General features: G+C 71.7%; 55 protein-coding genes (2 of these 55 only partly in view). 26 read left to right on the top strand and 29 right to left on the bottom strand.

The window, feature by feature from the left end:
• Together NAG42_RS11675 and NAG42_RS11670 are read left to right on the top strand one after the other, a co-directional pair.
• Positions 1–234: the end of a SulP family inorganic anion transporter gene (locus NAG42_RS11675; protein WP_250030229.1), read on the top strand. 1,407 nt of this gene lie to the left of the window's left edge; the window shows 234 of its 1,641 coding nt (coding positions 1,408–1,641); the start codon falls outside the window, past its left edge; it ends in the stop codon at positions 232–234.
• Between the two features lie 56 nt (positions 235–290).
• Positions 291–782, top strand: coding sequence for a hypothetical protein (locus NAG42_RS11670; RefSeq protein ID WP_250030228.1), 492 nt, complete (start codon positions 291–293; stop codon positions 780–782).
• 184 nt (positions 783–966) lie between these two features.
• Here NAG42_RS11670 and NAG42_RS11665 read toward each other — a convergent pair whose 3' ends face one another.
• The 7 genes from NAG42_RS11665 to NAG42_RS11635 form a co-directional block, all read right to left on the bottom strand.
• The gene (locus tag NAG42_RS11665) at positions 967–1,533 is read right to left on the bottom strand and encodes a hypothetical protein (RefSeq protein WP_250030227.1); all 567 of its coding nucleotides are present in this window, start codon (positions 1,531–1,533) and stop codon (positions 967–969) included.
• A 13-nt stretch (positions 1,534–1,546) separates the two neighbouring features.
• Positions 1,547–1,873 (bottom strand): SHOCT domain-containing protein, encoded by a 327-nt coding sequence (locus tag NAG42_RS11660; RefSeq protein WP_250030226.1) that lies wholly within the window; start codon positions 1,871–1,873, stop codon positions 1,547–1,549.
• 33 nt (positions 1,874–1,906) lie between these two features.
• Positions 1,907–2,326 (bottom strand): DUF6325 family protein, encoded by a 420-nt coding sequence (locus NAG42_RS11655; protein WP_250030225.1) that lies wholly within the window; start codon positions 2,324–2,326, stop codon positions 1,907–1,909.
• A 67-nt stretch (positions 2,327–2,393) separates the two neighbouring features.
• On the bottom strand, positions 2,394–3,062 hold the full coding sequence (locus NAG42_RS11650) for a GAP family protein (RefSeq protein WP_250030224.1): 669 nt from the start codon (positions 3,060–3,062) through the stop codon (positions 2,394–2,396).
• Complete coding sequence (locus tag NAG42_RS11645) at positions 3,055–4,731, bottom strand: SulP family inorganic anion transporter (RefSeq protein WP_250030223.1); 1,677 nt, start codon at positions 4,729–4,731, stop codon at positions 3,055–3,057. Before NAG42_RS11645 ends, NAG42_RS11650 begins: the two co-directional genes overlap by 8 nt.
• On the bottom strand, positions 4,728–6,890 hold the full coding sequence (locus NAG42_RS11640; RefSeq protein WP_250030222.1) for an arylsulfatase: 2,163 nt from the start codon (positions 6,888–6,890) through the stop codon (positions 4,728–4,730). The genes NAG42_RS11645 and NAG42_RS11640 overlap by 4 nt, the downstream gene beginning before the upstream one ends.
• 34 nt (positions 6,891–6,924) lie before the next feature.
• Entirely contained in the window at positions 6,925–7,599 is a 675-nt protein-coding gene (locus NAG42_RS11635; protein WP_250030221.1) for a GAP family protein, read from the bottom strand.
• Positions 7,600–7,685: 86 nt separating this feature from the next.
• Here NAG42_RS11635 and NAG42_RS11630 point away from each other — a divergent pair, with 86 nt between their 5' ends.
• From NAG42_RS11630 to NAG42_RS11620, 3 genes are all read left to right on the top strand, one after another.
• Entirely contained in the window at positions 7,686–8,594 is a 909-nt protein-coding gene (locus NAG42_RS11630) for a PrsW family intramembrane metalloprotease (protein WP_250030220.1), read from the top strand.
• Between the two features lie 3 nt (positions 8,595–8,597).
• Positions 8,598–10,271, top strand: a complete 1,674-nt coding sequence (locus NAG42_RS11625) for a SulP family inorganic anion transporter (RefSeq protein WP_250030219.1) — start codon at positions 8,598–8,600, stop codon at positions 10,269–10,271.
• A 67-nt stretch (positions 10,272–10,338) separates the two neighbouring features.
• Complete coding sequence (locus NAG42_RS11620; protein ID WP_250030218.1) at positions 10,339–10,785, top strand: DUF6069 family protein; 447 nt, start codon at positions 10,339–10,341, stop codon at positions 10,783–10,785.
• Between the two features lie 67 nt (positions 10,786–10,852).
• Here the strand turns inward: NAG42_RS11620 and NAG42_RS11615 are convergent, their stop codons facing one another.
• From NAG42_RS11615 to NAG42_RS44850, 3 genes are all read right to left on the bottom strand, one after another.
• Positions 10,853–11,275 (bottom strand): DUF7144 family membrane protein, encoded by a 423-nt coding sequence (locus tag NAG42_RS11615; RefSeq protein ID WP_250030217.1) that lies wholly within the window; start codon positions 11,273–11,275, stop codon positions 10,853–10,855.
• Between the two features lie 2 nt (positions 11,276–11,277).
• Positions 11,278–11,772 (bottom strand): DUF1269 domain-containing protein, encoded by a 495-nt coding sequence (locus tag NAG42_RS11610; protein WP_250030216.1) that lies wholly within the window; start codon positions 11,770–11,772, stop codon positions 11,278–11,280.
• A gap of 116 nt (positions 11,773–11,888) precedes the next feature.
• Positions 11,889–14,021: a winged helix-turn-helix domain-containing protein gene (locus NAG42_RS44850; RefSeq protein WP_250030215.1), complete on the bottom strand. Its 2,133-nt coding sequence runs from the start codon at positions 14,019–14,021 to the stop codon at positions 11,889–11,891.
• Between the two features lie 368 nt (positions 14,022–14,389).
• Here NAG42_RS44850 and NAG42_RS11600 point away from each other — a divergent pair, with 368 nt between their 5' ends.
• From NAG42_RS11600 to NAG42_RS11580, 5 genes are all read left to right on the top strand, one after another.
• Positions 14,390–16,930 carry a helix-turn-helix transcriptional regulator gene (locus NAG42_RS11600; protein WP_250030214.1) on the top strand — a complete coding sequence of 847 codons (2,541 nt, stop codon included), beginning with the start codon at positions 14,390–14,392 and terminating at the stop codon, positions 16,928–16,930.
• Positions 16,931–16,996: 66 nt separating this feature from the next.
• Entirely contained in the window at positions 16,997–17,935 is a 939-nt protein-coding gene (locus NAG42_RS11595) for a formylglycine-generating enzyme family protein (RefSeq protein WP_250030213.1), read from the top strand.
• A 17-nt stretch (positions 17,936–17,952) separates the two neighbouring features.
• Positions 17,953–19,494: an arylsulfatase gene (locus tag NAG42_RS11590; RefSeq protein ID WP_250030212.1), complete on the top strand. Its 1,542-nt coding sequence runs from the start codon at positions 17,953–17,955 to the stop codon at positions 19,492–19,494.
• On the top strand, positions 19,491–20,390 hold the full coding sequence (locus tag NAG42_RS11585) for an HAD family hydrolase (protein WP_250030211.1): 900 nt from the start codon (positions 19,491–19,493) through the stop codon (positions 20,388–20,390). Before NAG42_RS11590 ends, NAG42_RS11585 begins: the two co-directional genes overlap by 4 nt.
• A gap of 22 nt (positions 20,391–20,412) precedes the next feature.
• Complete coding sequence (locus tag NAG42_RS11580; protein ID WP_250030210.1) at positions 20,413–22,773, top strand: arylsulfatase; 2,361 nt, start codon at positions 20,413–20,415, stop codon at positions 22,771–22,773.
• On the opposite strand, the gene NAG42_RS11575 is transcribed toward NAG42_RS11580, so the two are convergent.
• The 3 genes from NAG42_RS11575 to NAG42_RS11565 form a co-directional block, all read right to left on the bottom strand.
• Positions 22,748–23,197, bottom strand: coding sequence for a DUF6069 family protein (locus NAG42_RS11575; protein ID WP_250030209.1), 450 nt, complete (start codon positions 23,195–23,197; stop codon positions 22,748–22,750). The genes NAG42_RS11580 and NAG42_RS11575 overlap by 26 nt on opposite strands.
• Complete coding sequence (locus tag NAG42_RS11570) at positions 23,194–24,192, bottom strand: RNA polymerase subunit sigma-70 (RefSeq protein ID WP_250030208.1); 999 nt, start codon at positions 24,190–24,192, stop codon at positions 23,194–23,196. The genes NAG42_RS11575 and NAG42_RS11570 overlap by 4 nt, the downstream gene beginning before the upstream one ends.
• Before the next feature lie 65 nt (positions 24,193–24,257).
• The gene (locus NAG42_RS11565) at positions 24,258–25,340 is read right to left on the bottom strand and encodes an aminotransferase-like domain-containing protein (protein ID WP_250030207.1); all 1,083 of its coding nucleotides are present in this window, start codon (positions 25,338–25,340) and stop codon (positions 24,258–24,260) included.
• A gap of 35 nt (positions 25,341–25,375) precedes the next feature.
• On the opposite strand from NAG42_RS11565, the gene NAG42_RS11560 reads away from it, so the two are divergent.
• Entirely contained in the window at positions 25,376–26,317 is a 942-nt protein-coding gene (locus NAG42_RS11560) for a phosphoglycerate dehydrogenase (protein WP_250030206.1), read from the top strand.
• A gap of 37 nt (positions 26,318–26,354) precedes the next feature.
• On the top strand, positions 26,355–26,969 hold the full coding sequence (locus NAG42_RS11555; RefSeq protein WP_250030205.1) for an MSMEG_1061 family FMN-dependent PPOX-type flavoprotein: 615 nt from the start codon (positions 26,355–26,357) through the stop codon (positions 26,967–26,969).
• Between the two features lies 1 nt (position 26,970).
• Here NAG42_RS11555 and NAG42_RS11550 read toward each other — a convergent pair whose 3' ends face one another.
• Complete coding sequence (locus NAG42_RS11550) at positions 26,971–30,384, bottom strand: bifunctional proline dehydrogenase/L-glutamate gamma-semialdehyde dehydrogenase (RefSeq protein WP_250030204.1); 3,414 nt, start codon at positions 30,382–30,384, stop codon at positions 26,971–26,973.
• 92 nt (positions 30,385–30,476) lie between these two features.
• On the opposite strand from NAG42_RS11550, the gene NAG42_RS11545 reads away from it, so the two are divergent.
• Positions 30,477–31,388, top strand: coding sequence for a LysR family transcriptional regulator (locus NAG42_RS11545; protein ID WP_250030203.1), 912 nt, complete (start codon positions 30,477–30,479; stop codon positions 31,386–31,388).
• Here the strand turns inward: NAG42_RS11545 and NAG42_RS11540 are convergent.
• From NAG42_RS11540 to NAG42_RS11525, 4 genes are all read right to left on the bottom strand, one after another.
• Positions 31,385–31,807, bottom strand: a complete 423-nt coding sequence (locus NAG42_RS11540) for an RDD family protein (RefSeq protein ID WP_250030202.1) — start codon at positions 31,805–31,807, stop codon at positions 31,385–31,387. The two genes, NAG42_RS11545 and NAG42_RS11540, sit on opposite strands and share 4 nt — an antisense overlap.
• Positions 31,804–32,430, bottom strand: a complete 627-nt coding sequence (locus NAG42_RS11535; RefSeq protein ID WP_250030201.1) for a hypothetical protein — start codon at positions 32,428–32,430, stop codon at positions 31,804–31,806. The genes NAG42_RS11540 and NAG42_RS11535 overlap by 4 nt, the downstream gene beginning before the upstream one ends.
• Positions 32,431–32,834: 404 nt before the next feature.
• Entirely contained in the window at positions 32,835–33,881 is a 1,047-nt protein-coding gene (locus tag NAG42_RS11530) for a hypothetical protein (RefSeq protein WP_250030200.1), read from the bottom strand.
• Positions 33,882–34,026: 145 nt separating this feature from the next.
• Complete coding sequence (locus tag NAG42_RS11525) at positions 34,027–37,290, bottom strand: protein kinase domain-containing protein (protein WP_308201138.1); 3,264 nt, start codon at positions 37,288–37,290, stop codon at positions 34,027–34,029.
• A gap of 18 nt (positions 37,291–37,308) precedes the next feature.
• Between NAG42_RS11525 and NAG42_RS11520 the strand changes: the two genes are divergently transcribed.
• Positions 37,309–38,058: a hypothetical protein gene (locus NAG42_RS11520; protein ID WP_250030199.1), complete on the top strand. Its 750-nt coding sequence runs from the start codon at positions 37,309–37,311 to the stop codon at positions 38,056–38,058.
• A 3-nt stretch (positions 38,059–38,061) separates the two neighbouring features.
• Here the strand turns inward: NAG42_RS11520 and NAG42_RS11515 are convergent, their stop codons facing one another.
• The 3 genes from NAG42_RS11515 to NAG42_RS11505 are packed head-to-tail and all read right to left on the bottom strand — an operon-like array spanning position 38,062 to position 40,141.
• Complete coding sequence (locus tag NAG42_RS11515) at positions 38,062–38,334, bottom strand: ion channel (protein ID WP_250030198.1); 273 nt, start codon at positions 38,332–38,334, stop codon at positions 38,062–38,064.
• An 8-nt stretch (positions 38,335–38,342) separates the two neighbouring features.
• On the bottom strand, positions 38,343–38,720 hold the full coding sequence (locus tag NAG42_RS11510; protein ID WP_250030197.1) for a hypothetical protein: 378 nt from the start codon (positions 38,718–38,720) through the stop codon (positions 38,343–38,345).
• A 53-nt stretch (positions 38,721–38,773) separates the two neighbouring features.
• Positions 38,774–40,141: an FAD-binding oxidoreductase gene (locus NAG42_RS11505; protein ID WP_250030196.1), complete on the bottom strand. Its 1,368-nt coding sequence runs from the start codon at positions 40,139–40,141 to the stop codon at positions 38,774–38,776.
• 175 nt (positions 40,142–40,316) lie between these two features.
• On the opposite strand from NAG42_RS11505, the gene NAG42_RS11500 reads away from it, so the two are divergent.
• The 3 genes from NAG42_RS11500 (at position 40,317) to NAG42_RS11490 (ending at position 43,900) form a co-directional block, all read left to right on the top strand.
• Entirely contained in the window at positions 40,317–40,658 is a 342-nt protein-coding gene (locus tag NAG42_RS11500) for a YciI family protein (protein WP_250030195.1), read from the top strand.
• The gene (locus tag NAG42_RS11495; protein ID WP_250030194.1) at positions 40,655–41,815 is read left to right on the top strand and encodes an RNA polymerase sigma factor; all 1,161 of its coding nucleotides are present in this window, start codon (positions 40,655–40,657) and stop codon (positions 41,813–41,815) included. The genes NAG42_RS11500 and NAG42_RS11495 overlap by 4 nt, the downstream gene beginning before the upstream one ends.
• 201 nt (positions 41,816–42,016) lie before the next feature.
• Positions 42,017–43,900, top strand: coding sequence for a pectate lyase-like domain-containing protein (locus NAG42_RS11490; protein WP_250030193.1), 1,884 nt, complete (start codon positions 42,017–42,019; stop codon positions 43,898–43,900).
• Between the two features lie 164 nt (positions 43,901–44,064).
• Here NAG42_RS11490 and NAG42_RS11485 read toward each other — a convergent pair whose 3' ends face one another.
• The gene (locus tag NAG42_RS11485; protein ID WP_250030192.1) at positions 44,065–44,820 is read right to left on the bottom strand and encodes a serine hydrolase; all 756 of its coding nucleotides are present in this window, start codon (positions 44,818–44,820) and stop codon (positions 44,065–44,067) included.
• Positions 44,821–44,832: 12 nt separating this feature from the next.
• On the opposite strand from NAG42_RS11485, the gene NAG42_RS11480 reads away from it, so the two are divergent.
• Both NAG42_RS11480 and NAG42_RS11475 read left to right on the top strand, forming a co-directional pair.
• A complete protein-coding gene (locus tag NAG42_RS11480; RefSeq protein WP_250030191.1) occupies positions 44,833–45,057 on the top strand; it encodes a nucleotidyltransferase domain-containing protein in 225 nt (74 codons plus the stop codon).
• A gap of 27 nt (positions 45,058–45,084) precedes the next feature.
• Entirely contained in the window at positions 45,085–45,516 is a 432-nt protein-coding gene (locus NAG42_RS11475) for a hypothetical protein (protein WP_250030190.1), read from the top strand.
• On the opposite strand, the gene NAG42_RS11470 is transcribed toward NAG42_RS11475, so the two are convergent.
• Complete coding sequence (locus NAG42_RS11470) at positions 45,494–45,766, bottom strand: hypothetical protein (protein ID WP_250030189.1); 273 nt, start codon at positions 45,764–45,766, stop codon at positions 45,494–45,496. The genes NAG42_RS11475 and NAG42_RS11470 overlap by 23 nt on opposite strands.
• A 53-nt stretch (positions 45,767–45,819) precedes the next feature.
• Here NAG42_RS11470 and NAG42_RS11465 point away from each other — a divergent pair, with 53 nt between their 5' ends.
• Complete coding sequence (locus NAG42_RS11465; protein WP_250030188.1) at positions 45,820–46,923, top strand: epoxide hydrolase family protein; 1,104 nt, start codon at positions 45,820–45,822, stop codon at positions 46,921–46,923.
• Between the two features lie 10 nt (positions 46,924–46,933).
• On the opposite strand, the gene NAG42_RS11460 is transcribed toward NAG42_RS11465, so the two are convergent.
• On the bottom strand, positions 46,934–47,773 hold the full coding sequence (locus NAG42_RS11460; protein ID WP_250030187.1) for a substrate-binding domain-containing protein: 840 nt from the start codon (positions 47,771–47,773) through the stop codon (positions 46,934–46,936).
• 560 nt (positions 47,774–48,333) lie between these two features.
• On the opposite strand from NAG42_RS11460, the gene NAG42_RS11455 reads away from it, so the two are divergent.
• On the top strand, positions 48,334–48,810 hold the full coding sequence (locus tag NAG42_RS11455) for a DUF6082 family protein (protein ID WP_250030186.1): 477 nt from the start codon (positions 48,334–48,336) through the stop codon (positions 48,808–48,810).
• A 74-nt stretch (positions 48,811–48,884) separates the two neighbouring features.
• Positions 48,885–49,481 carry a hypothetical protein gene (locus NAG42_RS11450; RefSeq protein ID WP_250030185.1) on the top strand — a complete coding sequence of 199 codons (597 nt, stop codon included), beginning with the start codon at positions 48,885–48,887 and terminating at the stop codon, positions 49,479–49,481.
• On the opposite strand, the gene NAG42_RS11445 is transcribed toward NAG42_RS11450, so the two are convergent.
• Positions 49,421–50,185, bottom strand: a complete 765-nt coding sequence (locus NAG42_RS11445) for a GNAT family N-acetyltransferase (protein ID WP_250030184.1) — start codon at positions 50,183–50,185, stop codon at positions 49,421–49,423. The genes NAG42_RS11450 and NAG42_RS11445 overlap by 61 nt on opposite strands.
• Positions 50,186–50,376: 191 nt before the next feature.
• On the opposite strand from NAG42_RS11445, the gene NAG42_RS11440 reads away from it, so the two are divergent.
• Complete coding sequence (locus NAG42_RS11440; RefSeq protein WP_250030183.1) at positions 50,377–51,093, top strand: GNAT family N-acetyltransferase; 717 nt, start codon at positions 50,377–50,379, stop codon at positions 51,091–51,093.
• 3 nt (positions 51,094–51,096) lie between these two features.
• On the opposite strand, the gene NAG42_RS11435 is transcribed toward NAG42_RS11440, so the two are convergent.
• Entirely contained in the window at positions 51,097–51,708 is a 612-nt protein-coding gene (locus tag NAG42_RS11435; protein WP_250030182.1) for a hypothetical protein, read from the bottom strand.
• Positions 51,705–52,394 carry a PD-(D/E)XK nuclease family protein gene (locus tag NAG42_RS11430; protein WP_250030181.1) on the bottom strand — a complete coding sequence of 230 codons (690 nt, stop codon included), beginning with the start codon at positions 52,392–52,394 and terminating at the stop codon, positions 51,705–51,707. The genes NAG42_RS11435 and NAG42_RS11430 overlap by 4 nt, the downstream gene beginning before the upstream one ends.
• A 336-nt stretch (positions 52,395–52,730) precedes the next feature.
• Between NAG42_RS11430 and NAG42_RS11425 the strand changes: the two genes are divergently transcribed.
• Complete coding sequence (locus tag NAG42_RS11425; protein ID WP_250030180.1) at positions 52,731–53,177, top strand: STAS domain-containing protein; 447 nt, start codon at positions 52,731–52,733, stop codon at positions 53,175–53,177.
• On the opposite strand, the gene NAG42_RS11420 is transcribed toward NAG42_RS11425, so the two are convergent.
• Complete coding sequence (locus NAG42_RS11420; protein WP_250030179.1) at positions 53,063–54,064, bottom strand: nitronate monooxygenase; 1,002 nt, start codon at positions 54,062–54,064, stop codon at positions 53,063–53,065. The genes NAG42_RS11425 and NAG42_RS11420 overlap by 115 nt on opposite strands.
• Positions 54,057–54,644, bottom strand: coding sequence for a TetR/AcrR family transcriptional regulator (locus NAG42_RS11415; RefSeq protein WP_250030178.1), 588 nt, complete (start codon positions 54,642–54,644; stop codon positions 54,057–54,059). Before NAG42_RS11415 ends, NAG42_RS11420 begins: the two co-directional genes overlap by 8 nt.
• Before the next feature lie 74 nt (positions 54,645–54,718).
• On the opposite strand from NAG42_RS11415, the gene NAG42_RS11410 reads away from it, so the two are divergent.
• Positions 54,719–56,086 carry a TrpB-like pyridoxal phosphate-dependent enzyme gene (locus NAG42_RS11410; RefSeq protein WP_250030177.1) on the top strand — a complete coding sequence of 456 codons (1,368 nt, stop codon included), beginning with the start codon at positions 54,719–54,721 and terminating at the stop codon, positions 56,084–56,086.
• A 25-nt stretch (positions 56,087–56,111) separates the two neighbouring features.
• Positions 56,112–56,609, top strand: the 5' portion of a protein-coding gene (locus NAG42_RS11405; RefSeq protein WP_250030176.1) for a hypothetical protein. Its footprint extends 273 nt past the window's final position; 498 of the gene's 771 nt are visible here — the first part of the coding sequence; its start codon is at positions 56,112–56,114; its stop codon lies beyond the right edge, outside the window.

The raw sequence follows: 56,609 nt of genomic DNA, 5'->3' as shown, positions 1-56,609 counted from the left end.
CGCGGCCGGGTGTCGCTCGGTGCGACGTTCTTCGTGGTGCTGGCCGACTACGCCGAGCGGCTCGGCCGGGTCGATGGCCGGCTCTATCTCAGTGGCGTCGACCCGGGCCTGGTGGACCAGCTCGATCGCCTGTCGGCCGGCCGGGTGCGGGTGGTCCCGGCGACCGCGGTGGTCGGCGAGTCGAGCCGGCTGGCCTACCACCTGGCCCAGTCCTACCTCGTCCGGACCCGGTGATCGGACGGACCGCGAACCCGGACGCAGTCTCGCAGCGACGACCGGAGGGAAAGCTCATGGCCAGGAGGCTCGTGCGCCTCACCCACGGCAGCGCGGAAGGGACCGCCGCCGGCATCTACGGCATCATCGTGGTCGCCGCGATGCTGACCACCTCGCACGCCGAGCGGGCCTGGCGGGAGGTGCTGGCGATCCTGATCACCCTGATGATCTATTGGGCGGCCGAGCGGTACGCCCGGATCGTCGCCGAACGGCTCCACGAAGGACACCGGCCGGCCTGGCACACGGTGCGACAGCAACTGGCCGCCGGTTGGGAGCTGGTCACCGCCTCGGCCCTGCCGCTGCTGGTGCTCGTGCTGGTGCGCCTGGCCGGGGCGCGCATGGTGACGGCCGAGTTCGCCGCGCTGGCCGGCAGCACCTTCCTGCTCTGCCTGGCCGGCTGGCAGATGGGCGCGGGCGGCCGGCTCACGACGGCCGAGCGCCTGGTCTCAGCGGTGACCGCGGGTGGCTTCGGCGGCCTCATGATCGTACTCAAGGCTTTGCTGCACTGACGCTCCGGCGGCTGTTCGCCCGGCCCGGCAGGCCCCGCCGCACTGACGCTCCGGCGGCTGCTTGTCCGGGGCGGTACGGCCCGCCCGCACCGATGCTCCGGCGGCTGCTCGGCCGGGGCGGTACGCCGGCGATGTCAGCTCGTTTTCGGCAACCGCCGGCGACCACCGGTTGCCCGGCCGTCGGTCATCGGCGGGCGGTCTGAAGCCGGCGGGCGAACACCCGGCGCTGGGTCAGCCAGCCGGCGATCGCTATCGCCAGCCAGACGAGGACGGCCACCGTGCCCTGGGTGGCGGAGCGCGGGTCGTCCAGCTCGGTGGCGCCGGACACCAGGTAGGCGATCGCCGCCACGACGAGGGCGGATCCGCCGAGGGCGGTCGCCCAGAGCAGGAAGCGCTCGCGGAAGCGCGAGGCCAGGAAGCCGCAGACCAGCGCCACGGCCGGAACGAGCACGACCGCGAGCAGCACGCTCGCCTCACCGGTGTCGACCAGCGTGAAGATCTTGGCGCCGATCACCGAGCCGAGGACGGTGCCGAGGAAGAAGGCCATCGTCCGGAAGATCAGCGAGACCAGGACCCAGGCCAGTACCGCACCGAAGCCCGAGATCAGCAGGGCGGTCGCCGTGCCCGCGCCGAAGGCCGCCGCCAGCAGCCAGCAGACGGCGAAGCCGGTGGCCAGGACGGCCAGGTGTGTCGACCCGACACCCAGGAAACACAGCACCAGCCCGATCACCAGGACCACCCACGAGCTCATCGGCGGGTGCCGATCACGAGCCGAGCAGACGGGCCTTGGCCGCGGCGAACTCCTCGTCGGTCAGCACGCCGTCGCTGTGCAGACCGGCCAGCCGGTCGAGCCGGTCGGTGAGGTCGTTCGCAGGCCGGGGCGGCGGGACATACATCGGCTGCTGATATTGCGGCTGCTGGTACTGGGGTTCGGACTGTTGCTGGTTCAGCTCGGCGATCGCGGCATCCTGGGCGGAGTCGCGGTCGGCGGCGCGGGTCGCGGCCCGGCCCATCATGAAGCCGGCACCACCGACCAGCGCCCCGCGCAGCAGAGGGGCGCGTCGGCGGACGACGAGCGGACGGCGGAACATGGCGGCTCCTCGTAGATCGGCGGACGGCCGGGCTCAGTCCCCGGCGAGAGCTTCGGCGGCGTGGGCGGAAGGAATGCGGACGGCGGCCACGACCGACCCTTCCAGGCCGGCCGCCCGGTCGCTCAGGCCGGCGATCCAGGTGTGCTCGACCAGGACGGCGAGGGCGTCGGCGCCCGGCGGCACCACCGAGGCGATTTCGGGCAGGTCGTCCTCGGAGACCAGGCCCGAGCTCGCGTAGTCGGCCGCGAGGCCGCGCAGCCCGGGCAGGTCGGCCAGCTCCACCGCCGTGGCGGCACCGGCCTCGCCGGAGCGGACCACGAGCGCGTCGACCACTCGCACACCGGGCGCGCCGGTGAGGTGTTCGAGGGTGGCCGCGGCCCCGTCGACCAGCCGCTCGGCCGGGTAGGTCAGCACCAGCAGCTCCAGAGGGCCCCAGTCGTACTTGTCGTCCATGCCGCCCACGCTGCGCCCGCCGCCCGGCCGGCGCCTCATCCGCCTCGGGTGAGACCCGGGACGACGGTCACCAGAGGATCGTCAGGGCGTCGCCCAGCAGCTTGACCCCGATCACCAGGCACAGCACCGACATGATGACCGCGTTGTGCCCGGCCAGCCAGTCCTTGAGGTTCGCCAGCAGCTCGGCCGACCGCTTGCCGAGCACGAAGAACAGGGCCAGCGGAATCGCGAGCCCCAGCGTGCCGACAACGGCGAAGACGCTGTACGCGATGGCCTGCTGACCCGTCGTAATCCCGGTCTGGGCGATCGTGGAGGCCCCGGCCACGGCCAGCAACAGGTTCTTGGGGTTGGCCCCGGCCAGCGCCGCCCCCATGCCCAGGGAACGGCCCGCGCCGAACCGGTCGATCGCGTTCATCCAGGAGGGAGTCGGCGCCTCGGCCCCGTCGCGGGGCCGGCCGCGGAACTGGCGGACGGCCACCAGCAGCACGAGCAGGCCCAGGATCAGCTTCACCCAGCCGGCCCAGGACGGGGTGGAGGACGCGTCGGTGACCGGCGCGGCCAGCGCGAGCACGACCGCGCCGACCACGCCCAGGGCGATCAGCCAGCCGAGCACGAAGGCCGGCCCGTTGACCCGCGCCCGCGGCGTGGTCAGCATGAGCACGACCGCGATGATGGGGATGGGACTCACCGCCACGCCCACCGCGGTGGCCAGACTCTGCCCGATCGCCTCACCCATGGCGTTCTCCCTTCGTCGCCGAGCTCTCGAATACCGCCACCGCCGCGTCGACGGTGGGGTGCAGCCGCCCCGACGAGGCCCACGACGACCAGGCCGCGGTGCGGCGCACCTTGGCCAGCGCCCGGGTCGGCAGCGACGCGATCCACAGCTCCACCCCGCGGCGCCGCAACCGCTGATCGGTCTCGGCGAACGCGTCCATCACCGTGACCGACGTGTCCACCGTGGCCAGCGCGTCGATCAGCAGCACCCGCGGCGGGGGAGCGGCCGCCTCCACGGCGGCGAGCAGCTGGTCCTGCACGGCCCGCACGTTGCCGGTGTAGAGGCCGCCCTCGATGCGCAGGATCAGCAGCCCGGGTATCGGCGGGTCGCCGGGCCGGGCCGGGGCCGGATGACCGCCCTCCGGTGGGCGCCGCAGCTCGACCACGGCCGGGCGGTTGAGGGCCCGCAGGACCAGGTAGTAGGTGAGGAGCACGCCGGCCAGGACCGCGGTGAGCAGCCCGACGACCAGGGCGACCACCGCCGTGATGGCGGCGACCAGAGCCTCGACGCGGTCGATCCGGTACAGGCGCCGGATCTCGGCCGTCCCGAGCAGACCGGCCACGGCGAGCACGACGAGCGCGGCCAGGGACGCCTTCGGCACGTACGCGAAAACAGGGGTCAGCGCGATCGCCGTGACCACCGCCAGACCCGCGGTCGTGAGCCCGGCCAGCTGGGTGCGCGCGCCGGCCCGGGCGTTGACCATCGTCTGTGAGAAGCCGCCGGCCGGCGGCACCGACTGGAAGAACGCCCCGCCGGCCGAAGCCAGCCCGAGCGCGGTCAGCTCGCGGTCGTTGTCGAGGGGCGGGTCGAGCGGTTCCCGGGTGAGCCGGGCGACCGACACGCTTTCCAGAAAGGCCAGCAGGGCGATGGCCACGGCGTACGGGGCCAGGGCACCGGCCCGGTCCACCGCGGGCACCTCGAGCGCGGGCAGACCACGCGGCACCTGGGGGACCAGCGCGACACCGTGATCACCCAGGTGGAAGAGCGCCACCACGAGGATGCCGCCGGCCAGCGTCACCAGGGGCCCGGGCACCCGGGGCGCCCAGCGGGCCAGAACGCCCAGCACCACCAACGTGCCCGCGCCGATCAGCGCGGTCACCGGATCCACGTCGCCCAGCTGCGTCAGCGCGCCGCGCACGTCGGCGAAGAAGCCGTCACCGGTGTCCGGGACGCCGAGCAGGGCGGGCAACTGCGCGACCAGGATGGTCAGCCCGACGCCCAGCTTGAGCCCGGCCAGCACCGCCTCGTTGACCGATTCGACGAGGAAGCCGAGCCGGAGCGCGCGGGCGAGGAGCAGGGCCGCGCCGGTCAGCAGCGTGAGCATCGCCGCGTCGCCGGCCCGCACCGCCGGGTCGTCACCCGAGCCGGCGGCGGTCAGCGCGACGCCGGTCAGGGCCACGATCGTCGAGGTCGTGCTCACGCTCATCCGCCGGGCCCCGCCGGTCATTGCATAGATGATCATCGGAACGATGCACGTGTAGAGGCCCAGTTGCACCGGCAGGCCGGCCACCGTGCCGTACGCCATCGCCTGCGGGATGACCACCGCGCCGGCCGCGGCCCCGGCGAGCAGGTCGGCCCGCAGGTCGCCGCGCCGATAGCCGGACAGCCACCCGGGGCGGGGCAGTCTCATTCGCCGGCCAGGATCGCCGCGGCCTCGCGGGCGAGGTCGATCTGCTGGTCGCCGGCCGTCAGGAACTCGACCCGCAGGATGCGCCCGCCGGTGAACACGAATGGCGCCCGGTAGGCGGCACTGACCGCCTCGCCGCTGTGCCGGCCGACGCACAGGCCCGATCCGGGCGCGAACGGCCCCGGCTGGGTGGACATGGGTCCCTCGGTGACGATCCGGTCGTTGATCGACAGCCGGGTCGTGCCGACGGCCTCGTGCTGCCCGCCGCGCCGCTCCTTGGTGAATTCCACGCTGAAGCAGTAGCGGCCCGGAGCCAGGTCGTCGGAGACGAACTGCTGCTCGTCGTCCAGGCCCGGGTAGTTGTTGACATACCAGAGCCGGCCGTCCCGGATGAAGAGCGCGTGCCCGCCGGATCGCGAGCCGTGGGCCATCAGCACACCCGCGGCATCGCCGTGATCGAGCTCGACCTCGCAGACGACCCGGAACGAGCGGCCGCGCACGTCCGGCGCATCCCAGCCGGTCACGGGGGCCGCGTCCGGATAGAACACCCGCGTCGCAGGACGGTTCGCCTCGGCCCGTTCCTCCAGCAGGATCTCCGGGACCGTACGGTCGTCGAGCGGCAGCACGTCGAACCGGCCGGCCTCGCGGAACCACATGTTGACCAGCTCCTGCACCTTCTCGGGCTGCTCGGCGGCCAGGTCGTGCGCCTCGGACCGGTCGGCGTCGGTGTGGAACAGCCGCCAGCGGTCACGGTCGAACCGGCCCCGGCCGCCCGCCGGATCGTGCTCGGCGACGGCTTTCCACCCGTCGTGCCAGAGAGCCCGGCCGCCCAGCACCGCGTAGTACTGGGTGTGCCGGGTGGTCGGGGCGAGCGGTGCGTCGAAGCTGTACCGCAGCGAGACCCCGGGCAGGGGTGGCTGGTCCTCGGGCCAGGGCACGCCGCAGGAGTCGAGGATCGTCGGTACGACGTCGATGACGTGGTGGTATTGATGGCGCACCTCACCGCGGGCGCGGATGCCGGCCGGCCAGTGCACGACCAGCGGCGCGCAGACTCCGCCTTCGAAGCAGTGCCGGGCGTATCCGCGGAACGGCGTGGAGAAGGCGGTCGCCCAGCCGTCGCCCGTCCCGTCGCCCGAGGCGCCGCCGGCGGCCGCCACGACGATGAGGGTGTTCGCGAGCTGACCGGTGGCGGCCAGGTGGTCGGTGATCCGGCCCACCTGGTGATCCGTGTGATCGGCGGCGCCCGCATAGGATTCGGCCGACCGGGCGAGAGCCTGTCGCCGATCTCCCGGAAGCGAGGTCCACCGGGGCACGTGCGGGGCGCCGGTCGGAGCGAGAGCGGCGCCGGGTGGCAGCACACCACGATCGACCATGCGGGACAGGGCCCACGGGCGGTACGCGTCGTATCCGTCGTCGAATCGGCCGTGATAGCGGTCGGTCCACCCGGTCGGCGTCTGGTGCGGGGCGTGGGCGGTGGCGGGGGAGAAGAGCATGAACCACGGCTTGTCCGGCGCGGACTGCCGGATGTCACGCAGGCACCGGATCGCCCGGTCGGCCAGGTCCTCGGACAGGTGGTAACCCTGTTCCGGGGTGCCCCACGGCTCGACCTGGTGGTTGTCCGAGACCAGGCTCGGGTACCACTGGTCGCTCCGGCCGCCGAGGAAGCCGTAGAACCGGTCGAAGCCGCGGGCCAGGGGCCAGTTCGCCCGGGAGGCGCCGGGACCGTGCTCGTCCGCGGGCACGTTGGTGTTCTGACCCAGCCAGAACGTGCCCCACCCATGCCGCCGCAGCACCTCGGCCAGGAACGTGTGCCCGGCCGGGATGCGACCGTGCGAACCGGGAAATCCGGTGGGGGCACCGGCCAGACCGGCGTTCCCGTTCTCATGGTGGTTGCGGCCGGTGAGCAGGCACGAGCGGGTGGCCGAGCACAGGCCGGTGGTGTGCCACTGCGCATAGCGCAGGCCGTCGGCGGCGAGCCGCCGCAGCGCCGGCATGGCGATCCGCCCGCCGAACGGTTCCCAAGCCGCGAGTCCGGTGTCGTCGTGGAGCACCAGCAGCACGTTCGGCGCCCCGGCGGGTGCCCGGGCCGGTGTGTACGGCTCCCAGTCCGCGACCGAGTCCCGCACGTCCACGTTGATGACACCCCGGAACGCCCTCGCCATGGTTACAGGGTCGGCACCGCGCCCGCGCCGGCCCTCATCCCGCCGGAGTGAACAGGTCCACCAGCCCGGTCGCGGTGAACAGCGCACCGAAGAGCAGCAGGACGGTGAGATCGACGGCGAAATGGTGCCGCTCGAGCCAGCCGTTCAGCCGTTTCAGGCGCTGTGCGGCCGGGACCGGCCGGGCCACGTACCAGAGGGCGGGTCCGATCAGGCCGAGCTCGGCTCCGGCCAGCAGGGCCAGCACACCCAGCACGCGTCCCGGACCGTCGATCGGCGCCGCGGCCACCACCGTCAGGCCGCCCAGCAGGATCGGCACGTTGGGGTTGACGATCGCCAGCACGATGCCCACGCCGAACGCCCGGCGCGGCCGCGCCTCCCCGATCATCTGGGACAGTCGCGACGGTTTGGCGGGAATGTGCAGCCGGCGGCGCACCATCATGGCGGCGGCCAGCGCGAGCAGCAGCAGGCCCACGCAGAATCCCGCCCACGCCTTGGTCTCCGGCGAGATCAGCGGCGCGGCGTCGCCGCCGGTGAGCAACAGCACCAGCCCGGAGAGCACGGCGTAGACCGCCGCGAAGCCGCCGGCGAAGGCCAGCGCGTTGGCCACCGGCCGGTGCGACCCCAGGAAGAGGATGCCGGTGGCGACAGCGGCCGGCGTCACCGCCAGCCCGGCGATGAACGGCAGAAGTTCCAGCAACAGTTGGCCCACGCGGTCACTGTGCGGCCGTCGTCCACGCCGGACATCCTTCGGCGCGGGTGAAGCGTCCCAGCCCGGCCACCGCGACGCTGTCGGACATGGCGCACACGATTCACCACTCGGCCTCCGCCGGGGCCCCGGTCCGGACGCGACCGGCCTGGGCCGTCATCCTGGTCACCGGATTGCTCCTGTGGCTGGCGACCGTGGCGATCACCTTCCTGACCGCGAACGCCAACCTGGTGCCCACTCTCGTGCTGCTCGGGAGCTTTCTGGTGCCGGTCACTTTCGTCGCCTGGGCCTATGAGCACCGCGACGAGAAGACCATGCCGGTCGGCCTGTTGTTCCAGCTCTTCGTGGTCGGCGGCATCCTCGGCATCCTCGGGGCCTCGGTGCTCGAGTCCTACCTGCTCCACCCGGCATGGTGGATGTTCGCGGGTGTGGGATTGATCGAAGAGGGCGTCAAGCTGGCCGCGCTGGCCCTGCTGACCCGGCACCTGCCGGTCCGGACGGTGCGCAGCGGCGTGGTGCTGGGCGCCACGGTCGGCTTCGGGTTCGCGGCGTTCGAGTCCGCCGGCTACGCGCTCAACGCCCTCCTGACCATCGACGGGTTGTCGCTGCGCTCGCTGGTCGAGACCGAGGTGCTGCGCGGCCTGCTGGCACCGTTCGGGCACGGACTGTGGACGGCGATCCTCGGTGGCCTGCTCTTCCGGGCGGCCGGCTCAACCGGGCGGCTCCGCCTGAGCTGGGGACTGGTCCTGGGCTACCTCGGGGTGTCGGCGCTGCACGCCCTCTGGGACTCGATGCACGGCGTCGCGGTCCTGCTCACCTTCCTGCTGACCAGCACCGAGGGGCAGCAGCGGCTGTTCCAGCTGGGCTGGATCCCGCAGCCTACCGACGAGCAGGTGCACCTGTTCACCCTTCTGTCCCTGGGCGGCCTGGTGGTGATCACCGTGGTCGCGCTGCTCTGGCTGCGCGGGATCTGGCGATCCGGCCGGCTCGCCCGCTGAGCCGTGTTCGCCGCGATCCGGCACTACCGCCGGCCCTGGCTGCGTGCCGACCTGCTGGCCGGGGCGACCGTGTGGGCCGTCCTCATCCCTGAGTCGCTGGCCTACGCCACGATCGCCGGCGTACCGCCGGTGGCCGGGCTCTACGCCGCGCCGGCCGCCCTGCTGCTCTACGCCCTGCTCGGCAGCTCCCGGCACCTGGTCGTCGGCCCGATGTCCGCGACGGCGGCCCTGTCCGCGGGCATCGTGGCGCCGGTGGCCGGCACCAACCCCGGCCACTACGCCGCCCTGACCGCGGCGCTCGCCATCGGCGCCGGCCTCATCGCGCTCGTCGCCGGTCTGGCCCGGCTCGGCTTCCTGGCGGGGCTGATCTCGGAGCCGGTCCTCAAAGGTTTCATCATCGGGCTCGCCCTGACGATCATCATCGGTCAGGTACCCAAGATCTTCGGCGTGGAGAAAGGCGACGGCGACTTCTTCGCCCAGGCCGTCCACGTCCTGCGGGAACTGCCGCAGACCAGCGTCGTGACGGCGGGCGTCGGGCTGGCGTCGCTGGCCGTCCTGCTCCTGCTGCGCCGCTTCCTGCCGCGACTTCCGGCATCGCTTCTCGTGGTCGCCCTCGGCGTGCTCGCGGCGACGGCGTTCGGCCTGGACCAGCACGGCGTCAAGGTCGTCGGGAACATCGACGGTGGCCTCCCGGCCTACGGACTGCCGGACGCGAGCCTCGACGACTATCTCTCGCTGGCCTCCGGTGCGTTCGGAGTAGTGCTCATCGGCTTCGCCGAGGGTCTGGGCGCGGCTAAGACGTACGCGGCGCGGGCCGGTTACACGGTAAACCCGAACCGTGAGCTGATCGGGCTCGGCGCGGCCAACCTCGGCGCCGGACTGTCCAGTGGCATGGTCGTCAACGGCAGCCTCTCCAAGACCGCCGTGAACGGCGGCGCGGGCGCGCGGTCCCAGCTGTCCGGGGTCACGGTGGCTGCTCTCACCGTGATCACCTTGCTCTTCCTCACGGCGTTCTTCGAGCAGTTGCCGGAGGCCACGCTGGGCGCCGTCGTCATCGTCGCGGTCGTCGAACTGGTCGACGTCCGCGCTCTCGTGCGGCTCTACCGGTTGTGGTCGCGGCAACTCGGGGCGATCTACGGCCCGGCCGCCCGGGCCGACTTCGGCGCCGCAATCGCCGCCGGGCTCGGCGTCCTGATCTTCGACACGCTGCCCGGGCTGCTGATCGGCGTCGCGGTGTCACTGGTGCTGTTGCTCTATCGGGCCGCGCGCACCAATGTGGCGGTGCTCGGCCGCGAGCCGCGCAGCGGGCAGTGGAACGACCTCGCCCGGCACGCCGACAACGAAACCGTCCCCGGCGTGCTCGTGGTGCGGGTCGAGGGCGGACTGTTCTTCGGTAACGCCGACCACGTGCGGGATCGGATCCGCCGGCTGGTCGCGGCCGGCGGCGTCCGGACGGTCGTGCTCGACGCGCAGGCCGTGCCCTTCGTCGACATGACCGCGGCCGGAGCCCTCGGCGAGCTGAGCCACGAGCTCGGGCGCGATGACGTGCGGCTGCTCATCGCGGCCGGCATCGGTCAGGTGCGCGACCTGCTGGACCGGTCCGGCGAGGACACCGAACTGCCGGTCTATCCCGGCATCGAGGACGCGGTGGCGGCGGCGGGCGCTTCATCCGGTTGAGGTGAGGCGGCCGGGTGCCGTCGCTGCCGACGATCAGGCCATCCCGTCACCGTGAAGGAGATCGATCGTGCAGCCGAGTTACGACAGAATCGCCCGGCCCGCCGTGGACGCCCGGACCCTGTGGGCCGGCGGCCTCGCCGCCGCGCTGGTCGCCGCGTTGATCGCGGTGGTCGGCATCGTGATCGCCCGGGGCATCTTCGACATCCCGGTGCTCGCCCCGGCCGAGAACGGCACCTTCGGTGACGCCGGCACCTGGCAGCTCGCGCTGGGTGCGGGCGCCGCGGCCCTGGCCGCCACCGGCCTGTTGCATCTGCTCCTGCTCTACACCCCGCGGCCGTTCGCGTTCTTCGGCTGGATCGTGGCGCTGCTGACCGTGCTCGCCGCGCTTCTGCCGTTCGCCACCGACGCCCGCTTGTCGGCCCAGCTCGCCACCGCGGTGATCGCCCTGCTGATCGGCGCGGCGATCGGCTCGCTGGTCAGCGGGGTGGGCACGCGCTCCCTGCGCCGGCGCTGACCGGAACCTCGAACGTGGAACGGCCCCGGCGGTTCCCCGCCGGGGCCGTTCCTGTGAGAGTTGAGGCTCAGTCGTACTCCGGGCTCACCTCGCCCCCGTGCACCGCGATCGCGTAGATCGTGATGATGTCGAAGGCGATCACCAGCGTCGCCCAGAGCGGGAAGGCGGCCAGGAAGGCCATGTTGACCAGGGCGTTCAACGCCGCCAGGGTGATGCCCGCGGCCCGCGCCCAGGTCTTACCGGCGAGCAGCCCCAAGGCCGTGGCCACCTGCACGACGCCGAGCACGAGATGCACCCAGCCCCATGTGGTGTAGTTGACCTCGACCAGCAGGCCGGCCGGCCCCACCGCGAAGTAGTTCTCGCGGAAGAGCGCGACCAGGCCCATGGTGATCGCGAAGATGCCGACCATGGCCAGCATGACCGAGGCGAACAGGATCCAGCCCGTCCACGCGGTCGCCCGGGTCGGCGTCGTCGGCGAGCGGGATGTCATGGTCAGGACCGCTCGGCGCCGTGCAACGCGGTCTGCAGCTCGGCCTCGGCCTCCTTGGACAGCGACGACTTGAGCACCGTCCCGCCGAAGCGGCTCAGCGACTCCACCGCCTTGTCCGGCGTGACCTTCTCGACCACCAGGAACAGGGCCGACGAGCCGGGCTTGAGCATGCCGCGCACCTGGTCCTGGAAGTCCTTGTCGATGCCGCTCTTGGTGACCAGGCCCATCAGCGCGCCCAGACCGGCGCCCACCGCCATGCCGAGCACCGGCACGAAGAAGAGCACCCCGAACAGCAGGCCCCAGAAGACCCCCCAGGTGGCGCCGCCGCCGACCGGGTTGTGGTTGGTGTTGACGTGGTACTTGCCCTCGGCGTCGCGGGTGATGACCGCGACGGCGTCCGGTTGGATGATCAGGTCCCGGGACAGGCGCTGCACTTCGTCGGCCGCCGCCGTGGCGGTGGCCTCGTCCGGATACCCGATCGCGACCAGCGTGGACATGGCGGGTTACCTCCTCGTGTCGGTGAGACGCGCCGGATCCGGCGACGCCCACCGAGCGTGTCGCGCCCGCCCTGCGCTTTCCTCATCCCGCGGGAATGAGCCACGGCGTTCGCCGGTCACTCCAGCAGGCCGGCCTTGCGGCCCTGCTGCACCGCCTCCGCCCGCCCGGACGCGCTCAGCTTCCGGTACACGGCCGCGACCTGCGACTTCACCGTGTTGCGGGACACCCGCATCGCCTTGGCGATCTGGCTGAGGGTGAAGTGCGTGGGCAGCAGCTGCAGCACCCGCAGCTCGGCCGTGGTCAGGCCGAAGGCGTTAGTGGTCTCCGCCGCCGCGCCGGGGCGGTCCAGGTCGGCCGTCACGGCCTGGAACCGCTCGGCGAGCACACCGGACGTGGTGAGCTCGGTCAATGCGAGCCGGGCCCCGGCAGCGGCCTTGCGGGCCTCGGCCGGCTCCTCCGCCTCCAGCAGCAGCCGGGCCAGCCGGATCGACGCCGAGGCGACCAGCCACGGGAACGCCCGGGCACCCTCGATCGCCTGTCCGGCCTGGCGGATCGTGCTCTCCCAGGCCGGACGGTCGGCGGACAGCAACGCGACCCGGGCGCAGACCACGTGGGTGAGGGCCGACCAGCCGCCGGGGTGCTGTCCCGCGCCGAGCAGGGCGGCGGACTCCTTCGCGTACGCGGCGGCGGCCGCGTCGTCGCCGGCGTCGACGGCCAGCCAGGCCAGGCCGGCCAGCGCGAGGGCGGCCGCGGTGCGGTTCTCACCGCCGGTCTGCGCCGCCCGGGTGTATCGGGCCATCGCCAGCACGGTGTTGCCGGTCAGCTCCTCGGCCGCGCCCAGCAGCACGGTCGTGACCTGGTACCAGTCGGACCCGGGCCGCTCGGGACGCGCGGCCCGGCGGGCGTACCCGAGCATGTTGTCGACCCCGCCGGGCGCCAGCGCGGCTCGCAGCCGGTCGACGGCGGCCATCGTCCGCGCCGTCGCCTCGGCGCCGCCCGCGATGGCCGCCGCGAGGCAGGCGGCCGGTTGGATGCGCCGGCCGGCGAAGGCGTAGATCCATCCGGCCTGGGCCGAGAGGCTTGCGCCCCGCTCGATGGCCTCGCGGCCGAGCGTGTCCAGATCGACCGCGACCGACTCGGCCCGGCCGTCGTCGATCAGCTGCCGGCTGTGCCGGCCGACGAGCCGTTCGACCATCCCGGCGTCGCCCGCGGCCACGGCGTGCCGCATCGCGGTGTCGGGCTGTTTGCGCCGCTCGTACCACGCGGCGGCCCGCCGGTGGATGACCTGCTCGACGGCCGGTTCCCGGCGGCGCAGCTCGGCCAGCAGCATCTCCCGGAAGGCCGGGTGATAGCGGTACGACCGGACGGCCGGGCCGACCGGGACGATGAACACATTGCGGGCGGCCAGCCCGGCCAGCGTCTGACCCGACCCGTGCCGGCGCAGGGACGCGTCGCACAGGCCGGCCGACATGGGGTCGAGCACGGCGGCGCGCATCAGGAATCGCACCGTGTCGGCCGACTCCCCGGCCAGCACCACATCCCAGAAATACTCCGACAGGTACGGGTCGGCGCCGGAGAGGCGGTCGGCGGTGTACGCCGCGCCGGCCCGGCCGCGCAGCGTCAGCGCGGAGAGGTAGACCCCGGCCGGCCAGCCGTCGAGCCGGCGGGCCAGCGACCGGGCCTGATCGGCGCTGACCCGGACGCCGGTGTTGTGGACGACCTCGAGCGACTCGGCCGCGGACAGCCGCAGCTCGTCGGGCCCGAACTCCGCGCACCGGCCCTCGGCGCGCAGACCGCCGACGTGCAGACCGAGCCGGGTGCGGGCGGCGACCACGAGGTGGCAGCCGGGCGGCAGTTGCTGGGCCAGAGCGAGGACGGCCTGCTGCCCCGGGCTGTTGCGGATCACGTGGAAGTTGTCGATCACCAGCAGCCACGGCTGCTCGGGCAAGCCCGCGGCGAGCCGGGGCACGGCCTGCGCCAGCACATCCCCGGCGGAGTGCGACAGCGCCTGCCAGGTGGCGTCGTCGACCGGCTGGACGGGGTGCAGGGCGTCCGCGATCCGGCGCAACATCCGGGCCGGGTCGGCGTCGGTCGGCTCGGCGTCGAGCCAGGCGAACGGACGGGGGTCGGCGACCGCCCACTGCCGCAGAGCGATCGTCTTCCCGTACCCCGGCGCGGCGATCACCAGGATCAACGGCACGTCGTCGCGCACCGCGGCCAGATCACCGATCAGCCTGCGGCGTGGCACGTGCTCCCTTCGCAACATCCGGCCGAATGCCCCGTTCGCCGTCGCGTCCGCCGGTCATTGCAGGAAGCTACGGCGGATCGAGTAACCACTCAATCGCACTCTGTGCTGTCGATGCAATGCCCTGGTGGCCGTATCGCGTACCCAGAAAACCTTCACGACCTGCTCATAGCCGCTCTCGGTGTCCACATTCGGATATCACCCAGCATGGGTGATGAGACATTCGAAGATCGGTAGGAAACTCTGCGTTGATACTGACGCCTCGTTGAGTGACGAGACGCGAGCCGCGGGTGGGCGCTCGCGCCGCCGGCGAGGCGGGCGGTGTGGGAGTAGGAATCTTGATGACCGGGGAGACCGCTAGCAATTCGACGATGACAACCGACGGTGAGCCGATCATGACCGTCAAACTCGAGCCACCGGGGCTGCCGCCCTGGTGGGTGGTTCGCGAACGGCTTCGTGACCGGCTCGATGCCGGGCCGGCCCGGCGCCTGACCATGGTGATCGGGCCGGCCGGATCGGGCAAGAGCACGCTGGTCGCGGATTGGGCGGCCACCGGACACGCGGGTGGCCGGGTGGCCTGGCTGAGCCTGGAGCCGGCCGACGACCAACCCGGCGTCTTCTGGTCGTACGTGGTGGCCGCCCTCGACCGGGCCGGGGCCAAGGTGCCGCTGCACCGCGCACACGCCGGCGCCGATGCCGTCGACCGCTCGTTCCTGGTGCGGCTGGCCGTCGGTCTCGCCGCGCGGCCCGAACCCGTCGTCCTCGTCCTCGACAACGTCCACGTGCTGGCCCGCGAGTCCGTGGTCGACGGCCTGCAGTTCCTCATCGAGCACGCCGGTCCGCAGCTGCGGGTCGTCCTGATCGGGCGCACCGACCCGCCGCTGGCGCTGCACCGCCACCGGCTCGCCGGCTCGGTCGCCGAGATCCGGCACGGGGAGCTCGCCTTCCGCCCGGCCGAGGCCGAGTTGCTGCTCGCGGCGCACGGCGCCCGGCTGGAAGCGGGGGCGGGGGCGGCACTCATCGAGCAGACCAACGGCTGGGCGGCCGCGCTCCGGCTCGAGGCGCGGGCCTGGCCGAGCCGGGACGGCGACGAGACGCCGGCCGAGCTGGCCGAGTACATCCGGACCGAGCTGCTCGCCGAGCAGACCGCCGCCACCCGGGACCTGCTGCTGCGCACGTGTGTCGCCGAGCAGTTGCCGGCCGGCCTCGCCGTCGAGCTGACCGGCCGGCGCGACGCCGCGCAGGTACTCGACAGGCTGGGCCGGGAAGGGATCTTCGTGACCGTGGCGGCCGGCGACCAGCGGTCCTATGTGCATCACCCACAGGTGCGCGGGGTGCTGCTGGACGTGCTCGCCACCGGCCCGGCCGACCGGATCACCGAGCTGCACCGTCGCGCCGCCCGCTGGTACGCGGGGTCCCGCCGCTGGCTCGAAGCGCTGCCGCACGCCGTCCAGGCGGGGGAGTGGGAGCTCGCGGCGACCTCGGCCGTGCGCGGCTTGGTGATCGGCTGCTTCCTCGACGGGCCGTGGGCCGACCGGTGCGCCCAGGCGTTCACGGCGATGCCGACCGACCTCGACCTCGCCGAAGCCGCCGTCGTGCACGCCGCTGTCGCGTACCGCCTCGGCGATGCCGAGGCCTGCGCCAAACACCTGTTGCGGGCGACCGAGATGGCCGGAGCCGCCCGGGACCCCGCGCTGCCGCTGAGCCTGGCCACGGTCGAGCTGGCCCGGGCCACGGGTGAGGACCGGAGCTCGGCCGCGGAGGTCGCCTGGCACGTCCTCGGCGTGGCGCTCGCCCACGACCTGACGGTGCCGGCCAAGCTGTCCGCGCGGATCCGCCTGGCCCGGGCCGAGAGCCTGTTGCACCAGCACGACCTGGCCGGCACGCGCCAGGTCCTGCAGATCGTCGCGGACGACCCGGACGCTTTCCCGGTCGAGGAGGCCCGTGACCTGCTGGGGCGTCTGGCGCTGGCCGAGGCGCTGGCGGGCCGGTTGCGCCGGGCCGGCGAGCACGCGCGTCTGGCGCTGGACCGCCCCGAAGACCAGGTCGACCCTTGCTCGGCCGCCGCGGAGGTCGCTCTGGCCTGGGTCTGCACCGACGAGTACGACCTGTCGGCCGCGCGCCTGCACAGCGAGCGCGCCGAGCTGCGGCTGAGTGTCTGCCCGGACGCGCTGCTGTCCGGTCTGCTGGTTCTGGTGCGGTCCCGGGTCCATCGCGCCCGGGGCGACGTCGCCCGCGCGGCCGAGATCCTCGAGCAGCCGCACGCAGGACTGCCGGCGTGGCTGGCCGAGGTCATCGAACTGGCCCGCACGGCACTGCTGGCACCCGGCAGTCACCCGGCGGCCGGGGGGACGACCGCTCAGCACGCGATCGCCGAGGCCGCGGCCGCGCTTGCGTCCGGCGACACCGATCGGGCCCGGTCGGCGGTGGCTGTCCTGGACGACCGGCCGGGTCTGCCGATGGACGTCCGGGTCGACAGCTGGCTGATGCAGGCCGGCGCCGACCTGGCCGACGGGCACCGCGACCGCGCCCGGCGGGGGTTGGCCAAGGCGCTGACCCTGGCCGAGGGGGAGTGTCTGCGGCGCCCGCTGCTCGAGGCCCCGACACCGCTGCGGCGTTTTCTGCGCGAGGAGCGCGACCTCGGCGTCCGCCATGACTGGCTCGGGGTGACGCCCTCGCGGGCTCCGGCGGCGGAGCCGGCCGCCGGGCCGGTGGTCGTCGAGCCCCTCACCGCGAAGGAGAGCGAGGTGCTGGCCTACCTGGCTCAGCTGCTCTCGACCGAGGAGATCGCCCGCACCATGTACGTCTCGGTCAACACCGTCAAGACCCACGTACGCGGGGTGCTGCGCAAGCTCGCCGCCACCCGCCGCAACGAGGCGGTGCGCCGGGCCCGCGACCTGGGTCTGCTCTGATCCAGGGCCGGAGTCATCCGATGCGGATGACGACCGGCGGACCGCACCGCGCCGATGCTCGAACCCATGACCGAGACCATGAGCCCGCCGGTCACCGGCATGGTGTGGATCCCCGGCGGCCGGTTCCGGATGGGCTCCGACGAGCATTATCCGGAAGAGGCACCCGCGCACCCGGCGAGTGTCGACGGCTTCTGGATCGACCCGCACACCGTGACCAACGCCGAGTTCGCCGTGTTCGTCCGCCGCACCGGCCATGTCACCGTCGCGGAGCGGCCGGCCGACCCGGCGAGCTATCCGGGCGCGCGACCCGACCTCCTGGCCGCCGCGTCGACCGTGTTCGTCCCGCCCCGCCACCGGGTGGACCTGCGCGACCCCTACCAGTGGTGGACCTACGTTCCCGGTGCCGATTGGCGGCATCCGCAGGGCCCGGGCTCGTCGATCCGCAAGATGCCGGACCATCCGGTGGTCCACGTGACGTGGGAGGACGTCACGGCGTACGCCGACTGGGCCGGCAAGCAGGTGCCGACCGAGGCCGAGTGGGAGTTCGCCGCGCGCGGCGGCCTCGACGGCGCCGAGTTCGCCTGGGGTGACGAGTTCACCCCCGACGGGCGGCACCTGGCCAACACGTGGCAGGGCGAGTTCCCGATCGAGAACAACGCGACCGACGGCTATCTGCGGACCGCGCCGGTGGGTCGTTACCCGGCCAACGGATACGGCCTCCACGACATGATCGGCAACGTCTGGGAGTGGACCGCCGACTGGTACGGCGAGCACCGCCCGGCCGAGCACGCCTGCTGCGCGGTGACCAATCCCCGGGGCGGTGACCGCGATGCGAGCCATGACCGGGCAGTCCGCGGCCCGCGCATCCCGCGCAAGGTGATGAAGGGCGGCTCGCACCTCTGCTCACCGAACTACTGCCGTCGATACCGGCCGGCGGCGCGGATGCCGCAGGCGGTCGACACCTCCACGTCCCACCTGGGTTTCCGCTGCATCGTCCGGCCCTGAGTCCAAAGGAGCACGTCATGACCGAACAGCCCAACATCCTGGTGATCTGGGGCGACGACATCGGGATCACCAACCTGAGCTGCTACAGCGACGGCCTGATGGGCTACCGCACGCCCAACATCGACCGGATCGCGGCCGAGGGCATGCGCTTCACCGACGCGTACGGGGAGCAGTCCTGCACCGCCGGGCGGGCGTCCTTCATCACCGGGCAGAGCGGTTTCCGCACCGGCCTCACCAAGGTGGGCATCCCGGGGGCCACGCTCGGGTTGCGCGAGGAGAACCCGACGATCGCCACGCTGCTGAAGAGCCGCGGCTACACCACCGGGCAGTTCGGCAAGAATCACCTGGGCGACCGCAACGAGTTCCTGCCCACCGTGCACGGCTTCGACGAGTTCTTCGGCAACCTCTACCACCTCAACGCCGAGGAGGAGCCGGAGCTGCCGGACTACCCCGACGAGCAGGAGTTCCCGCACTTCCGGGAGCGGTTCGGCCCGCGCGGCGTGCTGCACTGCTGGGCCACCGACACCGACGACGACACCACCCATCCGCGCTGGGGCCGTGTCGGCCGGCAGCGCATCGAGGACACCGGCCCGCTGACGGCCAAGCGCATGGAGACGTGCGACGACGAGTTCATCGGTGCGGCCAAGGACTGGATCGGCCGGCAGCACGAGGCCGGTCAGCCCTTCTTCGCCTGGGTCAACACCACCCACATGCACCTGCGCACCCACACCAAGCCGGAGAGCGTCGGTCAGGCTGGTCCCTGGCAGTCGCCCTACCACGACACGATGATCGACCACGACCGGCACGTCGGCGAACTGCTGGATCTGCTCGACGAGCTGGGCATCGCGGACAACACCATCGTCATGTACAGCACCGACAACGGTCCGCACATGAACACCTGGCCGGACGGCGCGATGACACCGTTCCGCAGTGAGAAGAACACCAACTGGGAGGGCGGCTTCCGCGTTCCGCTGGCCCTCCGCTGGCCCGGCAAGGTGCCGGCCGGTGTCGTGTCCAACGAGATCGTTCACCATCACGACTGGCTGCCGACCCTGCTCGCCATCGCCGGTGACCCGGACGTCGTGGCCGACCTCAAGATGGGCCGGACGGTCGGCGGTAAGCAGTACCGGGTCCACATCGACGGGTACAACCTGCTGCCGTACCTGGTGGGCGAGGCGGAGAAGAGCCCCCGGCCGGGCTTCATCTACTTCGACGACGACGGCAATCTGGTGGCGCTGCGGTACAACAACTTCAAGATGGTCTTTACCGAGCAGCGGGTCCAGGGCACCATGCGGATCTGGTCGGAGCCGTTGATCCCGTTGCGCATCCCGAAACTGTTCAACCTGCGCACCGATCCGTTCGAACGGGCCGACATCACGTCCAACACCTACTACGACTGGTTCATCGATCACGCGTACCTGGTCCTCGCGGCCCAGTCGATCGTGGTGAACTTCCTGCACACCTTCAAGGAGTTCCCGCCGCAGCAGCGGCCGCAGTCGTTCACCATCGACCAGGCCATGGAGGCCATGGAGGCGGCCGCGACGGCAGGCGCGCGATGACCGAGCCCCTGGCCTCCTGGCGGGACACCCCGGCCCGGCAACGGATCGTCGAGTTCGTGACGGTCGCCGTGGCCGGGATCCCGCCGGCCGAGCGGGTGGCCGTCTTCGACAACGACGGCACCCTGTGGTGCGAGAAGCCGCTGCCCGTGCAGGCCGGGTTCCTGTTGCGGCGGGTCGGCGAGCTGGCCGCGAACGACCCGGCGTTGCGCGCGAAACAGCCGTTCAAGGCGGTCGCCGAGAACGACCACGCCTGGCTGAGCGGTGCCATCACCAAGCATTACGAGGGCGACGACGGCGATCTCCGCGAGATGGCGGCGGGTCTGCTGCAGGCGTACGACGGCACGGCGGTGGACGAGTTCGCCGAACTGGCCCGGGACTTCCTGGTCAAAGGGGAGAACCCGGCGTTGCACCGGCCGTGGCTGGACACCGCCTACCGGCCGATGACCGAGCTGCTGACCTATCTCGCGGCGAACGGCTTCACCTGCTACATCGCCACCGGCGGCGGCCGCGATTTCATGCGGACGGTCAGCGAGGAGCTCTACGGCATCACGCCGGACCGGGTGATCGGCAGCTCGGTGGCCCTCGAATATCGCGACGGCACGATCCGGCACACGGCCCGGCTCGACGTCTTCGACGACGGACTGGCCAAGCCGGTGCGCATCTGGAGCCGCATCGGCCGGCACCCGATCCTGGTCGCCGGCAACGCCAATGGGGACATCCCGATGCTGCGCGCCGCGGGTGGCGGCCGGCGTGACCCGCTGCGCCTGCTGATCGTCCACGACGACGCCGACCGCGAGTTCGCCTACACCCAGGGTGCCGACGACGCGATCTCGGTCGCGGAGACCGAGGACTGGACGAAGGTCAGCATGGCCGCTGACTGGGCGCGCATCTTCTGAAATATGCATTAGGGAGCAGAGCATGACCGACGACCGACAGCGGACGATCCTGCCGATGCCCGACCGGCCCTGGCCGGGCGCCGTGCTCTACGACGCGAAGGACCCGGCCGCCCGTTTTCCGGCGATCCGGCCGGTGCGCCCGCCGCAGGGGGCACCCAACGTGATCGTCGCCCTCATCGACGACGTCGGCTTCGGGGCCTCCAGCGCGTTCGGCGGGCCGATCGCCACCCCGACGGCGGAGCGGCTGGCCGACGGCGGCCTCAAGTACACCCGGTTCCACACCACGGCCATCTGCTCGCCGACCCGCGCCGCGCTGATCAGCGGCCGCAACCACCACACGGTCGGGATGGGGGGCATCACGGAGATGGCCACGGCCGCGCCCGGCTACACCTCCGTGCGGCCCAACACCTGTGCGCCGCTGCCCGAGATCCTGCGGCTCAACGGTTACTCCACGGCGCACATCGGCAAGTGTCACGAGGTACCGGTGTGGGAATCCAGCCCGGCCGGGCCGTTCGACCGCTGGCCGTCGCCCGGCAACGGCTTCGAGTACTTCTACGGCTTCCTCGGCGGTGAGACCGACCAGTACTACCCGACGCTGCACGAGGGCACCACCCGGGTCGAGCCGCGGACCACGCCGGAGCAGGGCTATCACCTGACCGAGGACCTGACCGACAAGGCCATCGCCTGGCTTGGGCAGCAGACCGCGCTGGCCGCGGACAAGCCGTTCTTCCTCTATTGGGCGCCGGGCGCCACGCACGCCCCGCATCACGTGCCGAAGGAGTGGGCGGACCGGTACCAGGGCCGGTTCGACGACGGCTGGGACGCGTTGCGTGAACGCACGATCGCCCGGCAGAAGGAGCTGGGCGTCATCCCGGCCGACGCCGAGCTGACCGGGCGGCACCCGGAGATCCCGGCCTGGGACGACATGCCGGAGGAGCTGAAGCCGGTGCTGCGCCGGCAGATGGAGAACTACGCCGGTTTCCTCGAGCACACCGATCACCACCTGGGGCGCCTGGTCGACGCGGTCCAGGAGCTGGGGCTTCTCGGTGACACCCTGATCTACCTGATCATCGGGGACAACGGTGCCTCCGCCGAGGGCACGGTCAACGGCACCTACAACGAGATGATCAGTCTCAACGGGATGGCCGCGCTGGAGACCCCGGAGTTCCTGATGAGCCGCCTCGACGACCTGGGCGGGCCGGACTCCAACCCGCACTACGCCGTCGGCTGGGCGCATGCGATGTGCACGCCGTACCAATGGACCAAGCAGGTGGCGTCGCACTGGGGCGGCACCCGCAACGGCACCATCGTGCACTGGCCCGACGGCATCACCGCGGCCGGCGGCGGCCTGCGTCATCAGTTCCACCACGTCATCGACGTCGCGCCGACCGTGCTCGAGGCGGCCGGACTGCCCCAGCCCGTCCAGGTGCACGGGGTCACCCAGCTGCCCATGCAGGGCGTCAGCATGCGCTACAGCTTCGACGATCCGGATGCCGCCGAGCGGCACGGGACCCAGTACTTCGAGATCTTCGGCAACCGGGGGATCTATCACCAGGGATGGTCGGCGGTGACCAAGCACCGGACGCCGTGGCAGACCACCGGCGACGTGGGCATCGCGTTCGACGACGACGTGTGGGAGCTCTACGACGGCCATACGGACTGGACCCAGGCACGCGACCTGTCCCGGGAGAACCCGGCGAAACTGCACGAGCTCCAGCGCCTCTTCCTGATCGAGGCCACCCGCAACAACGTGCTGCCGCTGGACGATCGATCCTTCGAACGGGTGCTGCCCGAGGTGTCCGGCCGGCCCACCCTGGTCGGCGACCGGCAGGTCCTGCGGGCGGGCATGGGCGGCCTGGTCGAGCAGCACGTGGTGAACTGGCGTAACCGCTCCTGGTCGCTGACCGCCCTGGTCGAGATCCCGGACCGCGGCGCCGACGGCGTGCTGCTCAGCCTCGGCGGCCACACCGGGGGCTGGTCGTTCTATCTCAAGGACGGCGCACCGGCCTTCTGCTACAACCTGTTCGGCATCACCCGCACGTACGTCCGCTCGGACGAGCGGGTGCCCGCGGGCGAGCACCAGGTGCGGCTCGAGTTCGCCTACGACGGCGGCGGCCTGGGCAAGGGCGGCGCCGTGTCGCTCTGGGTCGACGGCAACCGCTCGGCCACCGGCCGGGTGGAGCGCACTGAGCCGATCGGATTCGGCTACGAGTACACCGACGTCGGGCGCGACGATCAGTCACGGGTCAGCGAGGACTACGCGGAACGCGACAACAGCTTCACCGGGGCCATCAAGTGGATCGAGCTGGCCGCGGGCAAGGACAGCCACGACCACCTCATCGACCCGCAGACCCTGGTCAGCTATCACCTCGCCAAGCAGTAGCCGCTTCCGGAGCCGGGCGCACCCCGGCCGGCCGGGAGACCGTTCGCAGCTGCCGCGCCAGGGCCGGGATCATCACCGCCGCCGCGATGAGGTGCAGCCCGATCAGGGCCATCGTGGTGGCGGTGCCGGCCCCGGCCAGGAACGGGGGGACCAGCGAGATCGCGGTCAATGGCACCGCCGTCGCCACGAACTGCCGCGCGGGGCGGGCGCTCCACCGGCGCAGAGCGAGCGCGATCAGGACCCCCACGATCGAGAAGAAGCCGGTCACCACGGCGAACCCGGGCAACGGGATCGTCTCGCCACCGTCCGGGACGGCGAAGTCGACGCCGGCCGCCCGGGCCGATGCCGCGGCGACAGCAGTGACCACCGTCGCCACGAGCGTGGCGAAAAGGCCGGTGACGGCGAGCCCGCGGCTGCCGCTCACTTCGTGCCGTCCGCGGGCAGGAGCTCCGGCAGGCCGAGCCGCGGGAACTGGTCGTTGTGGAACGTGGTGATCTCGGCGATCGCCCCACCGGTGATCCGCAGCGCGTCGACGGTCAGCGGCAGGTAGGCGCCGGCCGCCTTCCGCCAGTGATAGAAGGCGACGGCGGGCTGCCGGTTCACCGAGGTGGGAACGGCGCGCAGGCCCGTCATGCCCGCGAAGCCGCTCTCGATCCAGTAGTTCACCACCACGTCGCGGCCGACGTGGAGGCCCGGCGTGGGCGGCATGGAGGTGCGGACGTCGTCGCGGACCAGGGCGGCGAGCACGTCGATGTCCGCCGCCACGCTGGCGTCGGTGAAGCGGCGCACCAGCTCGCGCGTCCCGGCGTCCTCGTCGCCGCCGGTCCAGTCCTGCCGCTCGGCGGGCAGGTGCTCCCGCATGCCGGCGCGGGCCCGCTGCAGCGCGCTGTTGACCGAGTTGACCGAGTCACCGAGCAGCTCGGCGACGTCCTTGGCGGGCCAGCCGAGCACGTCCCGCAGGATCAGCACGGCCCGCGGGCGCGGCGCCAGGTGCTGCACGGCGACCAGGTAGGCGAGCTCGATCGTCTCCCGCGCGACGGCGACCGTCTCCGGCTCGTCGGCGCCGCCCGCGGGCAGCTCGTCGAGCAGCCGGTCCGGGTAGGGCTGCAGCCACCGCACCTCACCCCCGGTGGCCGGCTCCGGCCGGCACTTGGCCAGCAGGTCGAGGCAGGCGTTGGTGGCGATCCGATAGAGCCAGGCCCGGAACGTCGAGCGCCCCTCGAAGGTCTCCCGTCGCCGCCAGGCCCGCAGGAACGTCTCCTGCACCGTGTCCTCGGCGTCCTCGAACGATCCGAGCATCCGGTAGCAGTGCACGTGCAGCTCCCGCCGGTGCCGCTCGGCCAGCCCCGAGAACGCCGGCTCGTCGACTTCACCCCACGTGCTCATGTCCAGCTCCTCCGGTCGCGTGTCCGTTGTCATCGCGTCATCCTTCCGCCTCGTCATGGCCCGTCCTCAGATGAGACGGCCGGGAGCGCGACAACTCATCACTCGGCCGGCAGCGCGGCCCGGAGCCGTCCGGCCGCCTCGATCAGGTCAGCCGGGGCCAGGTGCGAGAAGCTCAGGCGTACGTGATCGGAGCCGCCACCGCGGCCGGCGTAGAAGGCCGGGCCCGGGACGAACGAGGTGCCGTGCCGCTCGGCCCGGGGAAGCAGTGCCTCCGCGTCCAGGCCGGCCGGCAGCCGCAGCCACACGAACCAGCCGCCGTCCGGCGCGGGCACGCCCAGGGCGCCGGTCAGGGCGTCCCGGTGCTCGCGGTAGCGGTCGCGCAGCCGCGCCACGTGCCGCTCGTAGGCGCCCGAGGTGCCGAAGGTGGCCATCGTCATCGCCGTGGAGTGGTTGACCCCGCCGCCACTGTGCACATAGCCCAGCCGGGCCAGCCGGTCGATCAGCGACGGCGCCGCGTTGATCCAGCCCAGCCGCAACCCGGGCGCCACCGTCTTGGCGAAGGACCCCAGCCGGACGACCCCGTGCCCGTTCGCCAGGTGCCAGAGCGCGGGCGGGGCGCCGTCGCCGTAGTACAGCTCGCGGTAGGTGTCGTCCTCGACGATCGGCACCCCCAGCGAGACCAGTTCCCGGCGGCGCTCGAGCGGCAGGCTGCGCCCGGTCGGGTTGCCGAACGTGGGCACGAGATAGAGGAACACCGCGCCGAGCGACCGGGCCAGCGCGGCGGTCTCGGCCGGCCGCAGCCCGTCCTCGTCGGCCGGGGCCGGGACCAGCCGCACGCCGTGATCGGTCAAGATCTGAAAGGCCAGGTGGTACGTGGGGGAGTCGACCAGGACGACGTCGCCGGGCCCGGTCAGCAGCTGGGTCAGCAGGGCGAGCCCGTGCGAGGCGCCGGCCGTCACGAAGGTCTGGCCGGGTGTGGCGTCACCGACGTGCGCGCAGAGCCAGTCGATCAGCGGCGCCGGGCCGGTCGGATGGCCGTACGTGAGGGCCTGCCACCCGTACGTCTCGAGGGTCTCGGCCCCGGCCCCGGACCACGCGCCGAGCGGCAGCAACGAGGGCAGCGGATGGCCCCACCCGAGGTCGAGGATCCCGGGCCGATGCTCGAACTGGACGATCGTCACAGCGCCGAATCTAGTCACGGTGATGAAATGGGGGCATGAAGCTTCTGCTGCCGGACAGCATCCACCTCGACCCGCGCCTGCCCGAGGGGGTCACGGCCGTGCGTTACGCGGCGGGCCGGCCGATCCCCGAGGAGCACACCGACGCCGAGGTGCTCGTCGTCTGGAACAACCCGGGCGACCAGCTGCGCGATGCGGCTCAGCGGCTCAAGGTCCTGCGCTGGGTGCAGACCCTGGCCGCCGGCCCGGACGCGGTGCTCGCGGCCGGCTTCGGGCCCGACGTGGTGGTCACCTCGGGGCGCGGCCTGCACGACGAGACGGTCGCCGAGCACACGCTGGCGCTGACCCTGGCCGCCGTACGGCATCTGCACGTGCTCCTGCGGGCCCAGGCCGCCCACCACTGGGCCGAGGAGATGCGCGAGCTGCAGGCGGCCCCGGCCACCCAGGGCTACTACACGCTGCGCGACGCGAACGTGGTGATCTGGGGGTTCGGCAGCATCGCGGCGGTGCTGGCGCCCCATCTGCGGGCCCTCGGCGCCCAGGTGACCGGCGTGGCCCGCAGCGCCGGCACCCGCTCGGGCTTCGACGTGGTCACCGAGGCCGAGCTCCCGCGGCTGCTGCCCGCCACCGACGTGCTGATCGGCATCCTGCCCGCCTCGGAGGAGACCGTCCACGCCCTCGGCGCGGAGGTGTTCGACCTGCTGCCCGAGCACGCCTGGGTCGTCAACGTCGGCCGGGGCGCCACCCTCGACGAGGACGCTCTGCTCGACGCGCTGGAGGACGGCGGCATCGGCGGGGCGGCGCTCGACGTCTTCGAGAGTGAGCCGCTGCCCGAGTCGTCCGGTCTGTGGAACGAGCCCAACGTCATCATCACCCCGCACGTCGCCGGTGGCCGCCCGCTCGGTGCCGACGCGCTGCTCAGCGAGAACTTGGTCGCATTCACCGAGGGCCGTTCGCTGCGCAACGTCGTGGAAGGTTAGGTTGGCCTTCCTTGACCGGCCGGCATACGGAGATGCAATGACCAGGGTCATCGGGACCGAGGCGGAGCTGCGGGAGCTCGTCGCGCCACCACCGCGCTTCATCGCGGAGAAGGGCATCGATCACATCGACGCCGAGTCGCGCCGGTTCCTCGAGCTCAGCCCGTTCTTCCTGCTGGCCACCTCGGCCGGGGACGGCACCTGCGACGTGTCGCCGCGCGGGGACCCGCCCGGCAGTGTGCTGGTGCTGGACGACCGTACGCTCGCCTTTGCCAACCGCAAGGGCAACGGGCGGCTCGACAGCCTGCTCAACATCCTCGAACGACCCCGGGTCGGCCTGCTCTTCCTGGTGCCGGGCTCGGGCGACACCATCCGGGTCAACGGCCGGGCGCGAATCGTCGCCGACGCCCCGTACCTGGACCGGATGGCCGTCAAGGGCGTGACCCCCGACCTGGCCGTCGAGGTCACGGTCGAGGAGCTGTTCCTGCATTGTGCGCGGGCTTTCGTACGGTCGTCGTTGTGGAACGCCGCGACCTGGCCCGCGAAACGTGACGTACCGTCCGCGGGCCAGATCGCCAAAAGCACGTCGGGCACCCCGGTCGCCGCCGACGAGATCGACGCCGCACTCGAGGTGGCCGCCCTCGACGCCTACTGATTCACAGCGCCGAGGCGGCCAGCTGGTCGGGGTTGCCGAAGCGGTGGGCCGTGATGCTGACCGCCTGCTCGTGCAGGAAGGGCAGCATCTCGATCCGGCCGGCCTCGGTGACCGGGCCCGACCAGACGGCCAGGTCGGGACGGCCGCCGGTGGCCCGGGCCAGCGCCTCGGCCGAGCCGCCGATCAGGCGTACGCGGCTGGTGCTCCGCAGGCCGGCGGCGAACTCGTCGTCGCTCTCCACCCGCACGTCGACCGGGATGGCCACGGCCAGTTCGGCCGTCAGCGCGACCGCGGTCGAGACCCGGAACGACGCCCCGGCCCGGACGCCGGCGGCCACGACCCGCAGCAGCTCGGCCTCCGAGCCACCGTCGGCCAGCCGCACCTCGACCGGAACGGGCAGGTAGCGCAGCACGTTGCGCTCGGCCCACAGCCCGGACACGTCCTTGGCCGCGCCGAACTCGGCCGCCCACGCCGCCGCGTCGCTGCGGGCCGCCCGCTCCAGCATCCGCGCGTCGCCGGCGGGCAGCGCCCGGCCGGCCGCGGTGAGCAGCGCCCGGACGGCCACGTCGTCGACCTTGGCCTCCACCGCCGCTTCGGCCGACCGCCAGCCGGACAGCCCGACCAGATAGTTGGGGCCACCGGCCTTGGTGCCGGGGCCGACCGCCGAACGCTTCCAGCCGCCGAACGGCTGCCGCCGGACGATGGCGCCGGTGATGCCCCGGTTGACGTACAGGTTGCCGGCCTGCACCCGGTCGAGCCATCGCGCCAGCTCGGCCGGGTCCAGCGAGTGCAGACCCGAGGTGAGCCCGAAGTCGACGTCGTTGACCAGGTCGATCGCCTCGTCGAGGGTCTCGGCGGTCATGATGCCGAGCACCGGTCCAAAGTACTCGGTGCGGTGATAAGCCGACCCGCGGGCCACGCCGTCACGGATGCCCGGGCTCCACAGCCGGTCGCTGTCGTCCAACTTCTCCGGCCGCAGCAGCCAGCTCTCACCCGGGCCGAGCTTGGTCAGGCCGTCGAGCAGCTTGCCCGAGGCGGGCTCGATGACCGGGCCGACCTGGCTGCGCGGGTCGGACGGCCAGCCCACGGTCAGCGAGCGGGCGGCGTCGAGCAGCTGGTGGCGGAAGCGCTCCGAGCGGGCGACCGAGCCGACCAGGATGACCAGCGAGGCGGCCGAGCACTTCTGGCCGGCGTGCCCGAAGGCCGAGGTGATCACGTCCTTGACGGCCAGGTCGAGGTCGGCGCTGGGGGTCACGATGATGGCGTTCTTGCCGCTGGTCTCGGCCAGCAACGGCAGGTCGGTGCGGAACGAGCGGAACAGCTCGGCCGTCTCGTACGCCCCGGTCAGGATGACCCGGTCGACCAGTGCGTGGCTGATCAGCTGCTTGCCCAGCGCCCGCTCCTCGACCTGGATCAGGGTGAGCACGTCGGCGTCGGGCAGCACCGGCTTGATGATGGCGGCCAGGACGGCGCCACAGCGCTCGGCCGGACCAGCCGGCTTGAGCGCGACCGCGGAGCCGGCGGCCAGGGCGGCCAGCACCGAGCCGGCCGGGATGGCCACCGGGAAGTTCCACGGCGGCGTGACCAGCGTGAGCTTCTCGGGCACGGCGACCGCGCCGTCGACGGTGTCGAGACCGGCGGCCAGGTCGGCGTAGTAGTGCGCGAAGTCGACGGCCTCGGAGATCTCGGGGTCGGCCTGGTCGGCCGTCTTGCCGGTCTCGGCCGCCATCACCTCCAGGAGGTCGGCCCGGTGGGCCTCGAGGGCCTCACCGACGCGGTGCAGGACGGCGCCGCGCTCGGCCCCGGACATCGCGCCCCAGGCCGTACCGGCGGCGACGGCCGCACCCAGGCGGTCGTCGAGGCGGCGCTCGTCGGTGACCCGGGCGGCGTCGATGACGTCGACGCCGATCCTGGAGCCGGGCACCCGCTCGAGGACCTCGCGGACCCACGTGCGGTTGGTCTCGACGGCGGGGTCGGTGTCGGGGGTGTTGGCGAACCGGCCGGGTTCCACGGGGGGCCGGACGGCGACGCGGTGCGTGTCCGGCACCTTGTCGTCCAGTTCCTTCAGCGAGGCCAGGAAACGGTCGCGCTCACGGGCGAACAACGCGGAGTCGCTGTCCAGCTCGAACACCGCGGACATGAAGTTGTCGCTGCTGGCCCCCTCTTCGAGGCGACGGATCAGGTAGGCGATCGCGACGTCGAACTGCTCCGGGCGTACGACCGGGGTGTAGAGCAGCAAGCCGCCGACCTCGCGCCGGACCACCTCGGCCTGGCCCTCGGCCATGCCGAGCAGCATCTCGAACTCGATGCCCTCGCGCACGCCGCGCCGACCGGCCAGGAGCCAGGCGTACGCGATGTCGAAGAGATTGTGCCCGGCCACGCCCAGCCGCACGTTGCCGATCCGGTCGGGGTGCAGCGCGTAGCCGAGCACCCGCTTGTAGTTGGTGTCGGTCTCCTGCTTGCTGCCCCAGGTGGCCAGCGGCCAGCCGTGCACGGTCGCCTCGACCTGCTCCATCGGCAGGTTGGCTCCCTTGACGAGGCGCACCTTGATGCCGGCGCCGCCCCGCTCGCGCCGGGCGGCCGACCACTCCTGGAGCCGGATCATCGCCGCCAGCGCGTCCGGCAGGTAGGCCTGCAGCACGATGCCGGCCTCGAGGTCGCGCAGCTCGGGCTTGTCGAGGAGCCGGGTGAAGACCGCGATCGTGAGGTCGAGGTCCTTGTACTCCTCCATGTCGAGGTTGACGAACTTCTTGGTCCGGGCGGTGGCGGCCAGCGTGAACAGCGGCGTGAGCTGCTCGACGATCTCGGTGACGGCCTCGTCGAACGCCCACGGGTTGTGCGGCGCGACGGTCGACGACACCTTGATCGACACGTAGTCGACGTCGTCGCGGCCGAGCAGCCGCTCGGTCTCGCGCAGCCGCCGGGTCGCCTCGCCGCGGCCGAGCACCGCCTCGCCCAGCAGGTTGACGTTGAGCCGGACGTCGCGGCGCTTGATCCGGGCGATGGCCCGGCCCAGCTTGGCGTCGCCGGCGTCGACGATCAGGTGACCGACCATGCGGCGCAGCACCCGGCGGGCGATCGGCACGACCACCCCCGGCAGCACCGGGGCCAGGGCGCCGCCGAGCCGCACGGCGCCGCGCAGGGGAGCGGGCAGGAAGCGGGGGACGTCGGGCGCGAGCGCGTTGAGGGCGCGGGCGCTGACCCGGACGTCCTCGGGGCGGACGACGCCGTCGACGAAGCCGACCGCGAAGGCGAGGCCCTTGGGGTCGCGCAGCACGCCGGCCAGCTGCGCCGCCGAGCCGGTGGTCTTGATGGCCGAGGCCTCGTGCAGCCAGCGGCGGACCAGCGCGATGGCCTCATCGGCGAGCTCGGGGTGCACGGCCTCGTGGGCCGGCGACTGGACGACGTCAGACATGCCGAAAGTGTCCTTCCGGATTCCGTTCAGAAAAAGCGACGGTTTTCGACGAGTACTCTTCAGTTCCGCTTAACGTTTCTCGGGAGGCTCCCGTGCTGGAGATCCGGCGCCTCGTCCTGCTGCGCGAGCTGGCCGTCCGCGGAACGATCGCGGCCGTCGCCGAGGCGCTCAACTTCTCCCCGTCGGCCGTGTCGCAGCAGCTCAGCCAGCTCGAGAGGGAGGCCGGCATGCCGCTGCTGCGCAAGTCGGGCCGGGGCGTGCAGCTCACCCCGCAGGCCGAGGTGCTGGTCGAATCGGTCGGCGACGTGCTCGACACGCTGGAACGGGCCGAGGCGCGCCTGCAGGCCTCGACCGCCACGGTGAGCGGCCGGGTCCGCGTGGCCGTCTTCCAGTCGGCCGCGCTGGCGCTCATGCCGGCGACTCTGCTCGCCATGGCCACCCGCTTTCCGGACGTACGGGTCGAGATGGTGCAGCGCGAGCCCGAGGAAGCGTTGCGCGAAACGTGGGCCCGCGACTTCGACATGGTGATCGCTGAGCAATACCCGGCCCACGCCGCGCCACACCACCCCGGCCTCGATCGCCGCCCGCTGACCACCGACGTCATCCGCCTGGCCCTGCCCGCGCCCGAAGCGGCGTTGCACCCGGTGACCTCGCTGGACGAGGCCCGCCACATGCCCTGGGTCATGGAGCCGCGGGGCACCGCCTCCCGCCATTTCGCCGAGCAGCTGTGCCGCTCGACCGGCTTCGAACCCGACGTACGGTACGAGACGGCCGACCTGCAGGCCCACATCCGCCTGGTCGAGTCGGGCAACGCCGTCGCCCTGATCCCCGACCTGGTCTGGGCCGGCCGGGACACGTCCTGCCGCCTGCTCACCCTGCCCGACCGGCCCCGCCGCACGATCTTCACGGCCCAGCGCCTCTCCGGGGCCGCTTCCCCGGCCGCGCGGGCCCTGCGCGAGACGCTGGAGCGGGTAGCCGGCGAACTGCACCGCTCGACGGGTTAGCGGGCATCCCCCCGGCGCGTCACCGCGGTCCGGGCGAGTTTGTCGTGCAGGGCCTGACGCCGCCGGTCCACCAGCAGCCAGGCCGCGCCGACCGGGAAATAGGCGAGAACGACGGCCCGCAGGAGAGCGGCCGGCCAGCGAACCGGGCGGCCGTCCAGGGCGACCACCCGCAGCCCGAGCAGGGCCATGCCCGGGGTGCGGCCGGCCAGGGCCCAGAACAGGGCGCAGCCGGCCGCGAACACCGTGGGCAGGCCCAGGGCGTACGTGGCGGCGAGCAGCCGGGCCAGGCCGTCCAGCGGGGCGCCGCCGACCTGGGCGACCAGGGCGACCGTGGCGATGGTGCCGGTCGCGGCGGCCACCAGCAACAGAGCGTCGACCAGGTAGGCAAGCAGCCGGCTGACCGCGCCGGCGTACCTCACCGCCGATCGCCGGGCGGAACGGACGGAACCCCGCCGTTGGTCGGCACCGGTGCCACGGTCGGCTCGGTCACCGGCGGCGGGGCGACCGGCGCCTCACCGATCCGCGCCGGGCGGGTGCGGCGCCACCACATCCGCGAAGTCATCCGGTCGACCGCGTCGTCACCGGCGGCCGCTCCGCTGCGGATCCGGCCGACCAGCTCGTCCACCATCGAGTCGCGCTGGCCGCGCACGAGCGGCTGGATGCGTTCCGGCTCCTGCTCGAGCAGCGTCAGCACGTCGTCGAGCACAGTGCGCACCAGCGGCCGCAGGATCCGGGAGACCTGGGCGTCCACCACCCGGTCGACCAGCGGTGAGGTGGCCACCGCGTCGATCACGGCCTCCGCCGCGGACACCACCTGGCTCCGCCGGCCGGCCACGGTGACCGCAGCCCGGCTGCGCTGGTCGGCCACGGCGGACGCCGCCCGGTTGCGCTCGGCCGCGCCCTGCTCCGCCAGCCCCGCGGCCCAGCGCCGGATCTCGGCCGCGCTGCCGTCCACCCGACCGCGTACCGACGTCCCCGCCTCACCGGCCTCACGGACCACCCGCACCCGGACCGCCGCCCCCGCGTCCACCGCACCCCGCACCAGCCAGGCTCCGGCACCGATCGCGACGTCTCCCCATCCGCCCGGATCGCCCGTGGGTTTCCGGGTGGTCGGCTCCGGACCTGTTGGTGGCGCGGCCGTCTGCCCCTGGGCCGTTGGTACCTGAGCCGCTGGCGTCCGGGTTGGTGGTTCCTGAGCCGCTGACTCGTGAGCTGCCGGCTCCTGGCCGGAGAAACCGAGCATTCTGGACCTCCAGCCGCCGGGCCGGAGTTCCCGGCCGCCCGCGGCCATGGTCCCTCCGGCGTTCCGCGCGCACCTCATCTGTCGGGGATGAGTGACGGGAGCCCTCGGCCAGGGAGGGATGACGAGAGCCGTCTGCCGGGGCCGACGGGCATCGAAGCCGTGCGGAACCCACGACCGTGCCGGCGAGGCGGCGGTCGCGCGACTCAGATGTCCTCGACGTCACGAAGCAGCGTCGGAACTTGACGGGTGGGGTCGACGAGCAGCCTGGAGAGCAGATTCTGGCCGAAGCGCAGCTTGTCGTACTTGATTCTGAACAGCGGTGGCTCGAGACGGATGTTGCTGGTTCCTTTCAAGACATAGAATTGGTTCTCATCTGATTTGAAGGTCATGGTCTCCGAACGTCTCCGGATCGCCGCGTCGTCGACTTTACGAAGGCATGCAAAACAATTGTGAATTGTCTTGTAAGCGGTTTCCGATCGTTCGTATACAAGGGTAAGTTTCCATTTTCCGGAACGCTCTGCTACTGGTAATCCGGTGCGGAACTTATCACCGTTGTCAGGATCTTGAAAAGTGCTGAAGAACCAGAGGGTGAGGTCTGGTGAGAAGGTGGCCTCGCCGCGATACCGGTACGGCTTCGAGTACCGGTAATAGAATATCTCATTCGGTGTGGGCCGGACGACTGTGATCGACCCGTTGCTCACCGGATCGGCCGCCGAGGGCGTCGACGTGATTGAGCCCGACGGCTGTGCCGACGGAGGGGAAGGTGTCTCCGTCCCCGTCGATTCGCGAGGGCCGCTGTTGGTGTTCGACCGGGGCCGGGCCAGGGCTGCGAGGTCGGCCCAGTCACCGGCGATGTTCTCGAGAAGCGTGATGGAAGTGACCAGCAGAGATATCAAGGCGATCCGATCACCCGTACCCGTCGGCCACACGCGGAACGGCAGAAAGCCGTTGGGCATCCGCTCCGCGACCCGCTGGGCGGCTCCATCCAAGTCCTCAGGATCATCCAGGCCACTTTGAGCGATCGCTTTGACTTCTCGAAGTTGCTCCCGGGAAAGACCGGTCGAGGCCAGGTATCTCAGGTGCTCCGTCGCCTGCGCGATCCGATAGGCTCCGTTGACGTGCCCGCAGCGCGGACATTTGCTGGGAGCCCCGGCGTTCGCGGCGCTGATCGCATCGGACCGGAAGCTCGATGGCAGAATCAGCTTCGACGAGTAGACCTGGTTGCACGCGTCGCAAATCAGAGGGAGCACCAGTCCTCCAACCGGTGCAATGCCGTATTGCGTTCACGCACCGTTCATCGGACGTTATCAGCCAGTGCTGCGCCTGGACCCTCCTCCGAAAAGGTGGGTGAAGCCGCCGGGACGGTCCGTGTGTTCGCGATGGACGTACTGGCGTCTAAGCCGGACAGGACGGCTGGAAAGGAAGGTCGGGGACGTAAGTCTTCCACGGGTCGCGGCCGAGTCCGGACGTGAGCCGGCAGGCCGTGGACAACGGATCGCGCAGCGTCTGCGCCAGGTTCGACACATCCCACAGGCGGGCGTCGGACGGACTGGTCGTGGCCAGGACCGGGCGGTCGGTCCCGAACGCGGTCGACCGGATGGTTTCCGGGAACGACCAGAGATGGGTCGGTGGGCTGTTGTCGATCGTGCTCCAGATCCCCGTTCCCGTGCCCGTCTCGACTGCGGCCAGGCTTCCGTCGGATGACAGAGCGCTCGTCCCGTCGGCTGCTGGGATGACCACCGGCTCCTGCCCGCTGCCGGGACGCCAGAAGTGGGCGCCTTCACCCGTGGTGAACGCGACCTTGCGGCCGTCTCCGCTGTACGCGAGTCCGACGGGCTCGTCCGGGGCGACCACTGTGTCGACGCGCCGGGGTCGCTCCGGAGCTTGGATGTCCCACACCACCACGGCGTTCTTGTTGCCGTTCTCGGTTTGATCGGTGAGCAACAGAGAGGTGTGGCGAACGAATCGAGCCGTGGTCGCCTTTTCGATCGTGGCGATCGCGGAAGACGACATGAGGCTGCCGTCTTCCGGGATCCGGCGTATCGCGACGGACAGCTTCAGATCCTCAGTCGTCGCCGCGAGGCCGGACTCCGGATTGATGTCGAGGAAGGACTGGGAGAGTTTCGTGTCGGCGGGTTGACGGACGCGGGGACGGCCGGGATCGGCGATGTCATACAGCGTCAGGCCGTCGAGAAGGTCGTTGCCCCCGGAGCGGAGGGTGCCGCGCTCGGTGTAGTCGAGGTTGCCGGCCACAGTCGTCGCCGTCGGTCGGCTGCCTACGTCGAGCGGCCAGGACCGCACTGATCTCGCCGTCCGGACCTGCACTGTGCCGGTCGGTGTGATGTCGACCGATCCCAAGCCCTGGACGTCGTGCAGCAGCGTGTTGCGCAACGCGGGACGGAACAGTCCGTCCACCCGCCAAGTCATGGTCGTGTGCGCCGGCCCGTGGCCCGCGGTGAGGAGCTCCGTGCTGTCGGGCGAGAAGTCGACCGACGTGACCTCGGCTGAATGGCCGGTGAAGGTGGCGATCCTGGTGGGTTTCGCCGGGGTGCGCAGGTCCCAGACAGTCACGTCGTGCCGGTTGTGGTTGCCCACGGCGAGCCGCGTGCCGGTCCGGTCGAAGCCCAGCGTGCTCGGTGGTCCGCTTTCGCCGAACCTCTTCAGCAAGCGTGGAGTCGACTGCGTCATGTCGAACAAGCGGATGCCATTCGGGTCGGCCGCGGCCATCAGGCGGCCGTCGGACCGGAAGGCGACCAGGCCGATGCCGCCCTGGAGCTTCAACCGGCCGACCAGCCGAGGTGACCGCACGCCGGTGACCTTCCAGAGCGCCAATGCCGTGTCCGCATCGCTGTCGTGGCTGGCCACGATGCCGTTGGCCACATCGAAACTGCCGAATCGAAACGGGAAGTTGCCGCTGCGGAGACTCCATTTCCGTCGCGGATGGCTCGGGTCGGTGACGTCCCACATCGACCCACCGGCCATCAGGCCCGTGCCGTCGCGCGTGAACGACAACAACAAGGCCGGAGGAGCTTCCGTCGAGGTACTCGTGCTGAGCAGCCGCGGTGAGCCGGGCGAGACCACCGACCACAACCGAAGTTTGTCGCCGAACGTAGCCAGGATCCGTCCATCCGGGCTGAAGGCGACCACCAGCGTGTCCTCGTCGCCGAGCGGCAGCGACGCCGCGTGCGTCTTGGCACCGCCGGGTTCGACCCGCCAGAGGTCGCCGCTGCCGTTGACACCGACGGTGGCGATTGTCTTACCGTCCGGGCTGTAGACGGCACGCCAGGTCGGCTGGGTGGTATCGAGCTCACCCTGATATCGCGTGGCCAGCGCCGCGATCACCGCGCCACGGGCCGGATCGGACGGTGCGAGCACTTGCGCGGTCATGGCCAAGCGAAGCGACAGACCCGGATCGGACCGGAGAACTCCTCGCGCACGCGTGATCAGCTGCTGGGCCACGGCGGCGACGGCTCGTCGTCGCGATTCCTGGCCGGCGGCCTGGGCCTCCCGGGCGAAGTGAGTGGCCACCGCGACCGACCCGCCGATCAGGGTGAGTGCCGCGGCCGCGGCCGCGGCACGGTGTCGCAACCGGCGCCGGACGTCTCGGCGCGCAGCCGCCGCCGACGCTTCGAGGGCGGCGGCGTACAGATCGGGTTGTGCCACGGCCCTCTGGCGGGAGGTGGGCTCACCGTCACGCAGGAGCTTGTCCAGGACGGAGGCCGCGTTCGGGCGAGCGGCCGGATCTTTGACCAGGGTGGCCGCGACGAGGTCGCGCAGGCGGCCGGTCAGCCCGGTCAGGTCCGGTGGCTGGGTCAGAATGCTTCCGGCTGTGGCCAACGGGGATTCGCCGCCGAACGGGGTGCGGCCCGTCACGGCGTAGGCGACCAGGACGCCCCAGGCGAAGATGTCGGCGGCTGGGGTGATCGGCAGACGGCCCGTGGTGTCAAAGCGCTCCGGGGCCATGTAGGCGATCGTGCCGACCATGTGATCGGGTCGGGTCAGGACGCTGGCGCTGTCGGTGCTTCTGGAGATCCCGAAGTCGATGACCTTGGGGCTGCTCGGGGCCAGCAGCACGTTGGCCGGCTTGAGGTCCCGGTGGACGACGCCGGCGCCGTGGATACTCACGAGCGCGGTGGCAACACCCACAGCGACGCTCTGCAGCTCGTGCTCGGGTAGCGGGCCGTGGTCGCGGATCACCGCCTCGAGACTGGGGCCATCGACGTACTCAACAGCCATCCACGGCATCTCGCCGTCGGGATCGGCGTCCAGGACGGCCGCCGTGCAGAAGGCGGGCACCTGCCGGGCGCGGCGCACCTCGTTGCTGAAGCGGGCACGGAACTCCTGGTCGGCGGCGATGTCTGGACGGATGGCCTTGACCGCGGCGCGGCGGCCGGCGGCGTCGCGAGCGAGGAACACGGTGCCCATCCCGCCCTCGCCGACGCGGGCCAGCAACTGAAACCACCCGAGCGTGGTGGGGTCGCCCGGCCGCAGGGGAGTCAACGTCACGAGCGGCAGACTACAAAGGCCGCGCACTACTCTCCGTAGTTGATCTCCGGCTGGCACGAACGTGATCGAGGAGTTATGCCATGTCGATCGGTGCTGGGAGACGGCCTGGCGGACGCCCTCGAGCTCGACGGCTTCAGGTTTGAGACCCGGCACGGGTGGGACGATGCAGGCATGGTTTATCCGTTCGCTCCCGGGCCGGAGGTTGGTGGGCCGGTCGGCGAAAGCTACGCCGTGGCGCTGGTGCGGGGTGGGGAGCCCGGCCGGGTCACGGACGTGTTGCGGCGGCTTCGGTTCAGCGGGTGGGTCGCGCCGGCGGCCGGTGGGTGGCTGCCGGTTGTGGCCGGGGCCGGGGCGGGAGCTGTGGCGGCCGGGCGGCGAGGGATCGTCGGTGTGGGCGAGGCGCTGGCCGAGGAGCTCGGCGGCGACGTGATCGTGGTCCGGGTGGTGGCTGACCGGCAGCTCGCGATGGTGGCCTGGGCCGGCGGCGAGGAGACCGGGCGGTACGTCAGCGACCCCTCGCGCGAGCCGGGGGCCGACGAGGACGTTCTGCCTGATCCGCTGGGGGTCGAGGACGCGGCGGCGTTCGCGGCGGCCGCCGGGCGTCCGGAGCGGGGCGGGGAACTGCGGGAAGTCCTGAACGAGCGGCTCGACCCGGAGAGCTTCATCGAGTCCGAGCGGCTCTCGCGGACCCTGCGCCTGCTGGAGCTGCCGACATGGCTGGTCGCGGTCGCCTCGCTGCCGCGGGATGTGCCGACCGGGCCGCGGGCGCGGGAGATGACCCGGCTCGGGTTCGGGCGGCCGGGCCTGGCCGGGATCGTGTGCGCGCGAGCCGGGCGCGTGGTGCGCAAACGTCTGGCGCCGCCGCCGGTCTTCGACGACCCGCCGCAGGCAACCTCCGGCCTGGATCCCTGGCTCATGTAGCGCTCACTCCGGAGGCGGGTGGTGCCGGCGGCGGGGGCGCCAGGCCTCCACCACCTTGGCCACGGCCGTCACCAGGAAGAGCTGGCCGGTCAGCGCCTCCAGGACGGCCAGGCTGCGGCCGGGGTTGCCGGTCGGGACCAGGTCGCCGAAGCCGGTAGTGGTCAGCGTGGTGAAGCTGAAGAACAGGAAGTCGGGGAGGGTGGCCGGGCCCGAGTCGCCGAAGAACGGGCCGGGCTGCAGGACTTCGACGGTGCGGTAGGCGAAGCCGAAGGCCATGCCCAGCATCAATACGCGGCCAGGGCACCCAGCAGCAGTTCCTTGTCCACCGCCCGGCGGGCCACGTCGGCCACCATCGCGCCGGGCGCGATCAGGTAGAGCACACAGCCGGCCAGGAACGTGGCGCCCAGCAACCAGTTGCCGGGGGAGAACACTCCCCACACGCCAGCCACCACCGCCACCGCGAAGACGGCCGTGGCCACGTGGTGCAGATGCCGGCCGATCGCCGCGACCCGCAACACATACCAGACCGTGCCGATCTGGACCACCAGCACGATGGCGATCCCGACGCGTTCGGTGACCGAGGTGGCGATGACATAGGTGAACACGATCAGAGCGATGACCGGGCCGTAGCTCGCCCGCCTGGGCTCGGTGTCATCCGCCATCGGCTGACGGTAGCGCGGCGCGTGACCCCGCCAGGTCACGCGCCGCACGTGATTCAGCGCACCGGCACCTGGCCCGCGCGCAGGACATTGGCCGGGTCGTAGCGCTCGGCCAGCAACGTCAGCCGGGCCAGGGTCTCCGGGTCGTAGGAGCGGGCGATCCGTTCCGCGCCGGCCGCCGCGCCGTGGTTGGGCAGCGCGCCGCCGGTGGCCCACGGAGCCAGTGCCGAGCGCACAGCGGCCGCGTGCGGCACGATCGCGTCGGCGATCGGCGGCACCGGCACGCCGATGACGGTGAGGACGAACGCGGCGTCCCAGTGGCAGAGGGCGCTCGGGTGCGGGGGAGTGGCCGCCAGCGCGCCGCCCAGCCGGCGCAGCTCGACCATCACCTGCGGCGAGCGGGCGTCCGGTCCGGCCACGGCCAGCAACGCGTCCACCGCCTCGGCCGGCAGCGACGTCAGCAGGTCGGTCTCCTCGATCACCGGCATCGGGCCGGCCGGGTCGGCGTGCACCAGGCCGATCGACGCGTACGGGATGGTCCGCACCGCGTCGATCAGGGGCGCCGCCACGGCCCGCATCGGAGCCAGGACGGCCTCACCCGACTCGGGGGTGCCGGTCCAGGCGAAACGCACGGCGACGGTGAACCGGCCGGCCAGCGGCTCGGGCACATCCGGCATCGGGGGCAGCTGGAGCAGCGCCAGCGACGTGGTCGCCTCGGCCGGCAGGGCGGACGACCACTGGCTCCACCGGTGCACGACCGCGGAGGTGTCCGCGCCGGCGAAGTACAGCGCGCCGGCGTAGACCGACGCCAGCGGCACGAGGTCGAACTCGAGCGCCGTGACGATCCCCAGCGCCCCCTTGCCGCCGCGCACGCCCCAGAACAGCTCGGGTTCGTCGACGGCGGTCGCCCGGCGCGGCACACCGTCGCCGGTGACGATCTCGATGGCCCGTACGCGATCCGAAGCCCAGCCGAAGGTCCGCGCGACCGGCCCGAGCCCGCCGCCGGTGGTGTAGCCGACGACGCCCACCCCCGGCGCCGAGCCGCACAGTGGCGCCAGCCCGTGCGGGGCGGCTGCGTCGAGCACCTGCTGCCAGCGCACGCCGGCCCCGGCCCGGGCCCACCCCTCGGGGTGCACGACGCATTCGTCGAGGCGCCCGGTGTGCACGAGGATCGCGCCGTCGAGGGTCGTGACCAGGCCGTGCCCGGTGGCCTGCACGGCGACGGCCCGCCCGGTCGCGGCGGCGAACCGTACGGCCTCGGCGACATCCCGCGCGTCCCGGGCCTCGACGACGGCCGCGGGCGTCGCGGTGATCGCGACATTGAATCCGGGCGTCAGCTCGGCGTACAGCGGCTCACCGGGCTCGGCGAGAGCCCCGGTCAGCCGGCGCCGGAGCGCCTCGAAGGATGCGACGGCGGTGGTCATGGTGGTCCCTTTCGTCATCCGGGTGGCAACACCGATGACTCTGCCGGACCCCACTTGCGATCGACTTAAGGTTCACCTCGGCGAACCCGTGCGGGCCGGATCCGCCCGCACTGTCGATTTCGCCGACCGTCGTGCGACGACCGGACGACATCCATGATGTGTCAGGGAGGTACGCGTGAAGTACGCACTGCTGATCTACCAGACCGAGAAGGACTGGGCCGAGGCCGACGAGGAGCAGAGGCGACGGGCCTACGAGGCCCACGGCCGCTTCGCCGCGCTGCTGAAGGAGCGCGACGCCGACCGCGGTGGCGAAGAGCTCGCGTTGTCCGGCACCGCCACGACCATCCGCGCGGGCGGCCTGCTCACCGACGGCCCGTACGCCGAGACCGCCGAGCAGCTGGGCGGCTTCTATCTGGTCGACGCGCGCGATCTCGACGAGGCACTCGAACTCGGCCGCGCCCTGTCGGCGATGGGCGACATCGTCGAGGTGCGGCCGGTCGTGGAGCACCCGGCTTGACGACCGGGGTCGAGGCCGCGTTCCGCGAGCACCGGGGGCCGCTGCTGGCCACCCTGGTCGCCGAGCTGCGCAGCTTCGACCTCGCCGAGGAAGCGCTGCAGGACGCCTTCGCCGCGGCCACCCAGCAGTGGCCGGGCGAGGGCATCCCGCGCCGCCCGGCGGCCTGGCTGCTCTCGGTGGCCCGCCGCCGGGCCGTCGACCGGCGCCGCCGCGACGACACCCTGACCCGCTACCTGCCGCTGCTGATCACACCAGACGGTCGCGGAGCGCCCGACGACTCCCTGCAGCTGCTTTTCGCCTGCTGCCACCCGGCGCTGTCGATCGAGGCGCAAGCCGCACTCACCCTGCGCTTCGTGGCCGGCCTGACCGTGCCCGAGATCGCCCGGCTGTTCCTGGTCGGCGAGGCGACCATGGCGGCCCGCGTCACCCGGGCCAAGCAGAAGATCCGGGCGGCCGGCATCCCGCTCGGTGTGCCGCCGCCCGCCGACCGGCCCGCGCGCGCCGATGGCGTGCTGACCGTGATCTACCTGCTCTTCACCGAGGGCTACCGGTCGTACCGGAACGACGTTGCCGCAGAGGCGATCCGCCTCGGGCGGCTCCTGCCGGAAGGCCTGGTTCACCCCGAGGCGACGGCTCTGCTCGCGCTCATGCTGCTGCAGCACTCCCGTCGGCGGGCCCGGCGCCGGGATGGCCGGCTCGTCCTGCTCGCGGCCCAGGACCGTACGGAATGGAACGTTCTGGAGATCGCCGAAGCGCTGGCCCTGCTCGAGGCGCCCGCACCCGCCGGTCCCTATCGGTTGCAGGCCTTGATCGCCGCTCAGCACGCCGTCGCCGCCCGGGCCGAGGACACCGACTGGCCCGCGATCGCCGCCCTCTACGCGCGCCTGGAGGACCTGACCGGCTCGCCCCTGGTCCGCCTCAACCGGGCCGTGGCCGTCGCCGAGGCCGACGGGGCGGCGGCCGCCCTTCAGCTGCTCGACTTCGAGTTGCCGGGCCACCAGCTTCCCGCCGTCCGCGCCGAGCTGTTGCTCCGCCTCGGCGAGCACGCGGCGGCGGTCCGGGCCTTCGACGCCGCTCTGCGTCACGCCCCGACCGACACGGAGCGTGACCACCTGCGGCGGCGACGAGGAAGCGCTTCCGGTACCGGTACCGAGTGATCGCCGGTACCGGTTCCGGCGACCGAACATCCGTTCCCCGGGGCCATTCGGGCAAGGTGCGTACCGGAACCACGGCGAGATGTCCGATGCCTGTGCGATTGCCGCATCCGGAGTCCCTCCCGGTTCTTGACATGTCGATGCGTCTATTGCTTGCTGTGATCCAGTTTGTTGCTCCCTCGTTAACGGAAGGGACCTTCCCGCATGACGACTAACGCCGGGCGGCCGTCCGGTCGCCGGCATCTGCGACGGATTCTCGCTGTAGCGCTCACCACGGTCACCGTCGGTGCGCTCACCAGCGTCCCCGCCGCCGCAGCTCCCGTCACGGCCTCCGCGGCCACCGTGAATTTCGGCTCCAACGTCACCATCTTCGACCCGAGCATGCCGGTCGCCGACATCCAGGCGAAGCTCGACGCGGCGTACGCGAAGCAGGTCAACGCCGAGATGGGCACCGACCGCTACGCGTTCCTGTTCAAGCCGGGCACCTACGGCACCGACGCGCAGCCGCTGCAGATCAAGGTCGGCTACTACACCGAGGTCTCCGGCCTCGGCGCCTCGCCCGGCGACGTCGTGATCAACGGCAAGGTCGAGGTCTACAACCGATGCCTCGAGAACGGCGGCACGAGCAACTGTCTCGCGCTCGTCAACTTCTGGCGCACGCTGTCCAACCTGTCGATCAAGGTCAACGGTGCCGGCCAGGACGGCTGCCGGGCCGGCGCCAACTTCTGGGCCGTCTCGCAGGCTGTGTCGCTGCGCCGGCTCAACGTCGACGGCGGCTTCACGCTGATGGACTACTGCACCGCCGGTCCGCAGTACGCCAGCGGTGGCTTCATCGCCGACTCGCAGTTCGGCGCGGTCACCAACGGCTCGCAGCAGCAGTGGCTGACCCGTAACAGCAAGGTCGGCAGCTGGTCCAACGCGGTGTGGAACCAGGTCTTCGCCGGCGTCGAGGGCGCGCCGGACGAGTCCGGCTTCCCGGCCACGCCGTACACGACGCTGGCCCAGACCCCGCTCAGCCGGGAGAAGCCGTTCCTGTTCGTGGACAGCAAGGGCAAGTACGCCGTCCGCGTGCCCAGCGCGCACCGCAACACCAGCGGCGTGAGCTGGGACGAGGACATCACGAGGGGCCGGACGATCCCGCTGAGCGACTTCTTCGTCGCGAAGCCGTCCGACCCCGAGTGGCTGATCAACGCGAACCTGCTGCTCGGCAAGAACCTGCTCTTCACGCCGGGCGTCTACAACATCGACCAGACGATCCACGTGCTGCGGCCCAACCAGGTCGTGCTCGGCATCGGCCACGCCACGCTGACCGCGGTCAACGGGGCCACGCCGATCAAGGTCGCCGACGTCCCCGGCGTCGTCGTCGCGGGTGTCACCATCGACGCCGGCACCAAGGAGTCGAAGAACCTGCTCCAGGTCGGCAACAAGAACGGTCTGAAGATCAGCTCGCCGTCGAACCCGACCACGCTGTCGGACGTCTACTTCCGGGTGGGCGGCCCGCACATCGGCAAGGTCGACACGGCGCTCGAGGTGAACAGCGACAACGTGCTGATCGACCACACCTGGGTGTGGCGCGGTGACCACGGCGTCGAGGGCTTCACCGAGGGCGTGAACGGCGACACCCAGCGGTGGCGCACCAACACCGGCCGCTACGGCGCCGTGATCAACGGCGACAACGTGACCGCGACGGGCCTGTTCGTCGAGCACTTCCAGAAGTACAACACCGTCTGGAACGGCGAGAAGGGCACCACCGTGCTCTACCAGAACGAACTGCCCTACGACCCGCCGACCCAGGCCGACTGGATGAACGGCACGGTCAAGGGTTACGCGGGTTACAAGGTCGGAGACAAGGTCAAGAACCACTCCCTGTACGGGGCCGGTGTCTACGTCTTCAACCAGAACAACCCGTCGATCGTGACCGAGAACGGCTTCGAGGTCCCGAATCGCCCCGGTGTGAAGCTGCACCACATCATGACCGTCAACCTCAGCGCCGGCGTGATCAACCACGTCGTCAACGGAGTGGGCGCGGCAGCCGACATGACCAAGGTCGGCGCGCCGGTGTTCGTCACGGATTACCCGGCTCCGTAGGGGCCACAAGCGCGCGGGCCGGGATCCCCTCGGGGGTCCCGGCCCATGCCGTGTCAAACGTAGGGGATGGATGCCTCCTGGCGGGGTAGGCACCCATCCCGTTCGCCATTGTGCTCCCACCCAGCCGTTTCGTCATTGTCCGAACAGACCGGGATGCTGCGGCTTTACGACAGTGCGCGGCCGATTTCACGCATGGCGCGGATGACTTCGGCGGTGTCCTCCGGCCGGAAGTTGGCCAGCACGGCGTACGCCTGATCACCGGCATAACCCACATCGGCGCGGATGCCGTCATCGGTGCCCGTTTTATTCCGTACGGTGGTGGTGTGCGCCAGGGGGTCGGCGTCGAACCCGGACGCGACCATCGACAGGTCGGCGCTCGTCGCCAGCCACCCGTCCATCCGCTCCGACACGGCCGGCGTCAGCAGCTCCCGGCGGGCGATGCGCTCCATCAGGTGAGCAAGCTCGCCGGCGGCGCCGGTCGAGAGCGTCGGCGGGTGGTGGGTTTCGCGCTTCCCCCGTACGCGGTCGAGCAGCGCCGTCTCGTGCAACCCCAGCCTCCCGGCGACGGCCCGCACGGCCGGCAGCCCGACCCGCGCGAGCAGCACGTTGGTCGCGTAGTTGTCACTCACCGCGGCGATCAGCACGGCCAGGTCGGCGACCGGCAGGGCCTCGATCCTCAGGTGCTGCCACAGGCCGGAGTCGGCGACGGCCAGGGCCGGGTCCTTGGTCAGGCGCTCGGCCGGGTCGAGCTCACCCGCCTCGATGCGGCGGGCCGTCTCGATGAGCAACAGCAGCTTGCCGATGCTGGCCGTCCGCAGCCGCCGGCCCGGCTCGTGACCCGCGCGGCCGGGAACGGCGATCGACCAGCGCACCCCCGGCGTGCCCGCGACAATTCCGTCGACAATCTCCTGCAGACCCATACGATCATTGTCGTGGCGACGCTCGACGACCTGATGGCCCGGGCCACGGCGGACGCCGGCGTGCTCGGCGTGGTCCTGACCGGCTCGCACGCCCGCGGACTGACCACCGAGCACTCCGACGTCGATGTCACGGTCGTCGTCACGTCCCCCAGCGAGACTTGGCAGCGGGACCGGGCTCCCGACGTCGACCTCGCCGTCGTGACGGTCGAGCAGTTCGGTGACACCTCGGTCCTGTGACCGCGGTACGGCTTCCGCGGCGCGCGGGTGCTGCTCGACCGCGGGGGCATCGCCGCGCTGGTCGACCGGCAGGCCACACCCACCGCCGAGGAGGCCCGCGAGTGGGCGCGCGAAGGTCTGGACGGGTATGTGAATCAGCTCTACCGCGCGGTGAAGAGCCGCCGCGACGGCCACCCGCCGACGGCCGCCCTGGACGAGCAGGAGAGCGTCGGCTGGCTGCTGACCACCGTGTTCGCCCTGCACGGCCGGCTGCGGCCCTACAACAAATACCTGGCGTGGGAGCTGGCGACCCACCCGCTGCCGCCGCCGTGGAACGACGCGCTGGCTCCCGCCTACGTCGGGACGCACCCGCTGACGCTGTTCCCGATGGTGGCCGGCCTGGCCCGCGAACGAGGCCACGGCGACATCCTCGACAGCTGGGGCCCCGACCTCGACCTCATCCTTCGCTTCGCGGGGTGACGATCGCATACGCCGTCTCGACCGGCCCGCCCTCCAGGTCGACCACGACCTCACCCCGCAGGAACCCGCTGATCCGGACCTCCTCGACCTCGCCGTCGCAGGTGATCTGACCCCGCAGGAAAGGCTGCCGATCGACCTTCACGGCGTACCCGAGGGTCTTGGTGCGATCGCCGTCGGCGCAGGCGGCTTCCATCGCGTACGTCTTGCGCTTGTCCGCGTCGCGCCGGACCGCCAGTTCGATGCGGGGCACGCCGTCGCGAAGAGGGTCAGAAGCTGACCGCAACTCCGCCTAGCGTTCCCGGCATGACTGACATCCGCGAGTTCCGCATCGACATCCCCGACGACGACCTCACCGATCTGCGAGCTCGCCTGTCCCGCACACGCTGGGCCCCGCAATTGCCCGGCGCCGACTGGGAGCGCGGGGTCCCCGTCGCCTTCGTGCGCGAGCTGGCTGACCACTGGGCCACCAAGTATGACTGGCGCGCCGCCGAGGCCGAGCTCAACTCCCACCCGCAGTTCGTCACCGAGATCGACGGCCAGCGCCTCCACTTCCTGCACGTCCGCTCGGGCCGCCCCGGCGCGCTGCCTCTCGTGCTGCTGCACGGCTGGCCCGGCTCGGTCGTCGAGTTCCTCGACGTCATCGGCCCGCTGACCGAGGGGAGCGAGCCGTTCGACCTGGTCATTCCCTCTTTGCCAGGCTTCGGCTTCTCCGGTCCGCCGGCCGGCCCCGGCTGGGACAGCCGCCGGATGGCCACCGCGATCGCCGAGCTGATGGTTCGGCTCGGCTACGACCGGTACGGCGCCCAGGGCGGCGACTTCGGTGCCTTCGTGGCCCCGGACCTCGGCCGCGTCGACCCTGGGCATGTGGTCGGCGTGCACGTCAACGCGGCGACGGTGGGCTTCATCCCGTTCGGCGACGTCGACCCGGACGGCCTCACCGACGCCGAGCTGACCCGGGTGGCGAGCATCAAGCAGTTCACCACCGAGGGCAACGGCTACTTCCAGATCCAGGCCACCCGCCCGCAGACCCTGGCGCACGCGCTCACCGACTCCCCGGCCGGCCAGCTGGCCTGGATCGCCGAGAAGTTCCAGGAGTGGAGCCCCGGCGGCTTTCCCGACCGCGATCGGGTGCTCACCGACGTCTCGATCTACTGGTTCACCCGGACGGCGGGCTCGTCGGCGAACATGTATTACGAGAGCATGCACGGCACCAACTGGCCCACACCCAGCCGCGTGCCGACTGGCGTGGCCAACTTCGCCGGGGACGTGGCCGTCCGTCGGTTCGCCGAGCAGAGCAACACCATCGTGCACTGGTCCGAGTTCGACCAGGGCGGTCACTTCGCCGCGCTCGAGGCCCCCGATCTCCTGGTCGGCGACATCCGTACGTTTTTCCGCGCGCTGCGCTGAGCCCGGCGGCTCACACCCGGATCGCGGCCGCCGACACCGTGCCCCGGGGCATCAGGACCGGATCCAGGCGTACGGATTCCGGGTGGCGCGACGGCGTGCCGAGCTGGTCGAGGAGCAGGCGCAGCGCCTCGCGGCCGACGTCGGCGAACTCCTGGCGGACCGTGGTCAGCGCGGGGTGGGTGTAGCCGGCCTCGGGCACGTCGTCGAAGCCGACCACGCTGACGTCGTCGGGGATGCGGCGGCCGTGCTCGGTCATCGCGCGCATGACTCCCAGCGCGATGTCGTCGTTGGCGGCGAAGACGGCGGTGCAGGACGGGTTGCCGGCCAGCAGCTTGCCGCAGCGGTAGCCCGACGCCGCCGACCAGTCGGCCCGGACCGTCGGTGGGGCGTGCACGCCGGCCTCGGCCAGGGCGGCCCGCCAGCCGGCCTCCCGGGCGCGGCTGCCGTGCCACTGCTCGGGGCCGGCCACGTGCCACACCGTGCGGTGGCCGTTGGCCAGCAGGTGCCGGGTGGCCAGCAACCCGCCCGCGTGCTGGTCGACCGCGACGTTCGAGGTGGCGCAGCCGGGCGGACCGTCCACCGTCACCACCGGCAGACCGGGTGGCACCGCCTCCAGCACTCCGGCGGTGGCGTCGATCGGTGCGATGACGATCAGGCCGGCGATGCCCTGCCCGGTGAACCGGTGCACGAGCCGGCGGGAGGCGGCGACGGAGTCGTACCCGCAGACGTGCCCGATCGTGACGGGCAGGTCGGCGTCGACGCCGGCGTCGCCGATGGCCTTCACCATGCTGGCGGGACCGTAGAGGGTGGTGTTCTGCGCGACCACGCCGATGACCGGACGAGTCCTCATGCTTGTCGTCCTCTGCTCCAGGGGTCCCACGATCCTTGGCCGAACGTGAACGCAAACATGTCTGTTGCGCTCCGGCCCGGTCAAGGCCTTGTTACGTCCTTGTTACCGGCCGAAAATTTCCGCCGTAGCCCTGGCCAACCGTCGGGCCGGCCCATCGGGCCGCCCGCGCGCCCGATTTGGTCAGAAACTGCCATAGCTGAGGTTCGCCGTTTTCGGCGGTGACGGTGACAGAAGGTATGTGGATCGCCGCGGTGGGGCATCGGATCAGGCGTGAACGTCTCGTCCTACGCACGAAGGCCTAAGCATCGTGACCTGCGCATGCACACCTCGGCCGCCCTGACAATACTCCGACCGAGCGACCGGATCACGTGTCTGTCCAGGACGGAATACATCGCAACTGCTGACTTCCGAGCGGTGCCAAACTGCCTTGTCGATGTATTCGCAGGCGTCAGAGCAGTACACGTCAGAGCTATGGGAAACCGTGCCCCCCGATCGTCAGCGCCCTCCCGCCGCGGCCCCCTGACCCGGCCGGAGCGGTGCACTAGGAACTGAGAGTGATGATGACCGATCTACCCACCGTCGTGTCGATTGCCGCGCTCCTCGCCGTCGTGATCGCGCTCGTCGTCCAGCAGCAACAGGCCCGCACCGCCCAGATGGTCGACGTGCGCGAGCGCCACTTCGAGTTGATCAAACTGATGCTCGACCATCCCGAGCTCGACTACAACGCGACCGACCGCCCGACCTCCGACGATCGCAAGACTGCGATCGGGATGAGTCTGTGGATGGCGCACTGGAACACCCTGTGGCACATCGGCAAGCTCGACGAGAAGGCCCTGCGGTTCAACCTCGAGGACCTGTTCCTCAACGCCGAGGCCCGCAGCTGGTGGCGCCGCGTGTCGAGCGCCTGGTCGTCCAAGGGCACCCGCAAGGAGCGCCGCTTCCTGGCCATCGTCAACCAGGAGTGTGAGGCCGCGCGCGCCAAGCCCTCGGTGCCGCGCCGCGAGCCGGTCAAGAGCGGTTCCGGCGTACGGGACTGAAAGCTCAGCTGAGCGGCGGCGGTGCCGATCAAGGGGGTCCCCCGATCGGCACCATCCCCCCGCCGAGGTGCAGTGTGAGCTTGACCCGGTACGCCCTGAGAACCGTCGGCTTCGCCGCGCTCTACCTGCTGGCCACGGTGGCCGGCCAGGCCACGGCGGTGTCCGATTCCGGCGTACGGGTGCTCTGGCCCGCCGCCGTCGCCGGCGCCCTGTGGCTGGTCGCCCAGGGGCGCTACGGCCGGCGCAACCTCGACGTCATCGCGCTCGCCGTGGTCGCCGTGCTCGCCCCGGGCCACGGCGACGGCCTCCTGCACTCGTTCGCGCAGGCGGTGCCCCAGGTCGTCCCGGCTCTGCTGTTCGCCTGGCTGCTCGACCGCTGGGTACCCGGATACTGGCTCGGCCACGGCGACCGGTTCCGCCGTCCCGGCCCCGCCCTGGCCCGGCTGGCCGCGGCCGCCGCACTGTCCGCCCTCGCAGCCGCGGTGCTGCTCCAGATCGTCAGCACCGACCTGGCCGTCGGCGAGGCCGGTTACGTCGTGGTGCGCGACGCGACGGCGCTGATGCTCACCGTGCTCGCCGCCCGGGCCCTGCGCCGCCGGCTCACCCGGGGTCAGGCTCCCGCCGCGAAGACCGTCCAGTTCTCGGCGAGCTCGAAGCCCATCGCCCGATAGAGCGAGAGCCCGTCGGGCGTGGCGTGCAGGAAGGCCGTGCGCGCGCCGGCCGCGTACGCGTCGTGCAGAACCGCGGCGGTCGCCAGCCGTCCGTAGCCCTTGCTCCGGAACGCCGGCGGCACGGCGATGTTGAAGACGCCGACCTGGTCGCCCACCTGAACCCCGAACGCGGTGGCCACCGGCACGCCGTCCACCTCGACCAGGTAGCCGCTCGCACCGGGCAGCGCCAGGACGGCGGGCTCGGCGAAGATCGTGAACAGCGGCTCCGGTGCCTCGAACCCGGCGGCCATGGTCCGCTGGTAGGTCACGCTGTCGGCGTCCGTGATGCGGCGCGCGAAGGGCACCCCGGCCGCGTCGGCGTCGGTCAGGGCGCGGACCAGGAACGGCTGCGACATGCTCCCGGTCAGCCCGTGCTTGCTCGCGATCTCGGCGATCCGCTCGTCGACGTCGTCGCCGCGGACGTGGATCGTCCAGGACACCTCCTGCAGCCGGGGCGAGCCGGCCAGCTCGGCGATCTCGTCCGGTGACGGGTCGAGGGTGACGGCGGCGACACCGTTGAGCGAGGGGAAGGGCGCACCGGTGACGATCTCGGCGGTGCCGCCGGGCATCTCACGGAAATAGCCCCTGCGCTGCGAGCCGGCGAGCAGCTTGAGGGCGCCCAGCCAGGCGCGGGACGCGGTGCCGGCGGCATCAACCAAAGTCACCCCCCAAACGTAGGAGTTCGGACCGCTCACCGGGGGCCGCTATGGGCAGGCTCACTCGTCGTCCGAGCCGCACGCCCGTCCGGCACGTGGCAATCTGACGGCGTCGAACAGAGGGGCAAGCAGATGGACCAGCTGGACGAACCCACCCGGCGGTTGCTCGGCGACCGGGTGTCGCGGATGACGATCCGGGCATGATCGACGACGTACTGGCGGCCAACCGGGCCTATCTGCTCGGCTGGAACGACGGACCGGCGGCCGGCGACATCTACCGCAGCAACGTGCCGCACGCCCCGCTCAACGGCGTGGTGCGTGTTGCCGGTCGTCCGTTCCCCGAGGCGTACGAGGAAGCAGCCGACCGCCTGGCCGGCGTCCCCCGGGTGTGGTGGGTCGGCGCCGACAGCGAGCCCGGCACCGCCGAGGCCCTGCTGGCCCGGGGCGCCGAGCTGATCGCCGCGCACCTGCCGGTCATGGTGGCCGAGGTGGCCGCCGCCTCGGTCGTCCCCGAGCCGTCCGGTGTGCTCATCACCCAGACCCGCGACCTGCCCGAGTTCGTGACGGCCTACTCCGGGGTCTCCCACATCCCGCCCGCGGGGGTGTCTCTGGCCACCGAGCGGGAGAGGGGTTTCGGCCACTCCCTGCTGCGCCTGGCCGCCCGCCAGGCCGACGGCCGGATCGTCGGCACCGCCGAGGCCTGGTTCAGCCACGGCCTGGTCACCCTGTATTTCGTCGGCACCCACCCCGACCACCGCCACCGCGGCATAGGCGCCGCCCTGACCCAGGCCGTCCTCCGCCACGCCGCCGTCCGCGGCATCGGCACCGCCGCCCTCACGTCGACCGCCGTCGCCGTCCCCGTCTACAAACGCCTCGGCTTCCACGAGGTGAGCAGCTACCAGCTCTTCACGTTCTGAGCGTCAGGCGACTCGCAGAACGTCGTCGATGACAGCAGCGCAGGTGTCCCAGCATCGCCAAGCGGACTCGCGCGCCGTTTCCAAAATGGCCAATTCGTCGAGTGCGTCGCCCTCTTGGAGAACCCACCGCCACACCGGGAAGGACTCCGATTCCGCCAGCCACGGATGGCCCAGCGCCTCGCGTAACCGGGGAGCCCGCTCACTCAGGTATTTCGCCACGCGCTTGTCACGACGGTCCCGGTCACCGACGCGGACACCGACGTACATCGTGAACTCGCCACGCTTGTCGATCGGCGGGTTGTGCCATTCGATCACGATCGCCGCGGGTGCCTCACCTTCACCGTCGGAGGGCCGCCACGTGCGCCGGGCCAGGACAACGCGCGGTTTCCTGGGATTGGTGAGGTCGTCGGCGCGGACGTCGATACCCGTATCGCCCCGTGCCAGCACGTCCTGAGCAATGGTGTCGACCATACTCAACGACAACTCGTGCAATTCCTTGTTGGCATCACTGCGAATCCTGGCCCACGTCTCGATCGCCTTGTAGTTGTCGAGATAGAAACGGACACGGTCGTCGTGGATCCGACGAAGTTCCGGACCTTCGGGCTCGAGGGTCATGGGTGGGAAAGCCTCCGTCCGATCAGGGCATGAAGTGTCCGCCGATATTCCTGAACGGCCGTCGCCGCCCCGGGCCGGCCCTCGACCGCCTTTTCCAGCAGCTGCGAGATCTCCGACCACGAGAGGCACTGCCAGGCCCGTCTGGCCGGCTCTGTCGTGGCGGTGAGGGGTGGCCGGCCCGACAGGGTGAGGAAGACGAAACGAGGCTGCGGCTCGGTTCGCCAGTCCTCGTAGAGCCGCTGGCACTGATCGGGCATCTCACCCGCGTCGATTTTCAGCTCGGCGACCACGGTCCAGCCGTTGCCCCGGATCACCACGTCGGCCCGCGACCTCTCGCGGGTGATCTCCGTGGCCGCCTCGGCGTCGTGGAGCAGGTCGGTTACTCCACCGGTCGCGCCGAGCAGCTGTTCGAGGAAGGCCGCACCCAGCGCATGACTGCCCGCCGGATCACACAGCCACCTGAGGACGGCGCTGTGCGCGAGCTCGCGGCGGTGGACGCCCGCGACACTCATCAGGTCGGCCGGCCCCCTCGTCCAGCGGCCCATCCGGGTCAGCCGATCCTGTTCCGCCCGCATCGCGGTGAGCTGCTCGTCCCACGCGGCGACGTCGCCCCGGCCGGTCGCGCCTATCCGTTCCCACGTCCTCGCCATCACGGCGAAGGTCTCGGCCCACTCCTCGGTCAGCACATCCCCGTCCTCGCTCCGGATCGAGCCAGGCTAGGGGAGCGGCCCGCACTCTTGCCTCCTCCGAACGAACGAGCCGGCTCGACTGGGTGCTCGACAACCAGTGCGGGGCCGCGGTGGTGAAGGCCGCCGGACGCCCGCCTGTGACGCTGATGACGTGGCGGCTGGTGAGTCTGTTCCTCGAAACCGCGTGCTGCCTGGTCAACCACGTCCTGGTGGGGCGTACGGGCACCGATCGGCGGGCGGGCGGGAAACGGAGTCACACATCCACGTGATGTGTCACAGCGGGAAGCCGAGGACGGTCGTCATGTCAGGAGTTGTCGCGAGGGGGAGACGCAGATGCTCAAGCACATCGGGACCACCACCGCAGCCAAGACCGCGCCGGGCTGGCCGCTGGAGATCACCGCGATGGCCGGCCCGCCGGGGGCGCGGGTGACCGGCGAGGTCGATCTGGGCACGCTGCCGATCTTCGACCTGGCGCTGGAACTGCTGGCCGGCTGTTCCAGCGACGTCGTCATCGACCTGGCCGGCGTGACCTTCCTCGACATCGGCGGGGCCCGGGCTCTGGCCGAGGCGACGCGACAGGTCCGCGACTCGGGCCGCCGCCTGTGGATGCGGAGCCCGTCACCTCAGGTGCGCCGGATGATCGACCTACTCGGGTGGGCCGCCCTCTACGACTGGGAGCCGGGCATCAGCCGGGCCACCAGCGCGGCCGTCGTGCCGCTGCGGGCCGAGCGGAAGCCGGTGCCCGCCCAGAGGTTGATGCCGTCGGCGTCGGCGGCCTGAGCCGCGGCGGCCCGGATCGGTGCCGTGAGGTGGTGCACGGCCGGATAGCCGATCGGGGCGGCCGCCGTGTAGGTGTCGGTGAACCGGTTGCGCAACGCCCGCGCCGGCTGCCCGGTGAAGGCCCGCGTCACCACCGTCCCGGTCGCCCGCCCGGCCGTCATGAAGTCGCGTTGTGCCGGACGGGTGCCGGCCTCGTCGGCCAGCAGGAACGCGGTGCCGCACTGCACGGCGATCGCGCCCGCGGCGAGCAGCCGTTCGACGTCCGCGGCGCCGGCGACACCACCGGCCGCGACGACCGGCACCTCCGACTTCACCGCGGCCAGCACGTCCAGGGTCGTCGTGTCGCCCACGAACGTCGCCGGGCTGGTGGTCGCCGAGTGGCCGCCGGCCGGCCCGCCCTGCGCGATCAGCGCGTCGGCGCCGGCCGCGACGCCGCGCCGGGCCTCGCCGGCCGACGTCACGGTGATCAGCACGCGCGAGCCGGCCTGCCGCAGCGCGCTCACCACGGCCCGGTCGGGCACCCCGAACGTGAAGCTGACGAGCGGGACCGCGTACGCGATGGCCAGCTCCACCTTGGCCGCGAAGTGGTCGTCGTCAGTCAGCCGCAGCGCCGGCAGCTCGACGCCGTAGCGGGCGGCCTCGGGCTGCAGCAACTCGCGGTAGCGCACCACCGCGTCGACGTCGCCCGGCGGCGGCCCGGGCACAAAGATGTTCAACCCGTACGCCCCGCCGACCGCCCGGAGTTCGTCCTCCACCGCCTGCGGCGTCTTGTATCCGGCGGCCAGGAACCCGGTCGCCCCCGCCGCGCCGGCCGCGTCGACCAACGCCGGCGTCGACGGCCCACCGGCCATCGGCGCCACCACGACCGGCCGGATCAGCTCACGCATCCGAGCGGACCACCGCGCTGATCAGATCGGACAGCGGCCCGAGCAGATCCTGCTCGGTCGCCGAGGCCAGCGGCTCGAGCGGCGTCTTGGAGCGCAGCATGGCGATGCCGAGCGAGGCGGCGATGGCGATCTGGGCGCGCAGCAGCAGCTTGTCGTCGCCCTCGGTCCAACCGGCCAGGCCGGCCAGGTTCTCGGCGTAGCTGCGCAGGATGCCGATCCGGATCTCGTCGGCGCGGGTGTCTCCCGAGGAGCGCAGCAGCAGGACGAGCTGGCGCGGGATGCCGTCGGAGTCGATGCCGGCCGCCTGCTCGGCGATCCGCCGTGGCACCTCGGCCAGCGTGGCGCTCCCGGCCGCGCGGCGCATCTCGTCGACCGCGGTGGTCAGGCACGCCTCGAAGAGGCCCTCCTTGGAGCGGAAGTAGCGGCTGATCAGTGCGACATTCACCCCGGCGTCGTCGGCGATGTCGCGGACGGTCGTGGCCGCGTACCCATCCTGGGCGAACCGGACGCGGGCGGCGTCGAGCAGCAGCTGCCGGGTGCGCGCGGCGTCCCGGCGGCGGGCCGGTGCGGGGCTGGTCACCCGATCAGCGTACCGGCCGCCGAACGGCTTGTAAGCGTCTGTTGACTGAGCGGCACCTGCGGCATGATCGGGCCATGAGCGACGATGCCACAAAGATCCTGCTGTCCGAATCGGAGATGCCGACCAGCTGGTACAACATCGTGCCCGACCTGCCCAGCCCGCCGCCGCCCGTGCTGCACCCGGGGACGCTGCAACCGATCGGGCCGGACGATCTGGCGCCGCTGTTCCCGATGGCGCTGATCGAGCAGGAGGTGACGACCGAGCGGTACGTCACGATCCCGCCCGAGGTGCTCGAGGTCTACCGGCTGTGGCGGCCGTCGCCGCTCTTTCGCGCGCACCGCCTCGAGAAGGCGCTCGGCACACCGGCCAAGATCTACTACAAGTACGAGGGTGTCTCGCCGGCCGGTTCGCACAAGCCCAACACCGCGGTCCCGCAGGCCTACTACAACGCCTCGGCCGGCATCCGGCGGCTCACCACCGAGACCGGCGCCGGCCAGTGGGGCACGGCGCTGGCCTTCGCGGCGGCCCAGTTCGGCCTCGCGTGCGAGATCTGGCAGGTGCGGGCCTCGTACGACCAGAAGCCGTACCGCAAACTGATGATCGAGACCTTCGGCGGCACGATCCACCCGTCGCCCTCCGAGCTGACCGAGGCCGGCCGCCGGATCCTGGCCGCGGACCCGGACTCGCCCGGCTCACTGGGCATCGCGATCAGCGAGGCCGTCGAGGTCGCCGCGCAGCACCCGGACACCAATTATGCGCTCGGCAGTGTGCTCAACCACGTGCTGCTGCACCAGACCGTCATCGGCGAGGAGGCGTTGCTCCAGCTGGCCAAGGTGGACGCCGTGCCGGACGTCATCGTCGGCTGCACCGGGGGCGGCTCCAACTTCGCCGGCCTGGCGTTCCCGTTCCTGCGCGAGAAGATGGCCGGCCGGATGTCGCCGGTGATCCGCGCGGTCGAGCCGGCCTCGTGCCCGTCGCTGACCAAGGGCGTCTACGCGTACGACTTCGGGGACACCGCCGGGATGACCCCGCTGATGAAGATGCACACGCTGGGCCACGACTTCATCCCCGACCCGATCCACGCGGGTGGCCTGCGCTACCACGGCATGGCCCCGCTGATCTCGCACGTTTACGAGCTCGGGCTGATGGAGGCCGTGGCCAAGTCGCAGCGGGAGTGCTTCGAGGCCGGCGTCGCCTTCGCCCGCTCCGAGGGCATCATCCCGGCGCCGGAGCCGACCCACGCGCTGGCCGGCTGCATCGAGGAGGCGTTGCGCTGCAAGGAGACCGGCGAGGAGAAGGTGATCCTGACGGCGTTGTGCGGGCACGGACATCTGGACCTTCCCGCGTACGGGAAATTCCTGTCCGGTGAGATGACGGACCACGAGCTGTCCGGCGACGGGGTGCGGGCCGCCCTGACGAGGCTGCCCGCGGTGCCGGCCTAGGACGGGGCGCGGATAGAGTCGATCGGTGTCCCAAGGTCCCCGGAGCCTGAGCGCACACCGCATGGCCCTGGCGCTGGCCCTGGTGGCGGCGGCACCACCCCTGGTCATCCACAACGGCTGGCCGGGGCTGGTGGTCGCCGTGATCGGCGTTCTCTACGCCGCCTACCTGCTGCTCGGCAAGCGTCTGCCGCGGCGTCGCCCGGCCCGGGGGGAGAGACCGAGCGCCGTGCTGTCGCAGTGTGCCCGTCTGCTCGGCGAGAGGCTGGCCGAGGACGGATTCACGAAGGACCGGTACGTCTTCCGCCGTTACAACACGGCCGGGGACGCCCTGATCATCGATTTCCACCCGCTCCCGGCCCTGTCGGAGGGGGAGACGCGGTTCGCCGTCCACGTGGGGTTCCTGCTCGCGCCCTACTGGGAGTGGGAGAAGCACAAGTACGGATACCCGCCGGACAAGCGCCCGGACATGTCGCACGTCAACTGGGTGCTGCCGGTGAACCCGGTCGACTGGTCGGAGGACGCG

It is taken from the genome of Paractinoplanes maris (assembly GCF_023544465.1).
Taxonomy (GTDB): Bacteria; Actinomycetota; Actinomycetes; order Mycobacteriales; family Micromonosporaceae; genus Actinoplanes; species Actinoplanes maris.
This window is presented reverse-complemented; position numbering and strand designations above follow the sequence as displayed.

Bases quoted from the DNA above. Each gene is read 5' to 3' on its own strand.
- NAG42_RS11670 (WP_250030228.1), top strand. From the start codon at position 291: ATGGCCAGGAGGCTCGTGCGCCTCACCCACGGCAGCGCGGAAGGGACC.
- NAG42_RS11665 (WP_250030227.1), bottom strand. From the start codon at position 1,533: ATGAGCTCGTGGGTGGTCCTGGTGATCGGGCTGGTGCTGTGTTTCCTG.
- NAG42_RS11660 (WP_250030226.1), bottom strand. From the start codon at position 1,873: ATGTTCCGCCGTCCGCTCGTCGTCCGCCGACGCGCCCCTCTGCTGCGC.
- NAG42_RS11655 (WP_250030225.1), bottom strand. From the start codon at position 2,326: ATGGACGACAAGTACGACTGGGGCCCTCTGGAGCTGCTGGTGCTGACC.
- NAG42_RS11650 (WP_250030224.1), bottom strand. From the start codon at position 3,062: ATGGGTGAGGCGATCGGGCAGAGTCTGGCCACCGCGGTGGGCGTGGCG.
- NAG42_RS11645 (WP_250030223.1), bottom strand. From the start codon at position 4,731: ATGAGACTGCCCCGCCCCGGGTGGCTGTCCGGCTATCGGCGCGGCGAC.
- NAG42_RS11640 (WP_250030222.1), bottom strand. From the start codon at position 6,890: ATGGCGAGGGCGTTCCGGGGTGTCATCAACGTGGACGTGCGGGACTCG.
- NAG42_RS11630 (WP_250030220.1), top strand. From the start codon at position 7,686: ATGGCGCACACGATTCACCACTCGGCCTCCGCCGGGGCCCCGGTCCGG.
- NAG42_RS11615 (WP_250030217.1), bottom strand. From the start codon at position 11,275: ATGACATCCCGCTCGCCGACGACGCCGACCCGGGCGACCGCGTGGACG.
- NAG42_RS11610 (WP_250030216.1), bottom strand. From the start codon at position 11,772: ATGTCCACGCTGGTCGCGATCGGGTATCCGGACGAGGCCACCGCCACG.
- NAG42_RS11600 (WP_250030214.1), top strand. From the start codon at position 14,390: ATGACAACCGACGGTGAGCCGATCATGACCGTCAAACTCGAGCCACCG.
- NAG42_RS11595 (WP_250030213.1), top strand. From the start codon at position 16,997: ATGACCGAGACCATGAGCCCGCCGGTCACCGGCATGGTGTGGATCCCC.
- NAG42_RS11590 (WP_250030212.1), top strand. From the start codon at position 17,953: ATGACCGAACAGCCCAACATCCTGGTGATCTGGGGCGACGACATCGGG.
- NAG42_RS11585 (WP_250030211.1), top strand. From the start codon at position 19,491: ATGACCGAGCCCCTGGCCTCCTGGCGGGACACCCCGGCCCGGCAACGG.
- NAG42_RS11580 (WP_250030210.1), top strand. From the start codon at position 20,413: ATGACCGACGACCGACAGCGGACGATCCTGCCGATGCCCGACCGGCCC.
- NAG42_RS11570 (WP_250030208.1), bottom strand. From the start codon at position 24,192: ATGACAACGGACACGCGACCGGAGGAGCTGGACATGAGCACGTGGGGT.
- NAG42_RS11560 (WP_250030206.1), top strand. From the start codon at position 25,376: ATGAAGCTTCTGCTGCCGGACAGCATCCACCTCGACCCGCGCCTGCCC.
- NAG42_RS11555 (WP_250030205.1), top strand. From the start codon at position 26,355: ATGACCAGGGTCATCGGGACCGAGGCGGAGCTGCGGGAGCTCGTCGCG.
- NAG42_RS11550 (WP_250030204.1), bottom strand. From the start codon at position 30,384: ATGTCTGACGTCGTCCAGTCGCCGGCCCACGAGGCCGTGCACCCCGAG.
- NAG42_RS11520 (WP_250030199.1), top strand. From the start codon at position 37,309: ATGGTTTATCCGTTCGCTCCCGGGCCGGAGGTTGGTGGGCCGGTCGGC.
- NAG42_RS11515 (WP_250030198.1), bottom strand. From the start codon at position 38,334: ATGGCCTTCGGCTTCGCCTACCGCACCGTCGAAGTCCTGCAGCCCGGC.
- NAG42_RS11510 (WP_250030197.1), bottom strand. From the start codon at position 38,720: ATGGCGGATGACACCGAGCCCAGGCGGGCGAGCTACGGCCCGGTCATC.
- NAG42_RS11505 (WP_250030196.1), bottom strand. From the start codon at position 40,141: ATGACCACCGCCGTCGCATCCTTCGAGGCGCTCCGGCGCCGGCTGACC.
- NAG42_RS11490 (WP_250030193.1), top strand. From the start codon at position 42,017: ATGACGACTAACGCCGGGCGGCCGTCCGGTCGCCGGCATCTGCGACGG.
- NAG42_RS11485 (WP_250030192.1), bottom strand. From the start codon at position 44,820: ATGGGTCTGCAGGAGATTGTCGACGGAATTGTCGCGGGCACGCCGGGG.
- NAG42_RS11465 (WP_250030188.1), top strand. From the start codon at position 45,820: ATGACTGACATCCGCGAGTTCCGCATCGACATCCCCGACGACGACCTC.
- NAG42_RS11460 (WP_250030187.1), bottom strand. From the start codon at position 47,773: ATGAGGACTCGTCCGGTCATCGGCGTGGTCGCGCAGAACACCACCCTC.
- NAG42_RS11455 (WP_250030186.1), top strand. From the start codon at position 48,334: ATGACCGATCTACCCACCGTCGTGTCGATTGCCGCGCTCCTCGCCGTC.
- NAG42_RS11440 (WP_250030183.1), top strand. From the start codon at position 50,377: ATGATCGACGACGTACTGGCGGCCAACCGGGCCTATCTGCTCGGCTGG.
- NAG42_RS11435 (WP_250030182.1), bottom strand. From the start codon at position 51,708: ATGACCCTCGAGCCCGAAGGTCCGGAACTTCGTCGGATCCACGACGAC.
- NAG42_RS11425 (WP_250030180.1), top strand. From the start codon at position 52,731: ATGCTCAAGCACATCGGGACCACCACCGCAGCCAAGACCGCGCCGGGC.
- NAG42_RS11420 (WP_250030179.1), bottom strand. From the start codon at position 54,064: ATGCGTGAGCTGATCCGGCCGGTCGTGGTGGCGCCGATGGCCGGTGGG.
- NAG42_RS11410 (WP_250030177.1), top strand. From the start codon at position 54,719: ATGAGCGACGATGCCACAAAGATCCTGCTGTCCGAATCGGAGATGCCG.